We start from the raw sequence: 57,150 nt of genomic DNA, 5'->3' as shown, positions 1-57,150 counted from the left end.
CGCCCAGCGCGCCGCCGGCGGCTGCAGTCGATGCGCCAATGGCTGCGGCGCCCGCCACCCCGATACTGTCGCCCAGCGCCATCACGAACATGCCGCAGCCTTTGGCGCCCCTGACGATCACAAACAGCACCGCCCAAGGCATGCCCAGCGCGGTCACCGCCGTCGGCCGTGAAGCGTTGCTCGAGGCCCTGAGCACGCAGCTCCAGGTGCATCGACTGCTGACGCTCACGGGCGCCGCAGGCATGGGCAAGACCACTGTCGCCCTGGCCCTCGCCGACCGCTTGCAGCCGTACTTTGCCGATGGCGTACGCTTTATCGACCTGGCCCCTATCGACGCCCCGCAACCGGTGCAGGGCATGATCGCCTGCGCGCTGGGCATCGCGACCGAAACCGCGACGCCCTTGCAGGAGCTGGCCGACACCCTGGGCGACAGCCACCTGCTGCTGGTGCTCGACAACGCCGAGCATGTACTTGAGCCCACCGCAATGGCGGTAGAAACGCTGCTGCTGCATAACCCGCGCATCCATGTGCTGGTCACCAGCCGTGAGCCGCTGCGCGCTGCCTGCGAGTACGTGCATGAACTCGCGCCCTTGCCGGTCCCTGCCGAGCACCAGCGACTGCGTGTCGAGGACGTCGAGCAATACCCGGCACTACAGCTGTTCATGCAACGGGTGCGCGGCTTCGATGCCGATGTCGTCTTCAGCGCTGGCGACCTCGACGATGTCGCCTGTATCTGCCGCAAGCTCGATGGCAACCCGCTGGCCATCGAACTGGCGGCGGCGCGAGTGCGGGCGTTCGGCCTGCGAGATCTGGTCGGATTGCTGGACGGCAGCTTTCGCTTGCAGATGACTGGCCGGCGCACCGCACTGGCGCGCCAGCGCTCGTTGAGTGCTGCGCTGGACTGGACCTACGCCATGCTCGGCAGTGATGAGCAGGCACTGCTGCAACAACTGGCAGTGTTCAAGGGTTCCTTCAGCCTGGAGGCGGTCAAGGCCGTCATCGATCTCGGCCTGGACGATGTGCGCGATGCCCTGCCACTGCTCGAAAATCTGATCGACAAATCGCTGCTGAGCCTGGCCGAACACCCCCATGGCAAACGCTATCGGTTGCTCGAAACGACTCGCCTCTATGCCGTGCAGAAACTCGATGAGGCAGGCACCGGCCGCCTGGTATTCCATCGCCACGCCCTGTGGGCGCTGAAGCTCATGCACCGTGCCAACCAACAGTTGGACCGTCTGCGCCCCGAGCACTGGCTCAACCAATATGCCGTGGAGATCGACACCCTGCGCGGCGCACTGCAGTGGGCCTATGCCGACGTCGGCGATCGGCCATTGGCGGTCGAGCTGACTTTGTTGAGTGCGCCGCTGTTGTTGCGTTTGTCGCTGATCGGCGAATGCCATGAGTGGGTCAAGCAAGGCCTGAGCAATGCACCACTGGCGCCCCCGGTCACGGCACGCCAACGCATGCGCCTGCTGACCGTCAGCGCCAGCTTGCTGATGCTCACCTATGGGGCCAGCAGCCAGATGCGCGAAGCCTGGGCCCAGGTGCGTATCGACGCCGACGCATTGGGTGACACCGACAGCGCCCTGCGCGCGATCTGGGGCCTGTGGAACGACCGTATCTGCACCAACCAGCATCGCCTGGCGCTGACCCTGGCCGACCAGTTCTTGACCCATGCGCGTAATCCGTTGCAGGGCGATCGGCAGATGCTCGGGATGCGGATGCGCGCCGTACCGTTGTTCTACATGGCCGACCTTGCCGGTGCTCGTCAGGCCGTGGCGCAAGCGCTGAGCTCACCGCTTTGCGCCCGCTCGCACCTGGTGGAGATGCATTTCGACCAGCGCATCGCCACGCGCTCGCTGCTGGCCCAGGTGCAACTGCTGGAAGGCAATATCGGCCAAGCGCTGCTGACCGTCGACGCCAACGTCCAGGACGCCATCAACCTCTGCCACCCCGCCAGCCTGTGGTACACCCTGTGCCTGAGCGCCATACCTATCACCCTGATGGTGGGCAGCCTGCACAAGACCCGGCAATTGATGACCCTGCTCAAGGACAGTTCACAAGGCCGCGAGCTGCACTTGTGGCGGCAACTGGCGCGCTGTTTCGACAGCATTCTGGCGATTCGCGACGGCGCACCACAGATTGGCGTGCCGCAGCTCGGCGAAGCCCTTAACCAGCTGCGCGACCAGGGCCATTCGCCGCTCTACAGCCTGTTGCGCTGCGAGTACGCGCAAGGCTTGGCGCTGCTGGGGCTGGAGGAGCTGGGGCTGGAAATGCTCGAAGAAACCCTCACGCTGGTCCGCAGCCGCGAGGAGTTATGGTACGTGCCGGAATTGCTGCGCGTGCAGGCGCAACTGCTGCGCCGCCAAGGCCCGGCGGCCAGTACCGAGCGCTTGCAAGGCTTGCTCGCCCAGGCCGACGAATGCGCACAACGCCATGGCCTGAGTTTCTGGACCACGCGCATTGCCGCCGACACGCAGCGCGTCGACGAGCCGCTGCCGCTGCGCCGCCTTCAGGGCAACCTGGCAGGCTAGATCAAGCGCGCCGCCACCAGCAAGTCGGCCACCGCCTGAAAACAGTGGTCCGGGATCGGATCACCGGCCACCGCGCGCCGAGCGATATCCGCTGCCAGCGCCTGGTCAGCAGCGATGGCGATCCCCAGCCCGGTAGCCTCCAGCAAGCTGGCCTGGGCCTGGGTCGGCTCGACCCGGAACACCACCACCGGCACCGGGGTTTCGCCGCGTACATAGCGCAGCCCCACCAGCCAACCGCTGCCGTCGCCGATCATCAATGAGGCGCGCCCCAGGCCCAGCTGGGTCGCGAAGGCCTGCATTTCCTGGCGCTGACGGCGCCGCTCGCGCTTGATCAACGGGTCGCCGTCAGTGTCCTTGCGTTCGCGTTTCTGTTCGCTGTGGGTCATCTTCATGTCCCGGCCGAACAACCAGCGCTGCATCATCACGTCCACCGCGCCGAGTAACAGAAACGCCGCCAGCACGGTAAACACAAGCGGCTTGAGCACCGCGTAAAAGGTCGATTCGATGCAGCCCGCGCCACACCGCGAGGCCTCCATCAGTGCCTGCAACGCCTGACGCCCGACCACGTAAAACGCCAGGCCCAACAGGCTGACCTTGACCAGCCCCTTGATGCACTCGACGAAGTTGCGCATCGCGAACAGGCGCTTGAAGCCTTCGCCAGGATTGATCCGTTTGAAGTCCGGCTTGATCGGTTCGACGGCGAACACCACGCCCTTCATGGTGATCAGATTGGTGAGGATCACCGCCCCTCCCGTGACCGCCACCACTGGCAGCGTCAGGTCGAGCAGAATCTGCTCGGCCAGGTCGATGACCCGCGGCCAGACACCCGCGAACGGCTCGATATACAGCTGCGCGACCAGATCGACCAGCGCCGTCACCTGGGCCTGGGCGCGGGCCACCAGCAGGGCGATGCACAACGTGCACAAGAGGATGACCATGGCCGAGACCAAGTCCTGACTCTTGGCGACCTGGCCCTTGGTGCGGGCCTCGCGCAGCTTCTTGTCGGTGGCCGGCTGGGATTTCTCTTCGCTGGTATCAGCCATCGCCGCACCTGTTCATCCGGCCACGCCCGACAGCGTCTTGAGCACCTCGACGGTACCGCGAAAGGCCGCCAGCTGGTCGAGCATCACCGGGATCAAGAAGCCGATGTAAATCACCATCAGCACCGAGAAAAACAGGTTCTTGACCGGCAGCGACAAATCGAAGATGTGGAAGTTGGGCGCCATGCGCGACAGGTACGCGAGCATTAGGTCCGTAATCAGCATGGCGATCAACAGCGGCGAGACCATCAACACGCCAATGCGCATCACCTGGTCGAGAATCGACAGAATCGCCATCAACGCCGAGCTGGCGAACAACGGCGTGAAGGCGGTCACCGGCCACAACTGATAGCTGTGGTAGTAGCCGCCGACCATCATGATGAACCCCCCGGACATGAAAAACAGGGTGATCAGCATTACCGTCAACAAGGTCGCCATCACACTCGACTCCCCCGAGCCACTCGGGTCGAGAAGTTGCTGCATGGTCGATCCCCGTTGCAGGTCTACCAGTTCGCCGGCCATTTCCGCCGCCCAGAACGGAATGCCGAACAGCAGCCCGATCAACACGCCAATGAGAAACTCCTTGACCATCAGCCCGGCGATGAAAAACCCGTTGTGCTCGGGCATGGCGGTGAAGGCCTGGAACACCGGCAGCAGCATCGGCACCGACACCGCCAACGCCACACAGGTCCGGATCATCCCGGTGAGCCCCAGACGATTGAACGCCGGGGTGACCATCACCAGGCCCATGGCGCGGCTGGCCGCCAGCGACGCTGAGCTGATGGTCGGGTAGGCCAACTCGACGAAAGCACTGGGCAAGCCGATATCCATCGGGGCTCAGCGCGTCCACAGCGCAAAATTGTCGAGCACCTGGCTGCCCAGCGCGGCGACCTGCCCGGCCAACAGCGGCCCGACGAAGACGATCACCAGCAGGACCGCCACCAGCTTGACCACCTGCGGCAGGGTCTGGTCCTGGATCTGCGTGAGCGCCTGCAACAGGCCGACACTCAAGCCGACGATAATGGCCACCGCCAACGCCGGTGCCGACAACAGCAGCACGGTCATCAGCGCCTGTTTCATCAACGAAAGAAAAACGTCCTGCCCCATGGTGTCACCCGTAGCTAAGAATGAGCCCGTGCATCAATCGCGACCAGCCGCTGATTGCCACGAACAGGAATATTTTCAATGGTATGGAAATCAGCGTCGGCGAGACCATCGACATGCCCATGGCCATCAACACATTGGCCACCAGCAGGTCCACCACCAGAAACGGGATGTACAGCAGAAAGCCGATCTCGAAGGCGCGGGTCAGCTCCGAACTGACGAACGCCGGCACCAGCACCACCAGATCGTCGTCACGCAAATCGGCGCGGGCTTCAGGCGACCAGAGGGTCTCGGTGGCCTGCACGAAAAAGCCGCGCTCGCTTTCGTTGGCAAAGCGCGATAGATGCGCCTGTAAAGGCGGACGCAAGGCATCGCCTAACTCTTTGAGCTGTTCGACGTTCTGCATGTCCAGCTGCCGACCCTGCACCTGGTGATACATCTCGCCAATCAGCGGCGTGGTCACGTACACCGACAGGATCAACGCGATGCCATACAGCACCAGGTTGGGCGGCGTCTGTTGCACGCCCAAGGCGTTACGGATGAGGAACAGCACCACGGAGATTTTCATGAACCCGGTGAGGGTGACCACGGCCAGCGGAATCAGGCCGATGGTCGCCACCACCAGAATGATTTCGATCAGATTGGGCTGATAGCCGTTCATGGAGTGGCCAGGCTCAGCAGGCGTACGCCCAGGCCGCTGCCGATGCGCACCAGCTCGCCATGACCGACGCGGCGGCCATTGATTATCAACTCGACCCGTTCGCTGTCGGTGGTCAGCGGCAGGACACTGCCGGGGCCCATCTCCCGCAATTGCGCGAGGGTCAATTCATGGCTGCCCAGTTGGCAGGTGAGCGTCAGGGGCAGGCTGTCGAGGGTGCCGTCCGTTGCTTGGAGGGTACTCATGGGGTGGTTCCTGTTCACTGGAAAAGGGACTGTTTTCAGCGGCTGGCGTAACCGTAAACGGCCGCCGTCGACCTGCACCGACGCGTGCAACCGATCGCCGATCACCAGGCTGGGGTCGGCATCGGCAGGTTGGTCGAGCATGACCACATCGCCCGGCTGCAGGCTCTGCCACTCGGCGACGGTCAACGGCGCGTCACCGGCGTTCAGCTGTGCGGCGACGGGCAGCGTATCGAAGGCCAGAGGAGCCCTGGGGCAGCAGCGGTCGAGGACGTCGACAATCAAGGCGGCGCTGCTTGCGTCCATGACCAGGCAAGCGGATTGCGCAGCGTGGTCGCCCAGTCGCAGGGTCAGATCTAACCGCAAGGGCGCCTCGAAAGACGCGCTGGGGAGGATGCGTAGCGGCTGCTCAAGCAACGTTTCCAAGGATTCGAGCAGTGGCAGCCAGGTGTACTCGATCAGCAGGCTGGTGGCGAGGTCGACGGGGCTGGGGCGCTGCGGTGAATGCTGCGGCCCCTTCGCGGGCAAGCCTTGCTCCCACGGCTCTACGCCGCTGGCAGACCGTGCATTGTGGGAGCCAGGATCGCCCCCCGACTCCACGCCGCTGGCAGGCCGTGCACTGTGGGAGCAAGGCTTGCCCGCGAAGACACCTTCACTGCCCGCGAAAATCTCCGGCATACCCCCCGACTCTACACCGCTGGCAGGCCGTGCACTGTGGGAGCAAGGCTTGCCCGCGAAGAGGCCTTCACTGCTCGCGAAAATCTCTGGCATATCCCCCAATTGCCGAGCCACTGATCTGGGTAGGCTCAAGCCGAACCGAGCCTCGCCCAACGCGCACAGCAATAGCAGATGATCACCGTCGAGCACGGTCTCGTCTTTGCCCCACTGGACCCTGAGTGACTGCCCCATCACCTCGCCTTGCCACGGCTGGCGACGCAAGTGCAGGCGATTGTGCAATGTAATCTCGGCAGGCCCTGACGGCCACTCTGGCACCTGCAATGGGCGAACATCGGCAGACTCTGTCGGTATCCAACTGCCTGGCGCAGCGGCCCTTGCCTGTCGTGATCGCTGTGGCAATTCCTGATTCATCGCGGTGCTCCCAGTGCAGCGTCGGGCAATTCGTCATCGCGTAGCTCGACGGCGCGGCGCTGGTCTTGCAGATGCCGGTCCAGCAGGTCCTGGCACTGGTCGGCCTGCTGTTGGCGACGCAGGCGCTGCTGGCTCAAGGCGTCACGCTGTTGGTGCTGGAGCTGCAGGCCCTGTTCGATATCACCGAGGTCGGCCTGCAGGGCGTGGCGGTCCTGTTCGAGGCTGTGCAAATGCTCCTGGGCGTTTTGCCAGGCCTTTACCGACAGGCCTTCGGAGAATTTTCCATACAACGCCTCGGCTTCGCCGGCCAATGCCTGGCGATGCTCGAAAAGGCGCTGGCGAGCGGCATCACGCTCGCTCTCGGCTTCGCGACACAGCTGCTGCTGGGCCGCCAGCTCTCGGGTCACACGCTGCTCACGCAGCACCCGCAACGCACGTAATTCCCGCAATTGGTTGGCGTTCATGGCGGCGTCTCCATCAATAGCTCCTGGCAACGGACATCAAGCGAACACCTTGCGCATTTGCTCCAGCGCGTCGGCGTGATCATCTGGCGCCTGACGCAAAAAAGCTTGAATGGCGTCGTGACGGGCGATCGCCTCGTCGGCCAACGCGTCACTGCCGGCAACGTACTCGCCGACCTGAATCAACATCTCGATATCCCGCCGCCGGGCAATGAGCTCGCGCATGCGCGCCGCCAATTGCCGCTGTTCGGCACTGGCCACCTGCTCCATCAAGCGGCTGCGGCTGCGCAACACATCGATGGCGGGGAAATGGTTGCGCTGCGCCAGCTCGCCGCTGAGGACGATGTGGCCGTCGAGAATCGAGCGGGCCTCCTCGGCCACCGGGTCGCTGGCCACGTCACCTTCGGTCAGCACGGTATACAGCGCTGTGATGGTGCCCGAAGGTCCCGGCCCGGCACGTTCGAGCAGGCGCGGCAAGGCCGAGAACAACGACGGCGGATAGCCTCGCCGCGTCGGCGGCTCCCCCGCCGCCAGGCCGATCTCGCGCTGGGCACGGGCGAACCGCGTCAGGCTGTCGAGCAACAGCAGCACGTTGCGCCCCTGGTCGCGGTGATACTCGGCCAGGGCGGTGGCCACATAAGCGGCACGTACACGCTCGGCTGCGGGTCGATCCGAGGTCGCTACCACCGCCACGGTGCGTGCTCGGGCCTGGGCGTCGAGCTGCACATCGAGCAGTTCGCGCACCTCGCGACCACGCTCGCCGATCAAGCCGATGACGATCACACCGGCATCACTGTGGCGAATGATGCTGGCCAGCAGCGACGACTTGCCCACCCCGGGTTCGCCGAAAATCCCGACCCGCTGCCCCTGAGCGACGGTGAGCAAGCCATCGATGGCGCGCACGCCCAACTGCAGCGGACGCTCGATCAGCTGGCGAGTGAAGGGCGCCGGCGGTTCGGCATACAGTGGGCACGCGTGCAGCAAGCCCAGAGCCGGCTCGCCGTCCAGATAGCCGCCCATGGCATCGATCACCCGGCCCAGTTGCGCGTCCCCGGCCTGCACCGCCAGGGCCTTGCCGGTGGCGGTGATCCAGGTGCGGCTGGACAGCCCTTGCAGCGAGCCGATGGGCGAGAGAATAGCCTCGTCCTCGTCGAAGCCGATGACCTCTGCGCTCAGGCGCTGCGGGTTGTCCGGGTCATGCAACTGGCACAGTTCACCGATACGCACACCGGCCAGATTGGCTCGCAGCAGGACCCCGCGGACGCTGCGCACCGTACTTTTCAGCGGCCGTGGGCGGGCATGGCCAAGACGCTCGTGAAGACACTGGATCAGCGGATCGGCGCCATCTTGCGCCTGTATCAAGGTCGTCATGGGCGTCCTTCCCCGCCCTGCTCGTCATGCCCAAGCAAGCTGGCGCGGATATGCTGCAACTGCGCCTCCACACCCAGCTCGACGCGACCGACCGGGCTGCACAGGCATGCGTCGCCTGGCGCCAACTGGTCGTCGGCGGCCACACCAATATGATCGAGCCCATCCTGGTCCAGGCGGCGGCGCAACGCGTCGACCTCGGCGCGGGGCACCTGCAAGGTCAAGGTTTGGTCGTGGCGAAACGCTGACAAGGCCTGGCGGGTGCAACGCACGACGCGCTCGTCGCTCGGCAGCTCGCCAATGATCTCCCGGGCGATGGCCACGGCCAGTTGCGCGATCGCCGGCTGCAGGGACAACAGCCAGGCATCCGCGCGGGTGGCGGTGCGTGCAAGCAAGGCGGCGACCTGTTCGTCCCCCTCCCGACGGGCCTGCTCGAAGGCCTCGCTGCGCGCCTCGCGCAGGGTCGCTTCGCTGTCGTCGCGCAGACGTCGCGCGTGCTGCTCGGCGGCTTGTACGAAGGCGTAGCCATCGATCCACTGCGCCGTCTGGGCGGCTCGCAGGATACGGACGCCGGGCTGCGGCGGCAGGCTGTTGGCGAGGTCATCAGGCAGGGACATCGGCAGGCTCCATGGAGGGTTGATCGAGGGTCGCCTGGAGTACGACGGCCAGGCGGCGGACCAGCTCGATACGTTGAGGGTCCAGGGCTTCGTTGCGCGCCTTGACGGCCCCTTCGCGGGCGAGCCTTGCTCCGACGGGTGTATGGCTCAGGTGCTGCTCGTGCTGTGGGAGCGAGGCTTGCCCGCGAAGAGGCCGATGCTGCTTGCCCACAGCCACAGAATCTCCCACAGCGTTGGGCAACACTGTGGGAGCAGGCTCTGCCCGCGAAGTTTGCGAGTCCAGCGCCGCCTGTGGCAGGCGCAACTGCAACCACGCCTGCAACGGCGCAGGCTGCGCGGCAAACCAATCGGCCACGCAGGCCTGGCCGTCGCGATCGATGGCCACCAGCAACGCCGACGGGCTGTGCAGCAGATTCGCCGCGCCGGCCCATTCACGGTGTTGCAGCGCCAGGTTGAACACCTCGGCGCCCAGTTGCTCGCGCCACTCGCAGACAACCGCCCCGCGTACCTCACGGCTCAGCGCGGCGGCATGCCAGACCGCCCCGCAAAGGCGCGGCAAACGGCTGAAGGCAGTGGGTGGCAACAGCAATACCGGCAAGTCGTCTTCACTGGCGGGCGTCAGTGGCGCCAGGGGCGCGAGCTGGAAGTGCGCCATCAACAGCGCTAGCAAGCGAGCGCTGAAGCGTGCCGAATCGGTCATCTCGCCAATGGTCCGATCCGAGAGCAACTGGGCGAAACAGCCGCGCAGTGACTGGTGATCGACGAAGCGCAGCGGCTGTGCGGTCAAGGCCCGCCAGGCCAGCAGGTGGTTCATGGGGTCTGCTCCAGTGCATACAGCGTCTGCGCGCGGCGCCGCGACCACGCCTGCCAACCGACAAAGCCGCCCAGACCCAACGCCAACACCAGCAGTACACCGAACAACCAGCGCGCCCGGCTGACGTCCTGCTCGAGCATCCACAGGCCCATGAAACTCGCCATGACCGGCTGCGTGCCGCCGCTGGCGGGCATCCGTGCCTTGATTGCGGTAACCGACACGCGGTCGTAATCGAGTCCGGAAATACCGTTGGCGATCAGTGTCTTGATCTGCGGCACCAGCACATTGATGTCGGTCTGCGGGTCATAACGCACCAGCACCGAGGCGGAGGATGGCGAGATCACTCGCTTGAGCAAGTCGTTGTCCGGCAGCACCACGTGCACCCGGGCGGACAGAATCCCATCGACCTCGGACACGCTATGGGACAGTTCCTCGCTCAAGGCAAAGACCATCTGCGCGCGCTCCTGCACCGGCGAGGAAACCAGGCCATTGCCCTTGAACACTTCGCCCATGTTGGAAAAACTCTGCGCCGGCAGACCGGCGTCATCGAGCACCGCCATGGCCTGGGCGAAGCGCTTTTCGTCGACCACCAGCTTGAGCTGACCGTTGTCCTGAATCTTGCGTTGTGCCGGGATGCCATCGCGCAGCAACACCGCGAGCATGGCGTTGGCATCGCGCTCGCCGAGGTTAGTGTAGAGGTCGATGTCGCAGGCCTGCAGCAGGCTGGTCAAGACCACCATCAGGGTCAGGCGCAAGGCGCGGCGGGTCATGGTCATTGCCCCTTGATCAAGGTGTTGGCGGAGCCGGAAATCTGCGTGGCGCCGCGCACCACCATCTGAGTTTCGATGGAGTAGTCGAACATGCGCCCCAGCGAATGAACGATCTGGTCGATCTGGCCATCGCCGACCCGCGCTGTGGGTTGGCCCTGAGCGACAGTGACCGGCGCGGGCGAGCTTGCAGCACCAGCAGTGGTTGCCGGACTGGCGCTGGGCGCACTGCTGCGCGTCAGCGAATCGGCCTGCTGCGAGAAGGTGCGCTGGCGATCGATAAAGCCATTGAGGCGCTCCATCAGGCTGTCGCCCAGCTGCGTCGGACTCGCCCCTTGCGGCGCACCCTTGGCGGTTTCGGCCATGTGCTCGAAGAGATTTTGCGATGCCCCAGGGGCGCCGGTCGACGCCGCCGGTGGCACGGCAGCGGCCGCGGGTGCAGCAGCAAGGCTGACTGTCATGGTAGGGACCTCGGATTATTCTTCGTCGTCGTCCGACTGGGCGTCGTTCAGCATTTCCTGGGCCCGCGGCATGATGATGAACTGGCCGCCGACGATCACCGCCTGGGAGATCAGCTCGTTGGTGAACTCTTCATCGGTCATGTCGCTGCTCTGGGCGTTGTCGACTGCGGCGTTGAACTGGGTTTCGCTGCTGGTGCTGACATCGGTGTTGGTATCGACGGGATTCACGGCCATGGGTAGTGCTCCTTTTTACGTGGTCTCTGCCGCTCGGCAGAGGGGACTGAAGGGATTCATTGCTGGCTCACCGTGCTGCCACGGAACACTCGCACGCCGCGCTCACGGGTAGCTGGGGGCGCCGGGGGCGGCACGCTGTGATCAACGTGTTGCTGGACCAGCGCCAGGTACGGCGGCGGGCCGCTGACCAGCAGCTCGTCGTGCTCGGGCCCATCGCGCTGCTCGAGACGCGGGCCGCTGACGTCGAGTTCGCTCAGGTAACCGCGCAAGGCTTGCAGCCGCGCCGGGCTGGCCTGGAACAGCCGCGTGGCGATCTCGTCATCGCTGTTGAGGTACAGCACGCTGCCGTCGAAGTACCAGGTCAACCCGTTGCTGTCGCACAGCTGGGTAAGGAAGTCGCCAGCGGTTTTGGCGTGGACAGTGCTGCGCGCCTTGCCGCGGACCTTGTCGGAGAACACCAGGGCGAAGCCGAGGTTGTGACCGAGTTCCTGCAGGGCGGCGCGCACGTCCTGCTCCACCAGCACGTAGGCGTAGGGTTCGTCGAACCATAGCGGTTGGCTAACCGACGCCTCGCGGGCAGAACCCGCTCCCACAGGGAGTTCGGCATGCGCCATGTGGCTAAGACCGAGCAGCAGGATCAGGCAGGTGCGGATCAGGGGCAGCTTCATCGAGCCGCCCCCTGACATTCCTGAACATAGGGGTCGCTATTGCCTGCCAAGCCGATAAAATGGCCGCTTCGTTGCGTCCAAGAGTGCTGTTCATGACCCACCGCTACGCGCCTCCCCTGTTGCTGCTCGGCTCGCTGTTGTCCGGCGCCCTGCTGCTCAGCGCCTGCAGTCACACGCCCGCGCCACCGGCCGCGCCCGCCAACAGCTACCAGCGCCTGATCGGCCTGGCTGGCGACCTTGAACAACGCGGTGATCCGGCCTCGGCCGCCTCGCTTTACCAGCGTGCCACCGAGCAGCCCGAAGCGAATGTCGATACCTGGCTCAAGCTCGGCCACGCGCTGCTCGCCGCCCATGACGATCGCGGCGCCGAACGCGCCTACCAACAAGCACTGGAACTGCAGACCGACAACAGCGACGCGCTGCTGGGGCTGGGTACCGCGCAATTGCGCAGCGGCAAGCTCGATCGCGCCGTCACCGTGCTGACCCAGGCCGCCGTCGACGCGCCCCAGGCCCTGACCTTCAACCGCCTGGGCGTGGCGCAGATTCTGCGTGGCCAGGCGGCTGCGGCGCAGTCGGCGTTTCGCAGCAGCCTGAAGCTGGCACCCAACGACCTCGATACCCAGTGCAACCTGGCCCTCGCCTACGCCCTCGGCGGCCAGCACGAACAGGCCCTGAGCACCATCCGCAGCGTCGGCCTGTCGCCCCGCGCCCTGCCCCGGCACCAGCGCAACCAGTTGCTGGTGACCGTGCTCGCCGGCCATGACAAGGACGCCGCAGCACTCACGCTGGAAGACATCTCGGCGAGCGAACGCCAGACCCTGCTGGTCGAGGCGCGACGCATCAAGGCCATCAAGGACCCGATCCAGCAAGCCCGTGAACTGGGGCTGGTCGACAGCGCTCACTGAGCGATTCACTTGCCGTCCCCCTGAGTGCCGGTAGCGGCCTGCTGCTCGGCCTGGCGGCGGCGCAGTTCTTCGCGGTCATAGCCGTCGATGTATATCTGTGCAGCGCGACCCACCGGTGCGGCCATGGTCGGGCCGGTGGCGCGGCCCTGAGTCAGGTCGTCGCGCTGCTCGACCATCTGCATCAGCAGCAGGTTGTTGGCGCAGCCGGGGGCCAGTAACGGCTTGTAGTCGTCCCCCAGACCAATGCTGTCTTCGGCCGGTGGCTTGAGGCATTCGCGTGGCAGCATCTGGGTACGGCCGTCGGCACCGGTGAACGCAGTGTAATCCGGAGAATAGGAAGCCGGCGGCAGATGGGTCTGGCAGCCGCTCAGGGTCAACAGCAGCATCAGGATGGCGGCTGCGCGACGGCCGGCTGCACGTTGCGCCGTTCGCGGGCAGAGCCCGCTCCCACAGGGGAGTGTGTGCATCGGATGGCCCCTCAATTTAGATAGAACCCGAACGCTCCACCGCTGCGCGGACCGGCGGCGGCGGTGGTGGTCGGCTGCGCATCCAGTGGCGTGGCCAAGGTGCGACCGCGCACCGGCTCGACCAGATACGGGGTAATCAGGATCACCAGTTCGGTTTCGTTACGCTGGAAGCGTTTGGAGCGAAACAGATTGCCGAGGATCGGCATGTCGCCGAGCATCGGCACCTTGTCGATGTCCTGGGAGCTGTCGCGCTGGAACAGCCCGGCGATGGCGAAGGTCTGGCCGCTGCCCACCTCGACTCGGGTGTCGGCACGGCGCACGCGAAACGAAGGCACCAGGTAACCATTGACCGTGGCGGCATTGGTGGTAACCACGCTGCTCACCTCGGGGCGCACCTGCAAGGCGATGCGACCGTTGGGCAGCAGGGTCGGGCTGAACAGCAGCGACACACCATAGGGCTTGTACTCGACCCCCACCAGGTCGCGATTGACCGGCACCGGCACCGGGACTTCGCCACCGGCCAGAAAGCTCGCCGTCTGCCCGGTCATCGCCGTGATATTGGGCTCGGCCAGCACCTCCAGCACGCCGTTGCTCTGCAAGGCTTCGAGCATCGCATCGATATTGACGTTGCCCGAGGCCAGGCCGGCGCTGATCACATTGGAGGCGCCGCTGGCGGCATCGGCGGCCAGCGCGCCGCCCGTCAACAGGCCGAATGAAAACGTGCCGTTGTTGAACATCGCGTTCCAGTTGACGCCGTAACGCAGCAGCTCGTTGCGCGAGACTTCGGCGAAGCGCACGCGGATATTGACCTGGGCGGAGCCAGCGTATTCGGCGCTGTTGATCGCGCTCTGCAGGCCCTGCCCTTCGGTGCTCAGCAAGGCGTTCAAGTCCGTGGCCTCGCCGACGTCCTTGACCTTGCCACGCGCGACCAGGCGGTTACCAGCGGCACTCACCTGAGTCTGGCTGCCGGGGTGCAGGTTCTGCAGCGGCCGGCTCACGGCCTGGGCGCCAGCGCCCACCGCCAGGGTCAGAGCGGCGGTCTGCTCACCGTTGTCGCCCAGAGCAATCAGGCTGGTCTGCCCGGCATTTTTGCCAAAAATATAGATCACCCCGGGCGACACCACCTGCAGATCAGCGATGTTCGGGTCCGCCACCAGCACCGATTCCACCGGCGCAGCGAAATGCAGGATGCGCCCCTCGCCGGTGGCCAGGTCGAGGGTGCCGCGGGCGCCTTTGGCAATGTTGTCGCCCAAGGCTTCAGCGCTGGCCGTTAACGCCAATAGCCACAGACAGAACATCGGAATACGCAATCGAATCATGAGGCACTCGCCAGGCTAGTGACTGCGCCGCCATTGCCGGCCCGGCGCGAAGAGGTATCGACGGGATGCAAGGTGCCGACCGCTTGCAGGTTGTATTCGCCGGCCAGTTCGCGGAACGACAGCACCGCCAGTTCCAGCTCGCCGCGCACGGTCAGGCGCCGCAGTGCACGGCGCAATTCGGGATGGCTGAGCAGCACGCTGCGGTCGTCATCCTGGCGCAGGCCGCAGAGGCCGCGCAGTTGGGTCAGCAAGGCGCGGCCCAGGTCATCGGGCAATATCGCTTCGCGGCCTTTGTCCTGGCGGCGCACGGCATTGCGCAGTTGTTCTTCCAGGGCAGGCGCCAGCACGAAGGCGCTGATCACCCGCTGGCGATCGGCATGTTGATGGCTGATCTGCCGCGCCAAGGCCGCGCGCAAGTATTCGGCCAAGCGCCCAGGATCGGCTTCGCGGCTGCCCCACTCGACCATCGCCTCCAGCAATGCGCGTTGATTGCGTAGCGAAACGCCTTCGGCCACCAACTGCCGCCAGGCCTCGGCAACACGCTGCAAGGGCACGGTACGCAACGCCTCCTTGACCAGCTCCGGGTACTCGGCTTCGACCCGTTCGAGCAACACGCGGGTTTCCTGGATGCCGAGGAAGTCGGCCGCGTAACGACGCAAGGTGCGTTCAAGCAGGGCCACCAGGACTTCCTCGGTGGTCAGATAGCCGATGCCAGCCTCGTCAAGGCGCGCCTGTTGTTCGCGTGGCAGCCATTGCCCTTGCTCTTTGCCTAGGGGGGCAGGTGCTGGCAGGCAGTCGAGGTCGAGCAATTGCGCATGCACGGGATCGTCCTGCAGCAGCAGGTGCCCGGCCGGCAACTCGCCTTCACGGACCGGCACGCCTTCGAGTTCGACGCTGTAGGTATCAACGCCCTGTTGGCGATCGATGCACAGGTCAGGGACAGGCACCTCGATGCCCAGCTCACCGCGCAAGTCGTGGCACAACGCTTCGATGCGTTGGCGCAGGGGTTGCGGCGGCGCTTCGGCGGCCAGGGTCGTACCAAGTGTCAGGAGCACACGGCTGTGCAGCGGGCGTGGGAACGCATCGGCTGGATTGAGGCCGTCGGTCGAGTGTTCGGCCTGCGTGGTGAGGCCTTCTGTGCTGGCGTCTTCGCCAGTAAGCGGTGCTCCCACAGGATCGAGGGCCAGCTCGCGGGTGCGGCGCTCGCGGCGCCAAAGCACGAAGGCCGAGCCGCCGAGTATGGCCGCCAGGCTGAGGAACACCGCTGCAGGGAAGCCCGGCAGAAAGGCCACGCCCAGCAGAATCAAGGCGGTCAGCGACAATGCCCGGTGGCTGGTGCCCAGCTGGCGGACGATCTCGGTGCCCAGGTCGTGCTCGGTGCCCTCGCTGTTGACCCGGGTGACCACCGTACCGGCGGCGACCGAAATCAGCAGCGCCGGAATCTGCGCGATCAGGCCGTCGCCGACGGTCAGCAACGAATAGGTGTGCACGGCCTGAGCGAAGGGCATGTCGCGTTCGAGCATGCCGATCAACATGCCGCCCAGCAGGTTGACCGCGAGGATCACCAAACCGGCGATGGCATCGCCCTTGACGAACTTCATGGCACCGTCCATGGCGCCGAACATCTGGCTTTCGCGCTCAAGGCGCGAACGCCGGCGACGGGCCTCGGCCTGGTCGATATCGCCGTTGCGCAGGTCGTTGTCGATGCTCATCTGCTTGCCGGGCATGGCGTCCAGGGTGAAGCGTGCGGCCACCTCGGCGACCCGCTCGGCGCCTTTGGTGATGACCACGAACTGCGCCACGGTGATGATCAGAAACACCACCAGGCCGACCACCACCTGGCCGGCGATGACGAAGTCGCCGAACGCCTTGACGATGTGCCCGGCATTGCCGTCCAGCAGGATCAGGCGCGTAGTGGTGATCGACAGCGACAGGCGGAACAAGGTGCTGAGCAGAATCAGCGGCGGCAATGCCGAGAACTCCACCGAGTGATGGATATAAAACGCAACGACCAGAATCAGCACGCTCAGAGCGATGTTGACGCCGATCAGGCTGTCCACCAGATAGGTGGGCAGCGGGATGATCATCATGGCGATGGCCATGAGCATGAAAGCGACAATGATCACGTCGCTGCGTTGCGCGGCGATGCGCGCCAAGGCATTGAGGCGGGCGACGAGCATCATGCCGCCACCTTGCGCAAGGCCAGGTAATGCTTGAAGCATTGCCGTGCTTCATCACGCTGGGCGGCTCGCCACAACGCGCGGCTGCGCAACAGCAACAGCGGCGCCGACTCGCCCTCCAACCGCTGCAGACGATCCAGTGCGGCGAGTGCCCGTGCGCTGTCACCGCTGTCGGTAAAGGCCAGTGCCAGGCTGTGCAGCAGTGGCCCGTCGTCCGGGGCCAAGTGGGCGGCGATCAACAGCATCACCAGCGCCCGCTGCGCCTGACCGCTGCGGCGGTAGCGCTGGCCCATGCCCTTGAGCAACTCGATGCTGTCGCGGCGATCGCTTTGTCGCGGTGGGGAGGTGCTCATGCGGGGACCTCATTCATGCGCTGTTGATCGAGCCATTGGCGGGTGTCGATTTCCTCGCCGAGCAACTGCTCGGCCAGGGCCTTGATCTGCGGTTCGGCATCCAGCGTCGGCAGCACTTCATCGAGCAGGTAGTGCAGAACCTGTACCGAGCGCGCCGGGCTGAACAGCTGGGCGCTGATTTCATCGCTACCGGCGCTGCGCTCCAGTTCGCCTTGCAGGGAGCGCCGGGTGCGCACTTCGCGGCGATTGAGCAAGGCCTCGAAACGTTGCTCGGCCCGCGGTTGCAAAGGCCGCAGGGCCTCGACCGCAGGCGTTCGTTCGCTGCTGGCGCCCTGTACGGCAGGCACATCGGGGCGCGGATCGACTTTCATGGATGGCTCGTCACAGGGTGAAGGTAAAGCGTTCGGTGCCGCGCGCGAGGATCACCTGATCGGCCTCGATGCGCTCCAGCACCCAGTCATCGGCCACTGCGGAGCCTGGGTACAAACGCTTGCCGGTATCGCTGATCACATAGGGATGGGGCCCGAAAAACACAGCCTGGAAGCGAACTCGCGGGGTCGCCGGCACGCTGCTGACGGACACCTGCGGATGCAGCACGATGGCCTGACCAAAACGCCGATCGAAGGCCTGTTGTACGCTGGTCCAGGCGCTGCGCTGTGCTGGGGTGACGCTGCCTTGAGCGCTGAGGCCGCCGTCGCGCGGACCGATTTCAATACGGGTCAGCTGCGCGGTTTGCAATTGTTCGGCCAACCAAAGCTGCGCCTGTTCGACCGTGGCCGTGTTGGTCGCTGCCACCGCCACCGGGGCCTCTGCACCTCCAGCCTTGGCCCGCATTGCCATTTGGCTGTGATCGCGCTGCAGGCTGAACGAGCCGAACGCCGCCGCGCACAGGCCCATGAACAGCGCAGCGCACAGCCACTGACCATGGCGGCGCGAGAGCAATGGCGCGGTGTGCGCCTTGGCTGCCGCGGCTTCCCGCAGGCGCAGCTGCGCGGTGCCAAGCTGCAAGTCGACCGGCAAGTGCGCGCGGTGTCCGTTGCCCATGGGTACCCGCAACGAACGGCCCGCCGCGTCTATAACGTGCACATCGCCGCCCCGGGCCTCGATTGCCAAGGTGCCGCGCTCCAGACGCAGCAACAGATGCGCAGCAGCCACCCCGGCATCGCTGAGCAGCAGGTCGGCACCGGCGCCGCTGCCGATCAGGTACGCCGGCAGATCCAAAGCCAGGCAAACGCCCTGGTGCAGGCCCGCGGTTATTTCAAGCTGGATTGCACTCGCCGCAGCGGCTGCCTGGCGAGGTAACGAAGTCGGTGAAATCAATGCTGTCATGATCAGTCGACCACCCTGTGAGGCACGCGAGCAGTGCGAACACTGCCCGCATGAACGACGTCAGTTCTGCGGACGTTGTTTGGTCGCGTCGAGCTCCGCCTTCTTGGCAGTGGAGATCTCGGTGATCTTGGCGGACTTCTCGATCGCCATGTTGAAGGTCGCTTCCATCTTGTCGATAGCGGAATCGGCGTTGCCCGAGCTTACTGGTGGAGTATCGGCCATGGTGTATCTCCTTGTTCCAACGAGTGAGTGTATGGATCTGTCACTAGGGTCCAGGACGCTCATTTGAAGACGCTAGAGCACTGTTGAATGAAAGTGCGCTGCGTCACTTTCTTGCTTATCCATGTTCAATTGAGCGTTCTGCCTCAGTGCCGGACGGATATTACTCAGAGCAACTTGCATTGCGCTGTGAAAACTTGTGAAAGCTGATATTCAATAATTATCGCTTACCATGACATCAAATAGCCGCCATTTTTAAGGCTTTAACTCTAGTATTATTTTTTCGCACTTCGGGAACTTTCATAATGGCCGGATCCCTCCCCGCTTTTGCTGCGCGACGCCGTGAAGCACGGCGCCACGCCATTGCCAGAGCCTGCCGGGCGCCTGTGAAACGTTGTGAAAATAATCCGCGTCGGCTGTTCTTCACGGCGCAGGCTGATACTGTTCCAACGCCCAACATATATTGAACAGCGCAATACTCTTCGTTCATCCGGGTTGCTCACGCGACTATTCCAGTGCACTGCCCATGATCGGATCGAGTTTGTGTGCATGTCGTTGCCATTCACATCACTAACGTCCAACAGGAATTGCACGTATGTCCTTGAACCCCGTCGCCAACCCCGATTCGTCCGTGCCGCCTGCCGGTGCCCCCGGCGCGCGAGCACGCTTCGCCCAGGTGCTCAAGACCCGCGAGCGCGAGGCTGTGCAATACCGCCCCGCCACCGCCGACGAAAAAGCCCCGGCGCTGGGCGACTTCGCCAGCATCGAAAAACCCGGCACGGTGGCAGCGGACACGGTGCGATTTACCACGCGCGACGGTGAGGCGGTGATCGTCTACAAATCCACCAGCCCGGCCCTGTATCAACAGGTGGTGGACGCGCAGCCGAAAATCCAGGGCGTGGTCGCCAGCCTGGAAGCCGGCTACAGCCTGGCTGCCAGCGATGCAGCAGCACCCGACACCTTGGGCGGATACGCGCGTATCGGCGCGCCTGACGAAGTCGGCCCGGGGCTGATCCGCTTCGAGACCAGCGACGGCAAGAAGGTCATCGTCGATCAACAGACCAGCCCCGATCTGTTCACCCAGGTCAGCGATGACTACAAGGCGCTTTCGGGGGTGTCGGCCAGCCAGAAGGAAGGCTACCGAATCGCCAACGCCGACGATCAGCCGCCCGCCAAGCTCGGCGACTTCGCCCTCGTCGGGCCGCCGGACGAGACCGGTCCGGGGGTGATTCGCTATGTCACTCAAAGCGGCGAAAAGGTGGTGGTCAGCGAGCGCGACAACCCGACGCTGTTTCAGGCCGTCAAGGACGCCTATGCCAGCCTCACCGGCTTGAGCGCCAGCGAGGCCGATGGCTACCGCCGCGCGGGCGACAACGAGGTGTGGCCGCCGGTGATGAACACCACGGTCGGGCCGCCCGACGAGGCGGGGCCCGGCACCATCCGTTATGAGCACGACGGCCAGAAGGTCGTGGTGGCCCGCGATGACAATCCGCAGCTGTTCGACTATCTGGTGTCGGTCCAGCAGGTGGTCACCGACCCCGGCAAGCGCGCAGCACTGGAGCAGGCCGTCAACGGCGGCGAGACCCTGGCCGATCGCAATACGCCGCTGCCCAAGCTCAACGACATCGTCAATTTCGGCTGGATCGAAGGCCAGGAGGACAACCAGCTCAGCTACCAGACCCAGGACGGCCAGCGCATCGTGGTGTCCCGCGAGCTGACCCCGGACCTCTTCGAGCAGGTCAAGAGCGTCAAGGAGGCCTGGGGTTCTATCCATGACAGCGAAGCAGAAGGCTACAAGCTAGCAGGTGCCAATGACTTCCTGAAAAATCAGGACATGACCTTCGGCTCACCCGACGAGCTCGGCAACGGCCTGATTCGCTATGAGAACGCCGATGGCAAGTTCATCGTCTCCAAGGACGTCAACCCGCAACTGTACGACCAGGTGGTCGCCAAATGGGAAGCCTCCACCGCTGGCTCCGTGGACGATACCCGCGCCAAGTACAACCTGCCCAGCGACACCGACCTGAACATCATCGACAAAGGCACCGGGGTCAAATCCGATGAAGACGATGACAGCTCGCCGGAGCTGACCGTCGGCGAACTGGCCACCAAGGAATTGATCGACCAGTATCGCGCCGGCGTCGAGGACGGCTCCATCGCCAAGGATGATCCGCGCGCCAAGCTGGTCCGCGCCATCGAAGCCCAGGCCGCCTACCAGAATGGCCGTGGCCTGACCGGCTACGAGGAAACTCCCGGCGCGTTCGGCGGTACCTGGCGCGAGTTCGACGATCATCAAACCGAACTGACCTCGGCCGACATGCACGACATCATCGACGGCAACAAGCTGCAGGAACAGCTGTCGACGCTGTTCGCCGACCCTACCGTGCAGGCCGACTACAAGAGCAAAATGGACGACGCCCTGAGCCATGTCGGCAACAAGGACGAGATCAAGCAGAAGCTGCTGGACCTGACGTCCAACCCCGATTACATCCTCTACCTCAAGGACCTGCAGGCCCAGGGCAAGGGTCACGAAGCCCAGCAGGATCTGAGCAATACCTTGTCGCAGCTGTCGTTGCTCGACCCGCAGGCCGCCGCCAAGGCCGCGCAGTCGATCCAGGCCGATGGCTTGACCAGCGACCTCGACGACCTCATGGCCGACCCGAGCAAGATCTCCGACGAGAACAAGGAACTGGCTACCAAGGACCTGTTCGGCCTGCTCAAAGGCGTGCTCAAGGGCGAGCTGGTGGACCTGCCGCGGCGCACCCAGGAGACCATCGAGAAGTTTCTCGAAGAAGGTCTGAACGACAAGCAGAAGTCTTCGGCGGTGACCAAGGCGCTGGAAGAGCTCGGCGAGGTGTACAAGAGCAAGGGTTCGATCAGCCAGGCCGACCTCGATACCGCATTGTCCAAGCCGTACATCCCGATCGCCGACCGCGGCACCTTGGGCCAGGTGTTCAGCACCCTCAACAGCAAAGGCGTACTCGGTTCGGTGGGCGCCAGCGTCAACCTCTTTTCCGGGATTTACCAATTGGTGGGCCAAGGCGGCAAGCTCGGCGAGACACCCTTGCAGCGGCTCTCGGTGGCCAAGGACTTCATCAGCTTTGCTGGCGCCTCGGGGCAGTTCGTGCGCCTCGGCGACCATATCGCTACGGCGCTGGGCAAGGGCGGGCTGGTGGAGTTCCTCGGGCTCGACAAGACGGTGCCGGAAATCTGGGGCAAGGGCGGCATCCAGGAGCCCAAGTTCGAATTCGAGACGGACAAGCTACCGGCCGACATGAAGGCCAAGATCACCTCGGCGCTGGATTCGGTGGCCAGTTACAAATACGGCGATGTGTCTTCGGTGCTCGGTGATGGCGCAGGCGGCTCGGCAGCGGAAAAATCGGCGTTCTCAGGGATCAGCCAGACGTTGGACGATGCAGTCAGCGCCGCCGGTGGCAGCAAACTCGCCGCAGGCACCGCTGGGCGTATCGCCGGATCCGTGGTCAAGGTGCTGGGCCCGGCAACCGACCTGGTGGGTGGCTTCGCCGATATCGTCCTCGGTGCCTTCACCATCAAGAGCGGCATCGACAGCGGCGATCCACTGGCCAAGGCTTCCGGCGGGCTGCAGATCGCCTCAGGGGCTTTTGGCGCTTCGGCTGGGGTGCTCGGCGCAGCGGGCCTGATCGGCGCTGGCGGTGCGGCCGCCGCGGCACTGACCGGGCCGTTCTTTCTGGTCGGGGTGGTGCTGGCGGTGGTGGGCGGCATCATCGGGTACTTCGTCGACCACAATAAAAAACAGAAGGCCAGCGAGCACGAAAACGACTGGTACCGCGACCTGGCAGCGGACGGCCTGCTGCAAGACAACTGGGGCGACAAGGTCGAGTACGCGCATTATTCGATCTACAACTACGGCGGCCGCGAAGCACCGGACGACGATAGCTTGTTCCGCTTCCAGGGCGCCGAATGGCAGCACTTCGACGAAACGCCGCAGAAGGGAGGCTCGTCGAGTAACCGCCTTGATGACGACCTGCATGTGGATTATGGCGACAAGCCCGAGAGCAGCGACAGCAAGGAAAAGCCCGAAACCGGACCTGGCTCGTCGGGCTGGAGTGGATCCAAGGTCTGAGATAAATCCGGGGGGCTGCCCAAGCCCTTTGGACGCTTTCGCGGGCACAGCCCGCTGGCGCTCACCCCTGCATCGCTTCCAGCAACCGCGCCTGTCGCACCGCCAACGCCTGAGCCTGATCAAGGTCGATCAAGGCAAAACGCACGCTGTCCCCCGGCAAGCGCTGCGCCAGCAACGGCAAGTCGACACTGGCGACATGAGCGATCTTCGGGTAGCCGCCGGTGGTTTGCCGGTCGGCCATCAACACGATCGGCTGACCACTGGGAGGTACCTGCACTGTCCCGAAGGGCACCGCCTCGGAGAGCAGTTCCAGTGGCGCCAGCAACGTCAGCGGCGCCCCAGCCAGGCGATAGCCCATGCGTTCCGAGTCGTTGCCAATGCGATAGACGCTATCGACCAGCGCCCGCTGCGCCTCGGTGCTGAACGCCGACCATTCACGCCCCGGCAGGAGGCGTATCGGCCGCTCGCCGGCACTCAGCGGATCGACCTGCAGCGCCGCCGGAATCTGCACCCGTGGCGCGTTGCGAAAACTCGACGCCAACGCCAGCCTGTCACCCGCTACCAACTCGCGGCCTTGTACGCCGCCCAACCCACCACGGCGAAAGGTACTGCGACTGCCCAGCACCGCTGGCACCCGGTAGCCGCCCTGCACGGCCAGATAAGCGCGGGCGCCATGCACACGCTTGCCGAAGTCCAGCACCGTACCTGCCTCTATCCTCACCGCTTGCCCCGGTGGCAACGGCACGCCATCGAGGCGAGCGCCCAGGTCGGCACCGGTGATCGCCAGCAGGCAAGCGCTGTCGAAGCGCAAGGTCGGCCCCTGGAGCGTCACTTCCAGGCTGCTGCATTCGAGCGTGTTGCCAACCAGCAGGTTGGCCAGGCCATGGGCCAAGGCATCCATCGGCCCGTTGACCGGCACGCCGAGGTGTTGATAGCCCAGCCTGCCGACATCCTGGACGGTGCTGCACAACCCCGCACGGACCACCAGAATACTCATGGCTGTGCCTCGGCCTGCAGGGCCTCGAAGGTCGCGCTGTCGATGGCGACGAAGCGCACCTGATCACCGCTTTGCAGCCGGCACGGCGGCTGATGGTCGGCATTGAACATCGCCAGCGGGGTGCGGCCGATCAGGTGCCAGCCGCCCGGCGAATCGACCGGGTAGACGTTGGTCTGGCGGTTGGCGAGGCCGACGCTGCCGCGGGGCACAAGGGTGCGCGGTACGCTGCGCCGCGGCGGGTTGAGCACCGGATCGAGGATGCCGATATAGGGATGCCCCGGCGTAAAACCGACCATCAGTACATCAAGCCAATCACGGCCGTGCAGCGCGATCAACTGCTCGGCCGACATCCCGCACGCCTGTGCGGTAGCGTGCAGATCAGGCCCGTACGCGCCGCCATAGCACATGGGAATTTCGATCCGCCTGGGCGCCACCGCAGGAGCGCTGCCCTGCTCGGCCAGCAACTGTTCTATCTGCCTGAGCAGCGCGGCATAGGGCGTTGCAACGCCGGCCGGCACAGGGATGTGCTCCGGCCGATAGTGCACCCCCACCGTGACCATGCCGGGCACGATATCGGTCAGCCCGAGCAGGCGGCCGAGGTCGCGGGCATGGTTGAGCGCTGTTGCCGCCGAAGCGGCCTGGCGGTTGGCATGAAGACTTAGCACGCTGGCGAATTCCAGCACCAGGCAGCTATCGCCCGAGGGTGCCGCGTGCCACTTGAAAGAATCGCTCATCGAGTACCTGTACGCCGAATCAGCAAGGGACGTGTCACTGCGCTTGCAGTATCTGCGCAAAACTGTGCGGGTCGACGTTGCCCCCCGACAGCACCACCGCTGCCGTGCGCCCCTCCAATGCCAGCTTGCCGGACAGCAGCGCCGCCAGCGCCACCGCGCCGCCCGGCTCGACCACCAGCTTGAGGTGCTCGAAGGCGAACGCCATGGCCTGGCGTGCTTCGTCATCGCTGACGCCCAAGGCGCCGGTCAGTTGACGACTATTGACCGCGAAGGTCAATTCGCCTGGCATCGGGCTCAACAGCGAATCGCAGATCGACCGTACCTCGCTGGGGTTGCCGACGCGCACGCCCTGGGCCAGCGAACGGGCGGTGTCGTCGAAGTCGCGGGGTTCGACCGCGTAGACTTCGATATCGGGGTGATGGGCCTTGAGCGCCGTACCGAGGCCGGCGATCAAGCCGCCGCCACCGCAAGGCGAGAGCAGCACATCGATGCGCTGCTCACCGGCCTGCTGGACGATCTCCAGCCCCGCAGTACCTTGCCCGGCCATGATCAGCGGATCGTCGAATGGCTTGACCGTGACGGCTCCCGACTCGCTCGCCAGTCGCGCGGCGATGGCTTCGCGGTCTTCGGTGTAGCGATCGAACAGCACCACCCGGGCACCGTACTCGCGGGTGCGTTGAATCTTGATCTGCGGGGCATCGGCGGGCATCAGAATGGTGGCCTGGAGACCCAGCAGGCGCGCCGCATAGGCCACGCCCTGAGCGTGGTTGCCGGACGAGAACGCCAACACACCACGCTGGCGTTGCTCGGGGGTCAGGCTGGAGAGCTTGTTGAAGGCACCGCGAAACTTGAACGAACCGGTGAGCTGCAGCACCTCCGGTTTGATCAGTACCCGGGCCCCGCAACGCTCGTTGAGCACGGCCGATTCCAGCAGTGGCGTGCGTATGGCGTGGCCGTCGAGGCGCTGGGCAGCGAGTTCGATATCCGCAAGGGTGACAACGCGATCCATGGTCGAGCTCCGATGGAGGTAGGCGATGAGGAGGTGCAAAGGCGCAGGATAACCTGAAGCCGTCAAAGGCCGACAGGCACAGATTACCCCTGCAGACACCATACACATCACATCGGCGGAGCCACTCGGACTGGCGTGGCCTCACTCCACCCCATGCTCCTCGGCAAAATCGCTCAGCAGATCATCGCGCAACGCGATGAACGCGCTGTCGCTGCGCCGCCGCGGACGCGGCAGGTCGACGTCCAGCACCCGGCGGATGCGCCCAGGATGGGGCTGCATGACCACCACGCGATCGCCGAGGAACACCGCTTCGTCGACATCGTGGGTGACCAGCACCATGGTGATGCGCTCCTGGGCCCAGATGCGCTGCAGTTCGTTCTGCAGACGATTGCGGGTCAGGGCGTCAAGGGCGCCGAAGGGCTCGTCGAGCAGCAACACCCGAGGCCGGTTGACCAGCCCGCGGGCAATCGCCACGCGCTGGGCCATGCCCCCCGACAGTTGCCGGGGATAGGCCTGGGCGAAACTCTCCAGCCCCACCAAGGCAATGTGCTCGCGTACGCTGTCATGCTTCTGCTGGGCCGACAGCGGTGCATTCTTGAGGCCCACCGCGACGTTCTGCTCGACGGTCAGCCACGGGAACAAGCGATGATCCTGGAACACGATACCGCGCTCCAGCCCTGTACCGCTGATGGCTGCGCCATCGAGCAGGATGCGCCCCTGATAGTCGCCATCCAGGCCGAGAATCAGGCGCAACAGCGTCGACTTGCCGCAACCGCTGGCGCCGACGATGCTGATGAACTCTCCGGGCGCGATGTCCAGGTCGATGTCCTCCAGTACCTGCAGAGCGGCGGCATTGCCGCGTTGCGCGTTGAACTGCTTGCTGATGTGCTGCAGGGACAGGCCGTTGGCGGGCATAGCGCGAAACCTCGATCAGAATGGAAAGACTTTATTCGGCACTGCCGTAACGCCGTTGCAAACGACGCTCCAGCGCCCGAGCCAGAGCGTTGAGGGTCCAGCCCACCACACCGATGACGACCATGCCGAACAGCACCAGGTCCATGCGAAAATGCTCGCTGCCATCGATCAGCAGATTGCCCACGCCCTCCCCCGACACCAGCAGGTATTCGGCGCCGATGGTGGCGAGCCAGGCGTACACCAATGCCAGGTAGATGCCGGTGAAGATCGACGGCAAGGCGGCGGGCAGCAGCACACCGATGATGGTCTGCCAGCGGCTGAAGCCATACACCCGCGCCACTTCGAGCAAGCCCGGCGGCACGTTGCGCAGGCCGTCGCACGTGTTGACCACCACCGGCACCAGCGCCGCCAGCGACAGGAATACCACCTTGGACACATCGCCCAGGCCGAACCACACCGAGATCAGCGGGATCCAGGCGAACAGCGACACTTGCTTGAAGGTATTGAAGCTCGGCCCCACCAGGCGCTCGAACAACGGCGACAGACCCAGCACGCAACCGAGGATCAAGCCCAGGCTGGTGCCGATGGCAAAACCACTGACATCCCGCGCCAGACTCGCCCCCAGGCCACGCCAGAACGGCAGCGAACCAAGCTGATCCCAGGCCGTTTCGAGCACCTTGGCAGGCGACACCAGCAGGCCCGACTGACTCCAGCCCTGTTGCACCGCCAGCCACCAGACCAGTACGGCCACCACCGGCACGACCAGGCCGCGATAATCGCGCGTTCTCACCGCGCTCATGCCAGACGCCCCGCGACCGGTGCGGCGCCGGTGTGCAAACGCCGTTGCAGCAAGTCGAAACTGCGATCGATCAGCCAGCCGATGGCGCCGACGACCACTACCGACGCCATCACCAGATCCAGCTGGAACAGTTGGCGGCCGTAGACGATCAGGTAACCCAGGCCTTCGCTGGACGCCACCAGCTCGACCACCACCAGCGACAGCCAAGCCTTGGTAAAGCCCAGGCGCAGGCCAGTGAACAGGGTCGGCAGCGCGGCCGGCAGTACCACATGGGTAATGCTCTGCCGACGGCTGAAGCCATAGACCCGGCCGACTTCCAACAGCCCCGCGGGCGCCTGCCGGAATGCCTGCAAGGTACACAGCGTGACCGGCACCAGCGCCGCATGGGCGATGAGTGCGTATTTGAGCGGCTCGCCGATACCGAAGATCAGCAAAGCAAAGGGCAACCAACCCAGGATGGGGATCTGCACCAAGGCATTGAACGTAGGCAGCAGGTAAGCCTCGACGGTCCGCGACAGCCCCATGCTCACACCGATCAAGGTACCCAGTCCGGCGCCCACGGCAAAACCGATCAGCACCCGTTGCAGGCTGGCACTGGTGTTGAGCCACAGATCGCCGCTGGTGGCGAGGTCGGTGAGCGTCTGCCAGACGTAGGCCGGTGGCGGCAGCACTTGCGCCGACAACCAGCCACGATCGGCGCCCAGGGCCCACAGGCCAAGCAGTGTCAAAGGCAGCAACCACGGTAACGCGAAGTAGATCGGCCGCGCCTGCCACAGCGGGCGACGCGCCCGGCTGTGACTGCTGGCCGGCTTGGCCGCAGCGGTATCAAGCGGCTGCGGCGTTGCGTTGCGCGGCGTCACTGGCAGAGTCTGGATCTGCGCGGCACGTTCCCGAGGGTGTGCCGGCAGACGCCCGGCGGTCGCTGAATGAGCACTGCTGGCCATGGCTTATTCCCCTTTCTTGGTGTCGACACTCGCGGCGGCCAGATTGGCGGCGGGTTGTTTGCCGTCAGCCGCATAGGCGGTCCAGAACTTCTCCAGGCCCTTTTTCTTCAAGGCATTGTCCAGATAGCGAGTGTCGAACCAGCCATCGATGCTCACGGGCCGGCGGATCAGCTTTTCCTCCAGCGACTGCTGAGCCACCAAGGCGTAACGGCCGCGGACGAAATCATCGATCAGGGGCGAGGTACTGTCGCGCAGCGCGAGGCCATTGAAGTCGGCCTTGATCGATGCAATGGGTTCCTGCGTCTTCGCCCATTCGATAATCACCGCGTCACGGTTGCCTTCGTTGGAGGCCCATTGCGCGGCGTCCACCAGGGTATCGACGACCTTCTGCACTTGTTCCTGGTGAGACTTCTCGTAGTCGCCGCGCACCAGCAACGCGGCCTGACGCGTGTAGCGCGGGTCGTTCTCGGCATTGTCGTAGATGATGTCGACCAGCCCTTCGTCGCGCAGCTTGAACAGCTCGCGGCCACCGAAACCGGCATCCACACCCTTGGCCGCGAGGGCCGCCAGGTTGCTGCCGGAGTCGAGGTTGATGATTTTCAGGTCGCGTTCCTTGAGGCCGTGGGCGGCCAGCAGGTTGTCCGCGACCAGTTGCAGGTTGGTCCCGCGAAACAGCCCGACCTTCTTGTCCTTGAGGTCCTCGATGGTCTTGATCGGCGAGCCCTTGGGCACCGCCAGATAGACCCTGGAACGCACCCCGGCCGCCGCCAGCAGCTTGGTGTCAAGACCATTGGCGCGGGCCACCACCTGCGGCATGTCGCCTTCATAGGCGAAATCCAGCTGCTTGTTGGACAGCGCTTCGTTGACCGCAGGCCCCGCGCCCTTGAAGAAGAACCACTGCACCTCGGTATCGGTGCCGGCGAAAGCCTTCTCCAGCAGTTGCTGATTGCGCAGGATGCTCACCGAGGAGCCACTAAAGGTCACTGGCTCGCCGCCGCCCGCCGAGGCCACGCCGATGCGCAGCACCTCGGCCTCGGCCTGGCCTGCCAGCAACGCAATCGCCAGCCCCAGCAATGCTCGGGTGTTTCGTTTCTTGCCATGATTCAACGACGGCTTGCGCACTGACATCGATAAGCTCCATCCAACGATTGAGGGTGTGGCGTTACGCAGCCAGATGCTTCTTATCGGCTTCGGTCTTCGGTGAACGGGTTTCCGGCGTCGGCTTGAGGGCCTGGCTGGGACGACCGTCGACGCCGACCGGCACATCGCCGTCGATGGTGGTGCGGCGCACGATGCGCTGGGCGTTACCGTAATCGTTGATGGCGATATGTTGCGTGGCGCGGTTGTCCCAGATCACCACGTCGCCTTCCTGCCAGCGCCAGCGCACGGTGTTGTCGAGGTGAGTGATACGCTCATGAAACAAACGCACGAGTTGTTTGGAGTCGTGGGAGCTGACGCCCTGAATATGTTTGACAAAGTGCCCGAGGATCAAACTTCTTTCACCGGTTTGCGGGTGCACCCGAACCAATGGATGTTCGGTTTCATACACTTCAGCGGCAAATTCGGTACGGTAACGCTTGGCGCCATCTTCCTGGGTATCGCGCGGCACCGCGTAATCATAAATATTGCTGTGTACCGCGCGCAGGCTGTCGGCCAGAACTTTCAAGGGCGTTGGCAAGTCGGCATACGCAGCAGCAGTGTTGGCCCAGACGGTGTCGCCACCGTAAGGCGGAATCACCACACCGCGCAGGATCGAAATCTTTGGATAGTTGGCCACGAACGTGACGTCGGTGTGCCAGGAGTTGGCGCGGGTTTCCTTGGCATCCAGGTGCAGGATGGCCGTGCTCTTCTCGGCTGAGCGCACGGTGGGATGGGGCACCTGGTCACCGAAGCGACGGGAAAAGGCTTCATGTTGCGAATCATCGAGATGTTGATCGCGAAAGAACAACACCTTGAACTTCAATAAAGCCTGCTCAATGGTGTTGAAGTCATCATCGGACAACTTTTCATCCAACTTCACACCGCTCAAGGCAGCGCCAATTTTACCAGCCACGGGATTGATCTGTATCGCCACGGTGCAACTCCTGACTCAGGGTTTGTTGTGGGAGCGATCATAAAGACATAAAACCGAGGTTGGCTAATCACCGTTTTGCATAACTATAGACTTGGCGCAAGCGACAGCCGTCTCTTCGCCGGCAAGCCTTGCTCCCCAGGTGTCAGTCAATAAACCTGTTTTCAGTGCAGGGACAGAGCGTGCTCGCGAAGAGATCGGCACGGCATGCAAGAACATCAGTTACTTCATTTAACGCTAACTCTATAACCAAACTGTTATTGCCGAATTATCAAACTTCGGCAATAACGGCTATAAGCATTTACAGGCAAGTCGCCAGAGCGGCAATCATCTGTTGCTTGGCAGGAGTATCGCTGTAGGCGAAAAAGTCGACCTGGGCACCGGCGCCGGCAGGGCTGACATCGGCCAGGTACTCGTTGTCACGGGTATAGACCGTCAGCCCGCCTTTGGCGCCAGGCTGGGTGTAGGCTGCCAGGTCCGCGCCGACCAGCGCCGGGTTCTGCCACGACACCGCGATGCACTGGGCGACATCCGCCGCCGCACGCTTGCCGGTGAAGCTGGCGACCACACCCCGCTCACGCACCGATGACATGGAGTGCAGCGCGCAGCCACCCAAGGTAGCCAGCGCCAGTGCCATCGCCGTTGCCTGTGTCAGAACCCGCATGCTGGAAATCCTTGCTGAAAAAGGAAAGGATTCTATGCCAGATCGCCCCTGGCAAGCACGCGCTCGACCACTTCGCGGCGGGTCGCCAGGGACGCGGCGGTCTTGCTGTGCGCAATCGCCAATACATCTGCCGGGGCGGTGTGCGGGCTGCCGCTGTCGAACGGCGGCGCCGGAGCGTACTCCAGCGCCAGTTGCAGCACCTGGGCGGCCTGCTCGCCCACCAGTTCCGCCGCCATCACCAGGCCGAAATCGATCCCGGCGGTGATGCCGCCACCGGTGATCAGGTTGCCGTCGCGCACCACCCGCTCCTGCACCGGGATGGCCCCCAGCGGCGCGAGCAATTCATGGTAGGCCCAGTGGGTGGTAGCGCGGCGACCCTTGAGCAGCCCGGCAGCGCCCAGCACCAGGGATCCGGTGCACACCGAGGTCACGTAACGTGCAGTGGCGGCCTGAGCGCGCAAAAAAGCCAGCGTCTGAGGATCTTCCATCAACGGCCCGACCCCGGCACCGCCCGGAACGCACAGCACATCCAGCGGCGGGCAAGCGTCCATCAAGGTGTCGGGCGTCAGGACCAGGCCGCTGCTCGAACGCAGCGGTGCCAGGTCCTTCCAGATCAGATGCACGGTCACATCCGGCAACGACGCGAGCACGTCATACGGGCCGGTCAGGTCGAGTTGCTGGATGTTGGGGAACAGCAGGAAACCGATATGGGTGGTCATGGCGAAGCTCCTGGGGAACAGCATCTGAGGATGACGGTAGACGAGACCCACTCTAGCGACGTAGGCTCTGGCGCATCCGCCAACCTACCCTCGGATCACGCCAAATGTCCCCTCGCCCGCGTATCGTCGATGTGCTCGCCTTCCCTAACGCACAGGTGCTGGATGTGACCGGGCCATTGCAAGTGTTTGCCTCGGCCAACGATCTGGCGCGTCAGCAGGGCCAGGCGTTGCCCTATGCGGTGCAGGTGATCGCGGCCCAGGCCGAACCGGTAATGACGTCCTGCGGCCTGGCATTGGTGGCGGCCCCCCTGCCCGCCAGCGACGCGCCCTGCGACACCTTGATCATCGCCGGTGGCTGGGGTGTCTACGAGGCGGCCTGCACAGTAGACCTGGTGGCCTGGGTGCGCGAACGCGCGCCGCACTGCCGACGCATGACCTCGGTGTGCACCGGGGCTTTTCTGCTGGCTGCCAGCGGCGTGCTGGACGGGCGCCGCGTGGCCACCCACTGGACCCGTTGCGAGCAGTTGGCGCGCACTTACCCGGCCTTGAAGGTCGAAGCCAACCCGATCTTCATTCATGACGGCCCGGTATGGACGTCGGCAGGTGTGACGGCGGGTATCGACCTGGCCTTGGCACTGGTCGAGGCCGATCTGGGCCGCGGTGTGGCCCTGGAGGTGGCCCGGCATCTGGTGGTGTTCCTCAAGCGCCCGGGCGGCCAGGCGCAGTTCAGCAACACGCTGGCGTTGCAGCAGGACGACAGCCGCTTCGGCGAACTGCACAGCTGGATTGCCGAACACCTGACCCATGATCTGTCGGTGAACACCCTGGCGGCGCAGGCGGGCATGAGCGAGCGCAGTTTCGTGCGCCATTACCGCAGCGCCACCGGCCAGACCCCGGCTCGTGCCATCGAAGCCTTGCGCCTGGAAGCCGCGCGCCGGCTGCTCGCCGAGACCGTCCTGCCGGTCAAGCGCGTGGCCAGCCAATGTGGGTTTGGCAGCGAGGAGACGCTGCGGCGCGCGTTTGTGCGGAGCATGGACATCACCCCGGTGGAGTACCGCGAGCGGTTTGCGCTCGAAGCTTGAAGCACTGTATACCCATACAGATAAAACTTGCCCAACCCGCCGTTTTTACTCATCCTGTGCATTCCGCTCCCCTGACAGCGATTGCCCATGCGTCTGTTCCTCTGCGAAAAGCCCTCTCAAGCCAAGGACATTGCCAAGGTGCTCGGCGCCACCCGCCGTGGCGATGGCTGCTGGCTGGGCAACGCGGTGACGGTCACCTGGTGCATTGGTCATCTGCTCGAGACCGCCCCGCCGGACGCCTACGACGAGCGCTACAAACGTTGGGTGCTGAGCGACCTGCCGATCGTGCCGGTACAGTGGAAAATGCTGGTGAAAAAATCCACCGCCAGCCAATACAAGGCGGTCAAGCGCCTGCTTGGCGAGGCCCGTGAACTGGTGATCGCCACTGATGCCGACCGCGAAGGCGAGATGATCGCCCGCGAGCTGGTCGATCATTGTCGCTATCGCGGCCCGATCCAGCGCCTGTGGCTGTCGGCGCTCGACGACGCCTCGATCCGCAAGGCCCTGGGCGCTCTCAAGCCGGGCGCCGAAACCTTCAACCTCTACCATTCGGCACTGGGTCGCTCGCGTGCCGACTGGCTGATCGGCATGAACATGAGCCGGCTGTTCACCCTGCTCGGGCGTCAGTCCGGCTATCAGGGCGTGCTGCCGGTGGGCCGGGTACAGACGCCCACTCTTCGGCTGGTGGTCGATCGCGATCGCAGCATCGCCGACTTCGTGCCCGTGGCGTACTGGGCCATCGACGTGCAGTTGCGCCGCAGCGACAGCCTGTTCACCGCGCAGTGGCAAGGTCCGCCAGACCACTGCGACGACCAGGGCCGCTGCCTCAATCAAGACAGCGCCCGCGCCGCCGCCCAAGCCATGACCCAAGCGGGCGAGGCGCGGGTCATCAAACAAAAGACCGAGCGAGTCCGTGAAGCCGCGCCGTTGCTCTTTGACCTCGGCACCCTGCAGGAGGTCTGCTCGAAAAAACTCGGCCTCGGCGCCCAGGAAACCCTCGATGTGGCCCAGGCCCTGTATGAAACCTACAAGGTCATCACCTACCCGCGCAGCGACTGCGGCTACCTGCCCCTCAGCCAGCACGCTGAAGCACCGAGCATCGTTGCCCAACTGGGCCGAGCCGACCCAGGGTTGAACGAATTGTTGCGCCACGTCGATACCAGCCGCCGCTCCAGAGCCTGGAACGATGCCAAGGTCAGTGCTCACCATGGCATCATCCCCACCGCGGCCAGCGTCGACCTCGCCCGCTTGCCCGGCAAGCACCGGGCGGTCTATACCCTGGTTCGCGCACGCTACCTGGCACAGTTTCTGCCCAACCACGAGTTTGATCGCACCCAAGTGGATCTCGACTGCGCCGGGCAACCGCTCAAGGCCGTGGGCAAGGTGATCGTCGAACCCGGTTGGCGCCGGGCCATGCCCGAGGCGGTAGCGGCCGCCGCCAAGGGCCGCGAACCTGCAGTGGTCCAGACCTTGCCGGCACTGGCCCCAGGCGATATCTGCACGGTGGCCAAGACGATCCCCAAGGACCTGTGGACGCAACCCCCGAAACCCTTTACCGAAGGCGACCTGATCAAGGCGATGAAAAACGTCGCCAAACTGGTGGACGACCCACGCCTCAAGCAAAAACTCAAGGACACTACCGGCATCGGCACCGAGGCCACCCGCGCGGGCATCATCCAGGGCCTGATCGACCGGGGTTACCTGACCAAGAATGGCAAGGCACTGGCTGCGAGCCCGGCGGCCTTCAGCCTGATCGACGCCGTGCCCCGGGCCATCGCCGACCCGGGCACCACGGCGATCTGGGAGCAAGCACTGGACATGGTGCAAAGCGGCGAAATGAGCCTCGAAGAGTTCGTCACTCGCCAATCGGCGTGGATGAGCAAGCACGTGGAACGCTGCATGGGCATGCGCATGAACATCACCGCTGGCCCTGCCGGGGTCAAGCCACCGTGGAAGGGTAAACGCAAAGGCAAAGCGGGCACCTACACCGCCAAGAAGCGCGCGCCCGGCAAGGCAAAGGCTGCTGCTTCGTGAATCAACGCCTTGGTTTTGATACTGCCCTGCGCCTTGCAGGTATAAAACCTGAACGCAGAGGACCTATACATGACTGCCTGTTGGGTCGCGGATTTTTCGGATGGCCGATGGGAGCTGGACCATTCCCCATTCCCCACTCCCCAATCCCCAATCTCCAAGCACCCAATACGCAAAAAAACCGCCATCCGAAACACGGTGGCGGCTTCTTTCCAAGGCAAGCCCCCTCGCTACAGGCTGGTTGACGCTACATGGGGCACCGCAGTATCGGTGTCGGCAACCGGCAGCTCATCATCGGGACGACGCAGCTCGCCAACGATGAACGCATAGCTGATGAACGCCCCGGCGGCATTCAACGCCACATAGATCAACGCACCATTGAACGACCCCATGGACTGCACCATATAGCCGATCACGATTGGCGTGACGATCCCGGCGACGCTGCCGAAGGTGTTGAAGATCGCGCCGTTCATGCCCGCACTGCGTTTAGGCGAAACGTCGGAGATGATCGCCCAGCCCAGTGCGCCCATGCCCTTGCCAAAGAACGCCAACGCCATGAACACCACCACCAGCACATCGGTCTGCACGTAGTTGCACAGGATCATGCTCATCGACAGCGCCATGCCAATGAAGATCGGCAACTTGCGCGCCTTGGTCAGCGACACACCCTTGCGCAGCATCCAGTCGGAAATCAGGCCACCACCGATGCCGCCGATAAAACCGAAGATCGCCGGAATCGCGGCCAACAGACCCGCATTGAGGAGCGACAAGCCGCGTTGCTGCACCAGGTAGACCGGAAACCAGGTCAGGAAGAAAAACGTCAGGGTGCTGATACAAAACTGCGCGATGTAGATGCCCAGAAACATGCGCTGCCCCAGCAACTCCTTGGCGCTGGCCCAGGTTTCGCCCCAGCTCTGCTTCTTGCCGGCCGACGGCGGATGCTCCTGCAGATTGGCGCCCCCGTCGCGGATCTCCTGGAGCTCGACGGCGCTCAGCGAAGCATGGTCGACCGGTGCCTTGATGCGCCACACGAACACCAGGCCGATAGCGATACCCGCAGCGCCCATCACGTAGAAAATCCACGGCCAGCCCCAACGCGTCGAGATCCACGCCAGCAGCGGCGTGAACACCACGGCAGCGAAGTACTGCGAGGCGTTGAAGATCGCCGTGGCCGTGCCGCGCTCGGCGGTCGGAAACCACATCGACACGATCTTGCTGTTGGCCGGGAAGCACGGCGCTTCCGCCACACCGACCAGAAAGCGCAAAGCGAACACCGCGAAGAACGCCAATCCCAAAGGCATGATGGCAACGGTACCCACCGCCGCAGTGAACACCGACCAGGCAATGATTGCGATACCCAGCACCTTGACGCTGCCGAAACGGTCGATGGCCAGGCCGCCGGGCAGTTGCAGCAGCATGTAGGCCCAGGCGAACGCCGAGAACAGCCAGCCCATTTCTGCGTGGCTGAGGCCAAGTTCGTTGGAGACGCTGGCACCCGCGATAGACAAGGTCGCGCGGTCGCCCTGATTGATGATCATCATGATGAACAGTAAAGCGATCACCTCGAAGCGGCGATGCTCGGCGATATAACGCCGAAGAGAAGCTATTTTTTTCATTGTAATTCTCGATACCGGACAGCGGTGGTTAGCGCCAGGCCAGCGGGGTATCCGCGGCCTGCGCGGTGCAATGGGTCCTCAATGGGCGATCAACGACGGGTCTCACGAATGATAGCGTCGGGACGCTGCTTGACCTCAGGCCGCAACGCGGTACCCAACCCAGGCAGGGTCGGTGCCGCAGCAAAACCTGAAGTGATTTCAGGCAAATGCGTGACCAGCTCGCCGTACCAGGTCGACAGCGACGCGCGCACCACTTCCTGCAACACGGCAGTCGGTGCATGCAAGCCTAACTGCAGGCCGGCGAACAAGGCTACCGGCCCGGTGCAATCGTGGGGCGCCAGCGGCTTGTTATAGATCTGCGCCAGCGCAGCGATCTTGCGGGCTTCGGTGAAGCCGCCACACCAGACCAGATCCAGCATCAGAAAGTCCATGCTGCCGGCGTTCAGCAGATCGCGGTAAGCAGTGCCGCCACCCAGAGTCTCGCTGGCGCAGATCGGCACTCGGGTGCGATTGCGCAAGTCGGCCAGGGCCTGGGCGTCGTCCATCTTGCACAGCGGATCCTCGACCCAGTACACGTCGAACTCTTCCAGGGCCTGGCAGATACGCAATGCCGCAGCGCTGTCCCACAGGCTGTGCAGCTCGCACATGATCTCGATGCGATTGCCCACCGCCTTGCGGATCTGGCGGAAGGCTTCGACGCCCTGCTGCACCTCGGCGAGGCTGATGGTGTTGGCGCCCGCTTGGCGGGCGAAACGGTCGAACGGCCAAATCTTCATGGCCGTGTAGCCCTCTTCCACCAGGCTCACGGCCAGGGCGCCAGCGTCGCGAGCGAAGGCCAGTTGATCGTCGTAGGGCCCCTGGGCACGGTCGTTCGCGGTGATCTCCCGGCGAGCGCCTTGCTGGGTGTTGAAGTCGTAGCCGGCGCAGGTGTTGTACACCCGGATGCGATCGCGGCAGGCACCGCCGAGCGCCTCATAGATGGGGATACCGTGGCGCTGGCCCTTGAGGTCCCACAGGGCGATGTCCACCGCGCTGGCGGCACGGATCTCGGCGCTGGCGCTGTGAAAACCGACGTAGGGGGTGGTCAGCTCGAGCGAGATGGCCTCGATCTGTCGGGAATCGCGACCGATCAGCCCCGGCGCGATCAACTCGTGCACCGCCGCTTCGACGGTCGCCGCACCGCGGAAGGTTTCACCAAGGCCGATCAAGCCTTCGTCGGTCTCGATTTCCACCCAGATCAATTTGGGCCGCTCGGGCAGCCGGAGCGTACGCACGCAGGTGATTTTCGACATCTTCAGGTTTCCTGAACTCTTGTATTTGGAAATTATTTGCACAGTCGTGACCAGTGGTAACCGTTGGTAGCGTTACCATTTGATAGCAAACCTATCCCATCCAAACCAAGTCTACAAGGAAGACCATCGTCTAGCTTTGAAAAAAAGCTTGAATGGTAACGCTACCATCCCATACTGAGAGCAATTGCCACAGGCAATCCAATAACCATAAAAACCAGCAGACCGGAGAAAAGATGAGCACTAGAACCGTCATCATCCTGTGCCTAACCGTCGTGTACTTCGTGGTCATGACCTTGATCGGCTACGCGGTGCGCAGACACGCCAAAAGCAGCGAAGGCTTCACCAACGGTGGCCGCAGCTTCCCGGCCTACCTGATCGGCGCGCTGCTGCTGTCGGAATTCATCGGCAGTTCGGTCAGCCTGGGGACCGCGCAGAAAGGCTTCGAAATCGGCATCTCCGCCGCCTGGAACCTGGTCGCCCTGTCCCTGGGCTTCTTGTTGCTGGCCTACGTCATGGCCAAGAAGTACAAGGAAACCGGTCTCAACACCATCTCTGCCATCCTTGCGCAAAACTACGGCGAAGGGGTGCGCTACGCGGCATCCATCCTGACCATCTTCGCCCTGAGCATCGTCTGCGTGGCGCTCTATGCCAGCGGCGGCGCTGTCTTGGCCGCAGTACTGGACATCGACAAGAACCTCGCCATCGTACTGGTCGGCATCGTCACGGTGTTCTACGTCAGCCTCGGCGGCATGCGCTCGGTGGTGTACACCAACTTTGTGCATGCCCTGATCAAGTACATCGGCATCCTTGTGGCGCTGGTCTTCGCGCTCAAGTCGTCCGGCGGCATCACGGCCTTGCAAGCCCAGTTGCCGGCGCAGATGTTCGCCTGGGACGCCGTGGGCTGGGGGCAGATCTTCGCCTGGATGATCGGCGGCATCGGTTCGATCTTCGCCACCCAGTACGTGATTCAGGCACTGGTGAGCAGCGACGACGAAAAGACCGCCAAGCGCGCCTGCCTGTATGTCTCGAGCCTGATGATCCCGTTCGGCCTGGCCACCGCCCTGATCGGCATGTGCAGCGCCCTGCTCTATCCCGGGATCAAATCCATCGACGCGCTGCCGGTGCTGATCACCCACATGCCGACACTCGCCGCCAGCCTGGTGGTGATCGGTCTGGCGGGGGCGCTGTTCGGTGGGATCTCGGCCGGGACCCTGGCCTCGGCCACCCTGGCGATGAAAGACTTCTACAACCCGATGTTCAACAAGGAAGGTAACGATCGCAAGTCCGGGATCTTTATCCGCGTGGCGATTCTGGTGCTGGGATTCGCGCCGCTGATCCTGGCGATGTATGCCGACAAGCTGTTGATGATCGCCTTCCTCGGCAAGGCGCTACGGGCCACCCTGGCGGTGGTGGTGCTGATGTGCTTTTACGCCCCGCGCTTCGGTACACCGCGTGGTGCACTGGCCGGGATCATTCTGTCGGTGATCAGCACGATCGCGTGGTTTCTGGCGGGCAACCCCTATGGTATCGACAGCTCGTATTTCGCCCTGGCCAGCCCGTTGCTGACCATGGGAATCAGTGAGTTGCTCAAGCCTGGCCAGCCGCGCAGGGCCGAGTCGCCTAGTTGATAGCCACCCCATCGAACCCTGTCTGGGGCTGGGGTTACTGGGCTGAGGCGGTGCTGCCGCGCTCCATCAAGGTAAAGCCGATATCGATTGCCGCGTTTTGCGTCGTCTGGCCCAGCAGCCGCTCCAGCAGCATTTGCGCGGCGCAATCGCCCATGTGCTTGCCATCGATGCGCACCGTCGACAACGCCGGGAAGGTATGACTGGCGAAGTTCATGTCGCCAAAACCCATCACCGCCAGCTCCTGCGGCACCCGAATGCCACGGGCCGCAGCCTCGGTCAGTACGCCATGGGCGATGGTGTCGGAAGTGCAGACGATCATCAACGGCCGCTGCGCCGACAGTTCGATGCCGTCGAGCAGCACGCTCAGCCCCGTGCGGCCATGGGCCAGGGTCGGCAGGCCCTGGAACACCTGCTGCGGCACCTCGGTGAGGTCGCGCTCGGCCAGCGCCTTGATGAAACTGTCGGCACGCCGCAGGCCGCGTGGGTCGTTGACGGCCAGCAAGGCGAACTGCTCGTAGCCGCGCCCCAGCAGGTGGCGGGCGACCTCGCGGCCCACTTGCTCATGGGAAAAGCCCACCAGCATGTCGATCGGCTCGGGGCTCAAATCCCATGTCTCGACCACCGGCACCCCGGCAGCGCGCAGCCGATTGCGACTGGCGGGCGTGTGCAGGGTACCGGTGAGGATGATGCCGTCGGGGCGGCGGCTGAGGATCACGTCCAGCAGTTCTTGTTCTTGCTCGCTCTGGTAGCCGGAGATACCCAGCAGCACTTGGTAGCCGGAGCGGGTCAGGCGGTCGTTGATGGCCTGGAAGGTGTCGGAAAATATCGGGTTGGTGACCATTGGCAGCACCACCGCCACCAACCGGCTGCGGTTGCTTGCCAGGGAGCCGGCCAGGCGGTTTTGCACATAGCCGGTCTGATCGATGGCGCGCTGCACCTTGAGGCGGGTTTCGCTGCGCACGGTATCGGGCTGATTGAGGCAGCGCGAGACCGTCATCGGTGCCACGCCGGCCAATCGGGCGACATCGCCCAAGGTAACGCCACGGCCGGCGCGGCGGCTGCTGTCCGGAGTCTTGCCCGTCATTGTCTGTGTGTTTTCCCGGCGGTTTCAGGTGTGATTCGAGGCGCGCTGCAATCAAGCGTTCAGGGGGTGGATCGTATCAGTCGCGCAGGGTCACAGGCGAGCGGCGCTGACATCGGCCACCTTCTACCGGTATATTCAGCGCCGCCTGGCAGGCTCGCCTCGGGATTTGCGTTGTAACTCAGGGCGCCTTCGCGACCACACTTGGCGTCCACAGGTATTCGACGCCGAGGGGGCAAAGCGCACTTGCCGAGGGGCCGGCAACATTCACCCACCACCAAAGCAACATGCACGGAAGGGTCGTCTTGGATAGCGCTAAACACAAAAAAGGCCTGACTGACGTGGCCGAACTGGCCGGGGTCAGCCTGAGCACCGTCGATCGCGTGCTCAACGAGCGCGGCAGCGTTTCAGACGTCAAACGCCGCAAGGTGCTCAACGCCGCACGCACGCTGGGCCTGCGGCGCCTGCTGCCCTCACCCGTGCATGGCCTGCTGCGCTTCGACCTGTTGATGGTCGAAAGCCACACCGACCACTACCAGCGCCTGACTCAGGCCTTCCAGCGCCAGGCACGGCTGCTCAAGGCTCGCCTGGTGCTGCAACACCAGACCTGGCACGACCGCAACCCGCAAGACCTGCTCGACTTCATCAATCGTCCGCGCACTGCGCGCCAGGGGCTGATCGTGGTCGCCCACGACACCCCCGCGATCCGCGCCGCCCTGCAACTGCAGATCGCCCGCGGCGTGCCGGTGGTGTTGCTCACCAGCAGCCTGTCCGGGCTGGTGGGCGCCACCTACATCGGCATCGACAATCATGTGGCCGGGCGCAGTGCCGGGCGCCTGCTGGGGCAGTGGCTGGGGGCCTGCCCAAACGGTGGCCAGGTGCTGCTGATCACCAACTCGCTGCTCTACCACGCCCACCAGCAGCGCATCGGCGGTTTCATGCAGGTGCTGCACGAGCGCGCGCCTCACCTGCAGATCAGCGCCCCGGTCGAGTGCCACGACGACGACGCCCTCACCGCCCGCGCCGTGCACCACGCCCTGGACAACGGCGCCACCCTGGCCGCCATCTACAACACCGGCGCCGGTTCCGAAGGGATCCGCCAAGCCCTGCTGGCGCGCAATATCCGCCCCGCCTGGATCACTCACGAGGCCAGCCAGCAACACGCCCGGTTGCTGCGCGAGGGCGTGCTGTCACTGGTGCTCGATCAGGATCCGGAAGGCCAGGCCGACGCCGCCATCCAGCACCTGCTGTACGCCAACGGCGATCTGGACATCCCACCGCAGATGCACCCGCAACTGCGCATCGTCATCGACGAGACCTTGCCCCACCGAGCTTCATGAAAGTTTCTTGAGGGGAACACGTCAATTGGTTAATGGCGCGGTGATATGTCGCGCCTTATCATCGCCCGCCGTGACTGGTCGGTCGCGAGGGCTCTGGCCTGCGCGTCGATCGCTACTTCCTCCCCCCAAACAGGATTCATCATGCAGCGCAGAGATTTTCTTTCATCGGCGTTGGCACTGGCCGCCGCGTCCACCCTACCGGCTGCGCGCGCCGAAGTGGTCACCGGTGGCCAGCCCTGGGAACCTGGCAAAGCCAACGTTCCGGCGCTGGCCGCCCCCCGTCAGGGTGGCCTGGCGTATTTCACCCAAGCCGAGTTCGAGACCGCCGGCGCCTTGGCCGAACGTCTGATCCCGGCCGATGACCTCAGTATCAGCGGCAAGGAAGCAGGCTGCGCCACCTTCATCGACCGCCAACTGGCCGGTGACTATGGCCGCGGCGCCACGTTGTACCGCCTCGGCAAATTCGTCAAAGGCACCCCCGAGCAAGGCACCCAATCGCCCTACACCCCGGCCGAGCGCTGGCGCAAAGGCCTGGCCGCGATCGACAGCCATTGTCAGCAAGCCTTCAAGAAAACCTTCGTGCAACTGGACGGCACCCAGCAGGACGATCTGCTGCGCAGCATGGAGAACGGCACCCTGGCGCTGGGCGACGACGTCGAGACCAAAGAGCTGTTCGAACAGATCCTCGCCAATGTCCGTGAAGGCTTTCTGGCCGACCCGATCTACGGCGGCAACAAGGACATGGCCAGCTGGAAAATGCTCGGTTTCCCAGGCGCGCGCTACGACTTCCGCGACCTGATCGGCAAGAAAGGCCAGAAGCTGCAGATCATCCCTACCAGCTTGATCGACAACACCCTCTGACCGACCTCGGAGGCGCGCCGCCCCCTGTGTGACAGGCGTAGCGCGGAAAAATTATGTGAGCAGTGCGGTCTCCCCGACACCTGCCGTCTTGCCTGTGATTGACGAAGTATTGATGAGGTATTGTTCATGGCGAATGTACGCCCAAAAGCTGACGCGGTAATCGTCGGCCTCGGCTGGTGTGGTTCTTTGATCGCAGAAGAACTGACCCGTGCCGGACTCAACGTGGTAGCGATAGAACGCGGCCCGTGGTTCGAAACCTCCACCGATTTCCCGCCGTCGGTCGACACCGACGAATTGCGCTGGGACACGCGCCGCAGCATGCTGCTGCCGCCCGCCATCGAAACCACCACCTTTCGCAACAACCGTTCGCAAACCGCCCTGCCCACCCGCGACTGGAGCCTCAACGAGCTCGGTTACAACGTCGGCGGCTCGGGCACTCACTGGGCCGGCATGGCCTGGCGCTTTTTGCCATTCGACTTCGAGCCCTACAGCTACACCCTCAAGCGCTACGGCAAAAAGCAACTGACCGAAGGCCTGATCGTGCAGGACTGGGGCGTCACTTATGACGACCTCGAACCCTTCTATGATCGCTTCGAGAAAATCGCCGGTGTATCCGGCAAGGCCGGCGTGCTCAACGGCAAGCAGATCGAAGGCGGCAACATCTTCGAAGGCGACCGCAAGAGCGAGTTCCCGCTGCCGCCACTGGCCACCACGCGCCTGACCGATCTGTTCACAGAAGGCTCCAACAAGCTTGGCCTGCACCCCTTCATGGTTCCAGCCGGCCAGGCCTCCCAGGCCTATACCAACCCGTTGGGCGTGCGCATGGGCCCGTGCACTTACTGCGGTTACTGCCTGTACTACGGCTGCGGCAACTTCTCCAAGTCGAGCCCCAATGCCTGCGTGATCCCGGCGCTGATGCAGCGCAGCAACTTCACCGTGCTGACCGAGTCCGCTGTACTGCGCGCCAATCTCGCCGAAGACGGCAAGACTGCCACCGGCGTGACCTACCTGGACCGCAACCAGAAAGAATGGGAACAGCCGGCCGACATCGTCATCTTCTCGGCCTTCCAGATGCAGAACGTGCGTCTGCTGTTGCTCTCCAAGATTGGCAAACCGTACAACCCCGAAACCCGCAGCGGCGTGGTCGGTCGTGCTTACAGCTTCCAGACCGTGTCGGGCGCCAACCTGTTTTTCGAAGACGAGCAGCTCAACCAGTACATCGGTGCCGGCGCCCTCTCGGTGCAGGTTGACGACTACAACGGTGACAACTTCGACCACACCGGCAAGGGCTTCATCGGCGGCGCCGGGATCCTCGTGGTCGCCCGTGGCGCACGCCCGATCGGCAACGCCGACGCGGTACCGCCAGGCACCCCGCGCTGGGGCAGCGAGTGGAAAAAGGCCTACAAGCACGCCTTTCAGAACGGCACCTTCATCTTCAATCAGGGCACCAGCTTCTCCCACGACGAGTGCTACCTGGACCTGGACCCGGAGTACAAGGACGCCCACGGCGATCCACTGATCCGCGTGACCTTCGACTACAACGAAAACGATCGCCGCATGGCGAAATTTACCGAAGACAAAGCCGTCGAAATCGGCAAGGCCATGGGCGCCAAGATCGTCAATGGCTTCGACTCGGCGGCCATCAACTACGGCCCGTACCTGCCAGCCAGTGACCACACCATCGGTGGCGCGGTCATGGGCACCGATCCGAACACCAGCGTGCTCAACCGCTTCCAGCAAAGCTGGGACGTGCACAACGTGTTCGTGCTCGGCGCTTCGTCGTTCCCCAACAACGCCGGCTACAACCCGACCTCCACCATCGGCGCCCTGAGCCTGTGGACGGCCAAGGCCATTATCGATCAGTACCTGGCCAAACGCGGCCCTCTGGTGGAGATGCCAGCATGAAGCCCCGTTTTCGCATGACCCTCGCCGCCGTCGCCGTGCTGTCCATGGGCAGCGCGCTGGGCCTGTACGGCGCGCTGGGCATGGCCGATGCCGCCGACGGTATCGTCCAGCCTGGCCAGCAGAGCGGCGACGCTCAGGGCATCAAGGCCCAGCCCAACAGCGCCAAGGAAGACCCGGCGGTGATCCGTGGTCGCTACGTCGCGATCGCGGGCGACTGCGCCGCATGCCACACCGATCCGCACCAAGGCAAACCGTTCGCCGGTGGTTACGCCCTGGAAACACCGTTCGGCCAACTGCTGGCCAGCAACATCACCTCGGACAAGACCACCGGTATCGGTGCCTGGACCGAAGAGCAATTCACTCGCGCCGTGCGTGAAGGCAAGGGCAAGGACGGCGAAAACCTCTACCCGGCCATGCCGTACAACGCCTACGTGAAAGTCAGTGACGCTGACATGCATGACCTCTGGGCCTATATGCAGACCGTGCCTGCCGTCGACAACAAGGTGGTTTCCAACCAGCTGCCCTTCCCGTTCAACATCCGCCTGATGATGATGGGCTGGAACCTGCTGTTCTTCGACAAGAGCCCCTTCGTGCCGGTGGCCGGCGCCAACGAGCAGATCAACCGTGGTGCCTACCTGGTGCAGGGCCTTGGCCACTGCGCGGCGTGCCATACCGCGAAGAACTTTCTGGGTGGCGACAAGAGCGGCGCCTTCCTGCAAGGCGGCGACCTGGCCGGCTGGCATGCACCGGAAATCACCAGCAACCGTTATGTGGGCATCGGTGCCTGGACACCGGCGCAGATCGTCCAGTACCTGAAGACTGGCAGCAACGACATTGCCGTCGCTTCCGGGCCGATGGCTGAAGCGGTGACCAACTCCACCCAGCACATGACCGATCAGGACCTGCAGGCCATCGCCGCGTATCTGCAGACCCTGCCCGGCTCCTCGGCGACCAAGCCAGCACCTTTGACGGCAACCGAAAGTGCCATGAAGCAAGGGGCGAACGTCTACTCGGCCAACTGCTCGGCGTGCCACAACAGCGACGGCAAGGGCATCAACCAATTGGCGGCCGGCTTGAACAACAATCCGTCCCTGCAATCGGCCAGTGCCGCGAGCCTGATCACCACCGTGCTGCAAGGCGGTCGGGGTGCGGTCACCCTGGACAATCCAACCAGCGGCGCGATGCCGAGCTTTGCCTGGAAGCTGTCCGACCAGCAAGTCGCCTCGACCCTGACCTATATCCGCAACACCTGGGGTAACGCCGCGCCGGCAGTGACCGCAGACGACGTCGCCAAGGTACGCAAGGACCTCAAGCTACCCGGGCAGTTGAGCGCCACAAGCGCTGCGCAGTAAAGCTTGCAGTAACGCGCGCGTTGCAATACCTGCATTACAAAAAAAATGACACGGCGGCAGCCACCTGCCGCCCGTGGATCTAACACAAAAAGGGATGAATCACTATGCCTCGTCAATTGCTGCCCCTGGTGCACCCACGTTCTGCCATGGCGTTGTTTTTGTCGTTATGCGCCGCTTCCAGTTTCTGCGTCAGTGCCCAGGCGGCTGATGCCTTTGCCGTCGACTCGCCGTGGATGACCGGCGACTGGGGCGGTCTGCGCACCGACCTGCTGAACAAGGGCGTCGACATCAAGCTGGGCTACACCGGCGAGTCGGCCTCCAACGTGCACGGTGGCTATAGCCACGACCGCGTGACCCGCTACGCCGACCAATTCAACATCGGTGCCGACCTCGACCTCAACAAGCTGCTGGGCTGGAGCAATGCCAACGCCAGCATCTCCATCACCAATCGTAACGGTCACAACATCAGCGACAAGATCAGCGATCCACGCGCCACTGGCATGGGCTCGACCCAGGAAATCCAGGGACGCGGCGCGGTCACGCGCTTGAGCGAATTGTGGGTGAGCAAGGGCACCGAAGACGACGTCGTCAACCTCAAGGTCGGTCGCTTCGCGGTCAGCGATGATTTCGCCATCGAAGACTGCCTGTTCCAGGGTCTGGCGTTCTGCGGTTCGCAGCCGGGCAACTACGTCAACAGCATCTATAACGGCCCGATCAGCCAGTGGGCCGCGCGCCTGCGCTATCGCGTGACGCCTGATGTGTACTTGCAGATCGCCGCGTTCAACATCAACCCATCCGACCTGGACAACGACAACGGCTTCAAGCTCAACGGCTCGGGCACCAAGGGCACCCTGGTGCCGGTCGAGCTGGTGTGGATGCCGAAGGTCAACAATCTGCCGGGCGAGTACCGTGTCGGCTACTACCACAGCACCGCCAACGGCACCGACGTCTACAAGGACTCGAACAACCGTCCGGCGGCGATTACCGGCGAAGACTACCGCAGCGATTCGAGCCGCCACGGTTTCTGGCTGGTGGGCAAGCAGCAGCTGACTTCGGTCGGTGGCGATACCTCGCGCGGGCTGGTGCTGACCGTCAGCACCACCTTTCAGGACAAGGCCACCACGCCGGTCGACAGCTATCAGAAAGCCAGCCTGGTCTACAAAGGCCCGTTCGATGCCCGCCCGACCGACACCCTCGGTTTCGGTATCGCCCGCGTGCACGCCAGCTCGCAGTTTCTGCGTAACGCCAAGACTGCCAACGACCAGAGCGGCCTGAGCTACGACGACGCCGGCTACGTACCCGAGCAGCACACGATGTACCAGGCCGAGCTGAACTACGGCATCCAGGCGACCAAGTGGCTGAACGTGATGCCGAACATCCAGTACATCAAGAACCCGGATGGCGTGCGTCAAGTCGATAACGCGCTGGTGCTGGGCCTGCAAGTGCAATCGCAGTTCTAAGCGATTGTCGCAAGGCTTGCCGGCCTCTTCAGGGCAAGCCTTGCACCCACAGCGGTACAACGCCAGATCGGTAGACACCTGCAGGAGCAAAGCTCGCCCGCACAACTCGATCCACGCCGGGATACATAGCAACCTAGTAATTCATAGAGCACTAAATAGCCTGCTATAGAAATATCCAGAGAAAGCACCGCACCGTGATACCTGAGGAATATCTAAATGAATAGACGAGACGCCTTGATCTCGCTCGTGCAATTGACTGCACTGGGCGTGGCCAGTACCGCAGGAGCGAGTGTCATCAGTTCCCGCACGCAGATGCCCATCGGCACCGACGCCGACGCTTTGCCCAAGCCACCGCGCAAAGGTGAACTGGTCTACCTGAGCGCTGCCGAAGCCAAGGAAGTAGCGGCCATCTTCGACCGCTTGATCCCCGAAGACGAACTTGGCATGAGCGCCAGCCAGGCAGGTTGCGTCGACTTCATCGACCGCGAGCTGGCCGGCGACTTCGGCAAGGCCGCCAGCACTTACAGCCTCGGCCCCTACAAGCCAGGCACCCCGCAGCAAGGCCCGCAGTTCAAGCAGACCCCTGCCGAACGCTATCGCGCCGGTCTCAAGGACCTGGCCGCATATTGCCAGAGCCAGCACGGCAAGCTGTTCAGCGCGCTGGACGGCGACACTCAGGACACCCTGCTGCACGCCCTGGAAGACGGCAAGCTGAGCTTCCCGAGCACGCCCGCCGCGGATTTTTTCGCCCTGCTGCTGCAAAACGTGCGCGAAGGCTACCTGGCCGACCCGATGTACGGCGGCAACAAGGACATGGTCGGCTGGAAGCTGATCGGCTTCCCCGGCGCGCGCTACGACTACCGTCCCTACGTCCACAAAAAAGGCATGGCGCTGAACATCGAGCCGATCAGCCTGCTCGACAACGCGAGCTGATGCGGCACCGCTGTTGACAGCCACACCTGGCGGCCGCCCCTACCGGCCGGACCCATTTTTCGCCACTCGGTACGTACTCGACCATCGTGCCCGGCTGCGCGCAATCAAGGATTGACCCATGGCAAACGCAAGACCCAAAGCAGACGTAGTAGTGATCGGGCTCGGCTGGTCCGGCTCCGTCATCGCTGAAGAACTGGCTCGCTCCGGCCTCAAGGTCGTGGCCATCGAACGCGGCGCCTGGCGCGACACCGCCACTGATTTCCCGCCGGCCATCGACACCGACGAACTGCGCTGGTCGACCCGCAAGGAAATCCTCCAGCCGCCCAAGCTGGAAACCTACACCTTTCGCAACAACGCTTCGCAGGAAGCCCTGCCGGTGCGCGAGTGGAGCAACCTGACCCTCGGCTACAACGTCGGCGGTGCCGGCACCCACTGGGCGGCGGCCTCGTGGCGCTTCAACCCGTTCGACTTCCAGCCCTACAGCAAGACCGTCGAGCGTTACGGCAAGCAGCAACTGGTGCCCGGCCTGCTGGTGCAGGATTGGGGCATCACCTATGACGAACTCGAGCCGTTCTACGATCGCTTCGAGCGCATCGCCGGCACCAGCGGCCAGGCGGGCGTGATCAACGGCAAGGTCATCCCCGGCGGCAACCCCTTCGAAGGCTCGCGCAGCCGCGACTTCCCGACGCCGCCGCTGGTACCAAGCCGCTGGAACGACATCTTCACGCAAAAGACCACCGAGATGGGCTACCACCCCTTCCCCGTCCCGGCCGGGACCATTTCGCGCGCCTACGTCAACGCCCTGGGCGTGCACATGGGCCCCTGCACCTATTGCGGCTACTGCCAGATGTTCGGTTGCGGCAACTGGTCGAAAAGCAGCCCCAACGCCTGCGTCGTGCCGGCCCTGATGCGCCAGCCGACCTTCGAAGTGATGACCGAGACCGAAGTGCTGCACATCAACAAGGCCGCCGACGGCAAGACCGCCACCGGCGTCAGCTTCGTCGGCAAGGACGGCATCGTCGGCGAGCAGCCAGCGGACATCGTCATCGTCGCCGCCTACCAGCTCGACAACGTGCGCCTGATGCTGCTGTCCGGCATCGGTGAGCCGTACGATCCGCGCAGCAAGACCGGCGTGATCGGCCGCAACTACAGTTTCCAGACCCTCTCCTACGCCTACCTGTGGTTCGAGAAGGAGCACCTTAACCCGTTCATCAACACCGGTTGCCTGGCGATCCAGATCGACGACTTCAACGCCGACAACTTCGACCACAGCGGCCTGGGCTTCATCGGCGGCGCCGGCATCCAGTCGCTGTCCAACAACGGCCTGCCGATCGGCATGGCCGGCGTACTGCCCAAAGGCGCGCCGACCTGGGGCAAGGGCTGGAAAAAATCCTTCCAGCACAGCTATCAGAACTGGGCGATGGTCCAGGGCCAGGGCACCAGCTATTCCCACGAAGATGCCTGGTTCGACCTCGACCCGACCTACAAGGACAACTTCGGTCGCCCGCTGATGCGCATGACCTTCGACTACAACCTCAACGACAAGCGCTCCGGCGAATTCGTGCGCAAGCAGTGCCTGAACATCGCCAACGCGGTGGGCGGTACCCATGTGGAGTCGTACAACTTCGCCGATGACCACTACACGCCGTTCCGCTCCAACGACTCGTCGCACACCATCGGTGGCGTGGTCATGGGCACCGATCCGAAGACCAGCGCCCTGAACCGCTACCAGCAGAGCTGGGACGTGCACAACGTGTTTGTCCTCGGCGCCTCGTCGTTTCCTAACAACGGCGGCTTCAACCCGACGATCACCATCGGCGCCCTGGCGCTGTGGACCGCCAAAGCGATCAAGGAGCAATACCTGAAAAACCCCGGCCCCCTGGTACAGGCATAAGGATCAGCGAGATGAAACGACAAATATTCGCAGGGTTGGCAGTGGTGGTGCTCGCGGGCGTCGGGGTGGCCTTGTACGCCAACGGCAACAGCAGCGCCGACGATGTCGCCGATAACCAGCGCATCGCCGCCGACAGCGCGGCGCCCGATGCCGCGGCGGTCAAGCGCGGCGTTTACGTGGCGGTCCAGGGCGACTGCGCGGCGTGCCACAGCGTGCCTGGCGGCCAGGCATTCGCTGGCGGTTATGGCTTGCAGACGCCGTTCGGGGTGATCAACTCGACCAACATCACCCCCGACACCAAGACCGGTATCGGCAGCTGGACCGAGCGGGACTTCTTCCGCGCCGTGCGCCATGGCAAACGCAAGGACGGGCAACTGCTGTACCCGGCCATGCCCTACAACGCCTACGTGAAGATGAGCGACGACGACCTGCATGACCTGTGGGCCTACATCCGCTCGGTCAAGCCAGTGGAAAAAACCGCCGAGCCCAACACCTTGGGCTTCCCCTACAACATCCGCCTGGCCATGCTGGGGTGGAACCTGCTGTTCTTCAAGAACGCCCAGTACGTGCCCGACGCCGGGCAATCGGCCGAGTGGAACCGCGGCCGCTACCTGGTCGACGGCGCCGGCCATTGCGCCGCCTGCCACACTGGCAAAAATGCCTTGGGCGGTGACACCTCGGCCTACCTGCAAGGTGCAGAGCTGCTGGGCGGCTATGCCCCGGAAATCACCGGCAACCCGCATCAGGGCCTGGGTAACTGGAGCAGCGCGCAGGTCCAGCAATACCTGAAAACCGGCAGCAATCACCAAGCAGTGGCAGCCGGTGCCATGGGCGAAGCGGTGGAGAATTCCACCCAGTACCTCAACGATGCCGACCTCGCGGCCATCGCCGGCTACCTCAAGTCGCTGCCGGGCTCGGGCGCCAAGGCACCGACCGCCGTGGCCGCCAGCGACCCGCTGATGAAGCGTGGCGCGCTGATCTACGAGGCCAACTGCATGGCCTGCCACAACGTGCAGGGTGAAGGCATCGATGGCATGGTCACCGGGTTCGCCAACAACTCGGGGATCCGTTCTCCAAGTGCGTCGAACATGATCAGCACGGTGCTCAAGGGCGGTCGTGCGGTAGCGACCGAGAGCAACATCACGGCAGCCGGCATGCCGTCGTTCGACTGGAAGTTGAACGATGGAGATATAGCGGCGGTGTTGACCTATGTACGTAACAGCTGGGGCAATGCGGCGCCGGCGGTGGATGCACAGGCGGTGGGCAAGGCGCGGGCTGCGTTGAAAGTCGCCGAGCCGATGTCGGTTTCGCGGTAAACCAACAGGCTTTTCGCCGCGCGTTCGGCGGCGAAAAGCCCCCCCCGCTACAAGGCGCGCTCACCCAGATCCTGCGCTAACCGCACCAGGTAACCATCCGGATCCTGGACCAGAAACTGTCGCTGCCCGACCTCCCTCTCCCCCGCCCGGTACCACTTCTCTTCACAGGCCATGAACAGCGGCCAACGCACCTTGCCAAGACGTTCAAGAATGGCATCGACATCGGGCACTTCGATCTGAAAGTTGACGCCACGACCGAAGGGTGCGAGCAAGTCATCCGTCAGCCATTGCCGCGCGGCTGGCCGGCGCTCCTCGAGCATGATCTGTACACCCAGCAGGTCCAGATAGGCGAACCCCTCTTCGGGGCGGTCATAGGCGATCGTGAACCCCAGCAGCTCGGTCCAGAAATACAGGCTCCTGGACAAGTCAGTGATGATGAGCTCCGGCACCAGTTTGTTTCTGATGAGCATGTTTTATCGTTCCTTGATGAGTAAAATCTCAGCGCAACCGACTGGGACTCACCCCCAGCCGCTGCTTGAACACCGTCGCCATATGCGCCTGCGAAGCGAACCCGCACGCCAGCGCTATATCCGCCAGGCCCCTTCTCGGATCCTGCAACAACACTCGGGCGCGGGCCATCCGGCGGTCGATCACATAGCTGTGCGGGCTCTTGCCCACGGCGGCTTTGAAGGCACGCATGAAAAACCCTTCGGACAACCCCAGCAGCCCGGACATGGCCTGCACGGTCAGCGAGCCCTGCAGTTGAGCATCGATGAATTCGTCAAGCCGTTGCAAGCGCTGGCGCGTCATCGATCCGCGCGGCGCCATTGGCTGCCGCACGCCCCCTGCCCGCTCCGACAGTGCCAACGCCCAGGCCTCCCAGTCATCCTCCGGCGAGCCGCGCAGCAACGCCGCGCGCATGCGTTGTGCCAAGGCAATCGCTGGTTGATCGATCACATCGTTGAACGCCTGCTCACCCAGCAATAGCGCGCCATCGGTGCGGATCACTCGCAGGTATTCGCCACCCTGTTGCGAGGCGGAAAACACCTCGCACCCCGCGGGCACCAAGGCCAGGCCATTGGGTATCGCGTGGAAAGGTCGCACCCGGTCGCTGGCGATGGCATGCACGCCGCGCTGGCTGTCGAAGGCAAAGCCGATGGCTGCCTGGGGCGCCACGTAGCGGGCTTCGTAGGGCGAGCCTGGCAGCAATTCGATTGCCCACGGCCCCGCTTCAGCGCGGTGCACTGGTGGGTAAACGGGCAATGAAGGGATAGCGGTCATGCTCGGCATCTTACTCGCGGTCGGCGCAAAAGATCAGGTCAGTTTTTTGAAAGCCCCACTGGGGGTCGCCGCCCTAGAGTAGACGAAACCGCACAGAGAACTCCCCATGCACGGACTGACCCGCAACGATATCGAAGACGCCGCCCGCCAGGTCTACCAGGTGATGCCCGCCACCGCGCAATACGCCTGGCCCTTGCTGGCCGAGCGTCTGGGTTGCATGGTCTGGGTCAAGCACGAGAACCACACGCCGACTGGGGCCTTCAAGGTACGCGGCGGCATTACCTTCATGCATTGGCTCAAGTGCACGCATCCGCGAGTGCGCGGCGTGGTCAGTGCTACCCGCGGCAACCACGGCCAGAGCCTGGCGCTGGCGGCAAGAGCCCTGGGCCTGCGGGCACTGATCGTGGTGCCTCGGGGCAACTCGGTGGAAAAGAACAATGCCATGCGCGGCTTCGGTGCCGAGCTGGTGGAATGTGGTCGGGACTTCGATGAAGCGCGCGAAGAGGCCGCGCGCCTGGCTGTGGCACAGGACCTGTATCTGGTACCGCCCTACCACCGTGAACTGGTGCGAGGCGTGGCTACCTATGGGCTGGAGCTGTTCAACGCGGTCCCTGACCTGGATACCGTTTACGTGCCTATCGGTTGTGGTTCGGGGGTGTGTGCGGTGATCGCGGCGCGTGATGCGTTGGGGCTGAAGACCGAGGTGGTGGGGGTGGTGTCCAGCGAAGCGGCGGCGGCCAAGCTGTCATTCGAGTCAGGCCAGTTGCAAGAAACCGCTACCGCCAAAACCTTCGCCGACGGCATGGCCGTGCGCAAGCCGATCCCCGAAGCGCTGGCGATCTACAGCGCGGGTGCCGCACGCCTCCTGGCGGTCAGCGACGAAGAGGTCGCGCACGCGATGCTGGTGTATTACACCGATACCCATAACCTGGCGGAAGGTGCAGGCGCAGCCGCGCTGGCGGCACTGATGCAAGAGCGCAACAGCCAACAGGGGAAAACCGTCGCCGTGATATTGTCGGGCGCGAATCTTGATCGGTCGGTGTATGCCCGGATCCTGGCTGATCCACGCCACCACTGAGCACCGCTCCCAGAATCAGCCCTGCCCTGATACCCGTGGTAGCAGGCGTGCGCGGTCGGCGGCGAAGGCATCAGCGGCGCCGCGTCTCTTCAGAATCAATCGTGGTGGAGCTGCCATTCGCCGCCGAACGCGCAAGCCCGCTACCCCAATATTGTTCACATCAGGCAGCACTCGAATCTTTCGCCACCGCCAGCTCATCGATCAAAGTCTGCCCACCCTGATACCTCGCCAGATTGGCGACGAACTTTTCCAACAGACTCTTGCGCGTCAGCCAGCTCAGCGCACTGGTGTGCGAAGACAACTGAATATGCGCGTGGTTATAAAACGGATGCCCCTCCGGCAGCGGCTCCGGTGCGGTGGTGTCCAATGTGGCGAAGCCGGCTTGCCCGCTTGCCAAGGCCGCCAGCAGGGCATCGTCGTCTACCAGTTCACCACGGGCGACGTTGATCAGGTGCAGCCCCGGCTTGGCATGGGCCCAAGCCTTAGCGTCGATGATCTTGTAGGTCGATGACGTCGCCGGCGCCACCAGCACCACATGATCACTGACCGCCATCAACTCGGCGATCGAGCCCACCAGGCGTACCCCGGCCACCGGCGAGGGGTTTTTCGATTGCCTTACCGCAACCACTTGCGCCCCCAGAGCCAGCGCCTTTTGCGCCAGCGCCTCGCCAATCGCGCCGAGACCGACCAGGCCCACGGTAGAGCCATACACCGTGGCCGTGCGCCGCGACTGCCATTGCAAGGGGCTGTTGACCCACAGGTTGGGCAAGTCCTTGCTGACCGAGAGGATCGCCGCCAGGCAGTAGTCGGCGATCGAATGCGCGGCTACACCTCTCGCGGTGCTGACCCGCGCGCTCTGCAAAAACCACGGTGGAAAGATATCGGTGCCCGACGACACCAGCTGGATCCACTTGATGTGCTGCGGCCAGTTGGCCGGGCGCTCCAGTGTATGGCGGTGCGGACCTTTGCCGATCGGCGAAGCCAGCAGGATTTCAGTGTTGTCGGGGATGTCCACCGAGCCCCAGGGCAGGCGCTGAATCTTGCGGCCCAGGCGCTGTTCGAGGGCATCGTTGAAATCGTCTTCGAGGTGACTGGTGATTACCGGTCCTGTCATTGCACTGCTGCTCCATCAAGTGAACTGATCAATCCGTCAGCTGCGCCAGCCCCAGATGCTCGCGCAAGGTCGAGCCCTCATAGGCGGTACGGAACAGGCCCTTGCGCTGCAGATGAGGGATCACGCTCTCGACGAACTCGCTGAACGAGCCCGGCAGAAACGCCGGCGAAATCACGAAACCATCGCAACCGCCGCTGACAAACAACTCGGCCAACTGGTCGGCCACCTGCGCGCCGGTTCCCACCAACTGCGGCACCCGCACACTGCTGGCGAAGGATCGGCCCAAGGCTTCGAGCGTCAGGTCCGGGCCCTGGGACAGGAGCTTTTCCGCCGCGGCGGCATGCACCAGCGGCGAACGGGCGACCTCGCCGACGGTAGCGCTCAAAGCGAAAGAAGACAGGTCGACGTTCAATTGCGAGGCCAGGGTGACGAGGCCCAACTCCGGTCGTGCCAAGGCATTGTGCTTGTCGCGCTTGGCCCGTGCTTCGGCCTCGCTGCCGCCGATAAAGGGCATCACCGCAGTCAGTACTTTCAGGCTGTCGGCACTACGGCCTTGCTGCACCACCTGGCTGCGCACGTCCTCGCGAAACGCCTGCATGGCCTTGAGGTGCGGATGAATGGTGAAGATCGCCTCCGCCCAGCGCGCCCCGAAGCGCCGCCCCCGCCCCGAAGAACCGGCCTGAATCAACACCGGCCGACCCTGCGGGGTGCGGGGGATATTCAGCGGGCCTTCGACGCGAAACCACTCGCCCTGATGCTTGACCGGGTGAATCTTCGAAGGGTCGGCAAGAATGCCGCGCTCGCGATCCAGCAGCAGCGCATCACGCTCCCAAGTGCGCCACAGCTTCAAGGCGACTTCGACGAATTCGTCCGCACGGTCGTAGCGCAGGTCGTGCTCCAGGTGCTTGTCCTTGCCGAACAGACGCCCTTCGCTGTCGTTCATGGAGGTGACGATATTCCACGCCGCGCGGCCTTTGGACAGGTGATCGAGGGTGGCGAACTCGCGGGCGATGTGCGCGGGCTCGTAATAGGTAGTCGAGCGCGTCGCTCCCAGGCCCAGCTTGCGCGTCTGGCCGACCAGGTAGGAGAGGATCGGCAGCGGGTCGAGTCGGGTGGCGTCCTGGGCGCCGTAGCGCAGGGCGGTTTCCCGCGAGCCGCCCATCTGGTCCCCCACCGCCAGGCGATCGGCGAAGAACAGGAAATCGAACAGCCCTTCCTCCACGACCCTCGCAGTGCGCGCGTAGTACTCGGGGTCGAGGTAGTTGCCGACGGTCTGCGGATGGCGCCAGACGGCATGGCTATGGATCACCGGACCCGAGAGCAGGAAGGCGGACAGGTGAATCTGGCGGCTCATGGGCGGCTCCAGCGACAGGCTTGTAAAGTGCCGGTCAGTATAAAAACCCAGGAGAAATACAGAAGAACCGTATAAGCCTAAGCTTATTCCATCAGCATAAAGAATCTTATAACCCTATCTACATGCATTTTTTTCATTATATTTTTATGCTTAAACAGCCTTGGACGCCTGCCGAGTATCGCCTATAGGATCGCCTTCACTCACGCCCTGAGGTGACGACTGAAAGGAAGATCTATGTGGCAAAGCGTAATCACGCGGCTGTTCAGCAGCGTTCTGGTGTTGTGGCTCAGCGTAACGGCGGCCTTCACCGCCCTGCACTCCCTGCCAGGCAACATCGCCGATATCCTCGCCGGCGATAACGAATACCCCGGCTTGCGCGAAGCCATCGCCGCCGAATGGGGGCTGGACAAATCCCTCCCCGCACAATACCTCGATTTCCTTGGCCGCCTGGTGCATGGCGACCTTGGCACCTCCTATGTGATGCGCCAATCGGTGGGGGCCATTCTCGGATCGCAACTGTGGCCTACGGTGCAGCTGGCGCTGACGGCAGGGGCATTGGCGGCGATTTTGGCCATTACCGTCGCGCTGCTCACCGCCGGGCGTAGCGCCCTGGGCCGCAAGATCGCCTCGTCGCTGGAATTGGTGATGACCTCCATGCCGGTGTTCTGGATCGGCATCCTGCTGTTGATGCTGTTCTCCTTCCACTGGCGCTGGTTCCCGGTGTCGGGGGCCAATGGCTGGCAGTC

General features: G+C 63.9%; 54 protein-coding genes (2 of these 54 only partly in view). 16 read left to right on the top strand and 38 right to left on the bottom strand.

All coding sequences use genetic code 11. The annotated features are described in order from the left end of the window. Window positions 1–2,534, top strand: partial view of a winged helix-turn-helix domain-containing protein gene (locus REH34_RS27720; RefSeq protein ID WP_311969960.1) — the 3' portion only. It extends 373 nt beyond the left edge of the window; the window shows 2,534 of its 2,907 coding nt (coding positions 374–2,907); its start codon lies off the left edge, out of view; its stop codon occupies window positions 2,532–2,534. Here the strand turns inward: REH34_RS27720 and REH34_RS27715 are convergent. The 13 genes from REH34_RS27715 to REH34_RS27655 form a co-directional block, all read right to left on the bottom strand. Then, the gene (locus REH34_RS27715) at window positions 2,531–3,577 is read right to left on the bottom strand and encodes an EscU/YscU/HrcU family type III secretion system export apparatus switch protein (protein WP_311969959.1); all 1,047 of its coding nucleotides are present in this window, start codon (window positions 3,575–3,577) and stop codon (window positions 2,531–2,533) included. The genes REH34_RS27720 and REH34_RS27715 overlap by 4 nt on opposite strands. Window positions 3,578–3,589: 12 nt before the next feature. After that, window positions 3,590–4,405 (bottom strand): type III secretion system export apparatus subunit SctT, encoded by an 816-nt coding sequence (gene sctT, locus REH34_RS27710; protein ID WP_311969958.1) that lies wholly within the window; start codon window positions 4,403–4,405, stop codon window positions 3,590–3,592. Window positions 4,406–4,411: 6 nt separating this feature from the next. After that, entirely contained in the window at window positions 4,412–4,681 is a 270-nt protein-coding gene (locus tag REH34_RS27705) for an EscS/YscS/HrcS family type III secretion system export apparatus protein (protein ID WP_226502281.1), read from the bottom strand. A gap of 4 nt (window positions 4,682–4,685) precedes the next feature. Next, on the bottom strand, window positions 4,686–5,339 hold the full coding sequence (sctR, locus tag REH34_RS27700) for a type III secretion system export apparatus subunit SctR (RefSeq protein WP_226502280.1): 654 nt from the start codon (window positions 5,337–5,339) through the stop codon (window positions 4,686–4,688). Further along, window positions 5,336–6,535 (bottom strand): type III secretion system cytoplasmic ring protein SctQ, encoded by a 1,200-nt coding sequence (sctQ, locus tag REH34_RS27695; protein WP_311969957.1) that lies wholly within the window; start codon window positions 6,533–6,535, stop codon window positions 5,336–5,338. Before sctQ ends, sctR begins: the two co-directional genes overlap by 4 nt. 128 nt (window positions 6,536–6,663) lie before the next feature. Further along, complete coding sequence (locus REH34_RS27690) at window positions 6,664–7,131, bottom strand: hypothetical protein (protein ID WP_311969956.1); 468 nt, start codon at window positions 7,129–7,131, stop codon at window positions 6,664–6,666. Window positions 7,132–7,167: 36 nt separating this feature from the next. After that, entirely contained in the window at window positions 7,168–8,499 is a 1,332-nt protein-coding gene (locus REH34_RS27685) for a FliI/YscN family ATPase (protein WP_311969954.1), read from the bottom strand. Then, window positions 8,496–9,113, bottom strand: coding sequence for a FliH/SctL family protein (locus tag REH34_RS27680; protein WP_311969953.1), 618 nt, complete (start codon window positions 9,111–9,113; stop codon window positions 8,496–8,498). The genes REH34_RS27685 and REH34_RS27680 overlap by 4 nt, the downstream gene beginning before the upstream one ends. Continuing rightward, entirely contained in the window at window positions 9,100–9,927 is an 828-nt protein-coding gene (locus REH34_RS27675; RefSeq protein ID WP_311969952.1) for a hypothetical protein, read from the bottom strand. The genes REH34_RS27680 and REH34_RS27675 overlap by 14 nt, the downstream gene beginning before the upstream one ends. Then, window positions 9,924–10,703: a type III secretion system inner membrane ring lipoprotein SctJ gene (sctJ, locus tag REH34_RS27670; protein WP_311969951.1), complete on the bottom strand. Its 780-nt coding sequence runs from the start codon at window positions 10,701–10,703 to the stop codon at window positions 9,924–9,926. The genes REH34_RS27675 and sctJ overlap by 4 nt, the downstream gene beginning before the upstream one ends. Then, window positions 10,700–11,155 (bottom strand): hypothetical protein, encoded by a 456-nt coding sequence (locus REH34_RS27665; protein ID WP_311969950.1) that lies wholly within the window; start codon window positions 11,153–11,155, stop codon window positions 10,700–10,702. The genes sctJ and REH34_RS27665 overlap by 4 nt, the downstream gene beginning before the upstream one ends. A gap of 15 nt (window positions 11,156–11,170) precedes the next feature. Further along, entirely contained in the window at window positions 11,171–11,389 is a 219-nt protein-coding gene (locus tag REH34_RS27660; protein WP_226502272.1) for a hypothetical protein, read from the bottom strand. 56 nt (window positions 11,390–11,445) lie between these two features. Further along, complete coding sequence (locus REH34_RS27655) at window positions 11,446–12,045, bottom strand: type III secretion protein (RefSeq protein ID WP_409373355.1); 600 nt, start codon at window positions 12,043–12,045, stop codon at window positions 11,446–11,448. Window positions 12,046–12,149: 104 nt separating this feature from the next. Between REH34_RS27655 and REH34_RS27650 the strand changes: the two genes are divergently transcribed. Next, window positions 12,150–12,962, top strand: coding sequence for a tetratricopeptide repeat protein (locus REH34_RS27650; RefSeq protein ID WP_311969948.1), 813 nt, complete (start codon window positions 12,150–12,152; stop codon window positions 12,960–12,962). Between the two features lie 5 nt (window positions 12,963–12,967). Here REH34_RS27650 and REH34_RS27645 read toward each other — a convergent pair whose 3' ends face one another. The 8 genes from REH34_RS27645 to REH34_RS27610 form a co-directional block, all read right to left on the bottom strand. Continuing rightward, window positions 12,968–13,348, bottom strand: coding sequence for a hypothetical protein (locus REH34_RS27645; protein WP_311972176.1), 381 nt, complete (start codon window positions 13,346–13,348; stop codon window positions 12,968–12,970). 92 nt (window positions 13,349–13,440) lie between these two features. Next, window positions 13,441–14,727 (bottom strand): type II and III secretion system protein family protein, encoded by a 1,287-nt coding sequence (locus tag REH34_RS27640; protein ID WP_311972175.1) that lies wholly within the window; start codon window positions 14,725–14,727, stop codon window positions 13,441–13,443. Between the two features lie 17 nt (window positions 14,728–14,744). Further along, entirely contained in the window at window positions 14,745–16,931 is a 2,187-nt protein-coding gene (gene sctV / locus REH34_RS27635) for a type III secretion system export apparatus subunit SctV (protein WP_311969947.1), read from the bottom strand. After that, window positions 16,928–17,281 carry a type III secretion protein gene (locus REH34_RS27630; RefSeq protein WP_311969946.1) on the bottom strand — a complete coding sequence of 118 codons (354 nt, stop codon included), beginning with the start codon at window positions 17,279–17,281 and terminating at the stop codon, window positions 16,928–16,930. Before REH34_RS27630 ends, sctV begins: the two co-directional genes overlap by 4 nt. Beyond that, a complete protein-coding gene (locus REH34_RS27625) occupies window positions 17,278–17,652 on the bottom strand; it encodes a hypothetical protein (protein WP_226502268.1) in 375 nt (124 codons plus the stop codon). Before REH34_RS27625 ends, REH34_RS27630 begins: the two co-directional genes overlap by 4 nt. A gap of 10 nt (window positions 17,653–17,662) precedes the next feature. After that, on the bottom strand, window positions 17,663–18,610 hold the full coding sequence (locus tag REH34_RS27620) for an FHA domain-containing protein (RefSeq protein ID WP_311969945.1): 948 nt from the start codon (window positions 18,608–18,610) through the stop codon (window positions 17,663–17,665). Between the two features lie 60 nt (window positions 18,611–18,670). Further along, the gene (locus REH34_RS27615; protein ID WP_226502266.1) at window positions 18,671–18,832 is read right to left on the bottom strand and encodes a hypothetical protein; all 162 of its coding nucleotides are present in this window, start codon (window positions 18,830–18,832) and stop codon (window positions 18,671–18,673) included. Window positions 18,833–19,067: 235 nt separating this feature from the next. Continuing rightward, complete coding sequence (locus REH34_RS27610; RefSeq protein ID WP_311969944.1) at window positions 19,068–19,319, bottom strand: hypothetical protein; 252 nt, start codon at window positions 19,317–19,319, stop codon at window positions 19,068–19,070. Between the two features lie 105 nt (window positions 19,320–19,424). Between REH34_RS27610 and REH34_RS27605 the strand changes: the two genes are divergently transcribed. Further along, window positions 19,425–22,934, top strand: a complete 3,510-nt coding sequence (locus tag REH34_RS27605) for a hypothetical protein (RefSeq protein ID WP_311969943.1) — start codon at window positions 19,425–19,427, stop codon at window positions 22,932–22,934. A gap of 61 nt (window positions 22,935–22,995) precedes the next feature. On the opposite strand, the gene REH34_RS27600 is transcribed toward REH34_RS27605, so the two are convergent. The 10 genes from REH34_RS27600 to REH34_RS27555 all read right to left on the bottom strand — a co-directional run bounded on the left by REH34_RS27600 (window position 22,996) and on the right by REH34_RS27555 (window position 31,786). Then, complete coding sequence (locus tag REH34_RS27600) at window positions 22,996–23,931, bottom strand: biotin-dependent carboxyltransferase family protein (RefSeq protein WP_311969942.1); 936 nt, start codon at window positions 23,929–23,931, stop codon at window positions 22,996–22,998. Continuing rightward, window positions 23,928–24,665, bottom strand: a complete 738-nt coding sequence (pxpB, locus tag REH34_RS27595) for a 5-oxoprolinase subunit PxpB (RefSeq protein ID WP_311969941.1) — start codon at window positions 24,663–24,665, stop codon at window positions 23,928–23,930. Before pxpB ends, REH34_RS27600 begins: the two co-directional genes overlap by 4 nt. Window positions 24,666–24,699: 34 nt before the next feature. Then, entirely contained in the window at window positions 24,700–25,674 is a 975-nt protein-coding gene (locus tag REH34_RS27590) for a threonine/serine dehydratase (protein ID WP_311969940.1), read from the bottom strand. A 141-nt stretch (window positions 25,675–25,815) separates the two neighbouring features. Next, window positions 25,816–26,589 carry an ABC transporter ATP-binding protein gene (locus REH34_RS27585; protein WP_311969939.1) on the bottom strand — a complete coding sequence of 258 codons (774 nt, stop codon included), beginning with the start codon at window positions 26,587–26,589 and terminating at the stop codon, window positions 25,816–25,818. A 31-nt stretch (window positions 26,590–26,620) separates the two neighbouring features. Next, window positions 26,621–27,388 (bottom strand): ABC transporter permease, encoded by a 768-nt coding sequence (locus REH34_RS27580; protein ID WP_311969938.1) that lies wholly within the window; start codon window positions 27,386–27,388, stop codon window positions 26,621–26,623. Further along, the gene (locus REH34_RS27575) at window positions 27,385–28,332 is read right to left on the bottom strand and encodes an ABC transporter permease (RefSeq protein WP_311969937.1); all 948 of its coding nucleotides are present in this window, start codon (window positions 28,330–28,332) and stop codon (window positions 27,385–27,387) included. The genes REH34_RS27580 and REH34_RS27575 overlap by 4 nt, the downstream gene beginning before the upstream one ends. A 3-nt stretch (window positions 28,333–28,335) precedes the next feature. Continuing rightward, entirely contained in the window at window positions 28,336–29,460 is a 1,125-nt protein-coding gene (locus tag REH34_RS27570) for an ABC transporter substrate-binding protein (protein ID WP_311969936.1), read from the bottom strand. Window positions 29,461–29,494: 34 nt separating this feature from the next. Further along, window positions 29,495–30,406, bottom strand: coding sequence for a TauD/TfdA family dioxygenase (locus REH34_RS27565; protein WP_226502257.1), 912 nt, complete (start codon window positions 30,404–30,406; stop codon window positions 29,495–29,497). A gap of 298 nt (window positions 30,407–30,704) precedes the next feature. Further along, the gene (locus REH34_RS27560) at window positions 30,705–31,067 is read right to left on the bottom strand and encodes a hypothetical protein (RefSeq protein WP_226502256.1); all 363 of its coding nucleotides are present in this window, start codon (window positions 31,065–31,067) and stop codon (window positions 30,705–30,707) included. A gap of 32 nt (window positions 31,068–31,099) precedes the next feature. Continuing rightward, entirely contained in the window at window positions 31,100–31,786 is a 687-nt protein-coding gene (locus tag REH34_RS27555; protein ID WP_226502255.1) for a DJ-1/PfpI family protein, read from the bottom strand. 104 nt (window positions 31,787–31,890) lie between these two features. Here REH34_RS27555 and REH34_RS27550 point away from each other — a divergent pair, with 104 nt between their 5' ends. Together REH34_RS27550 and REH34_RS27545 are read left to right on the top strand one after the other, a co-directional pair. Further along, window positions 31,891–32,868 (top strand): GlxA family transcriptional regulator, encoded by a 978-nt coding sequence (locus REH34_RS27550; protein WP_311969934.1) that lies wholly within the window; start codon window positions 31,891–31,893, stop codon window positions 32,866–32,868. An 87-nt stretch (window positions 32,869–32,955) separates the two neighbouring features. Beyond that, on the top strand, window positions 32,956–34,902 hold the full coding sequence (locus tag REH34_RS27545) for a DNA topoisomerase III (RefSeq protein ID WP_311969933.1): 1,947 nt from the start codon (window positions 32,956–32,958) through the stop codon (window positions 34,900–34,902). 227 nt (window positions 34,903–35,129) lie between these two features. Here REH34_RS27545 and REH34_RS27540 read toward each other — a convergent pair whose 3' ends face one another. After that, window positions 35,130–36,515 (bottom strand): MFS transporter, encoded by a 1,386-nt coding sequence (locus REH34_RS27540; protein WP_311969932.1) that lies wholly within the window; start codon window positions 36,513–36,515, stop codon window positions 35,130–35,132. 89 nt (window positions 36,516–36,604) lie between these two features. Further along, a complete protein-coding gene (locus REH34_RS27535; protein ID WP_311969931.1) occupies window positions 36,605–37,807 on the bottom strand; it encodes a mandelate racemase/muconate lactonizing enzyme family protein in 1,203 nt (400 codons plus the stop codon). A gap of 233 nt (window positions 37,808–38,040) precedes the next feature. Between REH34_RS27535 and REH34_RS27530 the strand changes: the two genes are divergently transcribed. Further along, window positions 38,041–39,435: a sodium:solute symporter family protein gene (locus REH34_RS27530; protein ID WP_226502250.1), complete on the top strand. Its 1,395-nt coding sequence runs from the start codon at window positions 38,041–38,043 to the stop codon at window positions 39,433–39,435. 34 nt (window positions 39,436–39,469) lie between these two features. Here REH34_RS27530 and REH34_RS27525 read toward each other — a convergent pair whose 3' ends face one another. Further along, on the bottom strand, window positions 39,470–40,519 hold the full coding sequence (locus REH34_RS27525; RefSeq protein ID WP_226502249.1) for a LacI family DNA-binding transcriptional regulator: 1,050 nt from the start codon (window positions 40,517–40,519) through the stop codon (window positions 39,470–39,472). 302 nt (window positions 40,520–40,821) lie between these two features. Here REH34_RS27525 and REH34_RS27520 point away from each other — a divergent pair, with 302 nt between their 5' ends. The 8 genes from REH34_RS27520 to REH34_RS27485 all read left to right on the top strand — a co-directional run bounded on the left by REH34_RS27520 (window position 40,822) and on the right by REH34_RS27485 (window position 51,577). Beyond that, the gene (locus tag REH34_RS27520; protein WP_311969930.1) at window positions 40,822–41,856 is read left to right on the top strand and encodes a LacI family DNA-binding transcriptional regulator; all 1,035 of its coding nucleotides are present in this window, start codon (window positions 40,822–40,824) and stop codon (window positions 41,854–41,856) included. A 141-nt stretch (window positions 41,857–41,997) separates the two neighbouring features. Continuing rightward, window positions 41,998–42,717: a gluconate 2-dehydrogenase subunit 3 family protein gene (locus tag REH34_RS27515; RefSeq protein WP_311969929.1), complete on the top strand. Its 720-nt coding sequence runs from the start codon at window positions 41,998–42,000 to the stop codon at window positions 42,715–42,717. Window positions 42,718–42,843: 126 nt separating this feature from the next. Then, on the top strand, window positions 42,844–44,622 hold the full coding sequence (locus REH34_RS27510) for a GMC family oxidoreductase (protein WP_226502246.1): 1,779 nt from the start codon (window positions 42,844–42,846) through the stop codon (window positions 44,620–44,622). Continuing rightward, window positions 44,619–45,974: a cytochrome c gene (locus REH34_RS27505; RefSeq protein ID WP_226502245.1), complete on the top strand. Its 1,356-nt coding sequence runs from the start codon at window positions 44,619–44,621 to the stop codon at window positions 45,972–45,974. The genes REH34_RS27510 and REH34_RS27505 overlap by 4 nt, the downstream gene beginning before the upstream one ends. Before the next feature lie 104 nt (window positions 45,975–46,078). Then, on the top strand, window positions 46,079–47,434 hold the full coding sequence (locus REH34_RS27500; RefSeq protein WP_226502244.1) for a carbohydrate porin: 1,356 nt from the start codon (window positions 46,079–46,081) through the stop codon (window positions 47,432–47,434). Window positions 47,435–47,650: 216 nt separating this feature from the next. Then, window positions 47,651–48,367 carry a gluconate 2-dehydrogenase subunit 3 family protein gene (locus REH34_RS27495; protein WP_226502243.1) on the top strand — a complete coding sequence of 239 codons (717 nt, stop codon included), beginning with the start codon at window positions 47,651–47,653 and terminating at the stop codon, window positions 48,365–48,367. 118 nt (window positions 48,368–48,485) lie between these two features. Further along, window positions 48,486–50,261 carry a GMC family oxidoreductase gene (locus tag REH34_RS27490; RefSeq protein WP_226502242.1) on the top strand — a complete coding sequence of 592 codons (1,776 nt, stop codon included), beginning with the start codon at window positions 48,486–48,488 and terminating at the stop codon, window positions 50,259–50,261. A gap of 11 nt (window positions 50,262–50,272) precedes the next feature. Beyond that, window positions 50,273–51,577 carry a cytochrome c gene (locus tag REH34_RS27485; protein ID WP_311969928.1) on the top strand — a complete coding sequence of 435 codons (1,305 nt, stop codon included), beginning with the start codon at window positions 50,273–50,275 and terminating at the stop codon, window positions 51,575–51,577. A 47-nt stretch (window positions 51,578–51,624) separates the two neighbouring features. On the opposite strand, the gene REH34_RS27480 is transcribed toward REH34_RS27485, so the two are convergent. Beyond that, window positions 51,625–52,047, bottom strand: coding sequence for a VOC family protein (locus REH34_RS27480; RefSeq protein ID WP_311969927.1), 423 nt, complete (start codon window positions 52,045–52,047; stop codon window positions 51,625–51,627). Between the two features lie 28 nt (window positions 52,048–52,075). Continuing rightward, the gene (locus tag REH34_RS27475; RefSeq protein ID WP_311969926.1) at window positions 52,076–52,858 is read right to left on the bottom strand and encodes a helix-turn-helix transcriptional regulator; all 783 of its coding nucleotides are present in this window, start codon (window positions 52,856–52,858) and stop codon (window positions 52,076–52,078) included. A 106-nt stretch (window positions 52,859–52,964) separates the two neighbouring features. Between REH34_RS27475 and REH34_RS27470 the strand changes: the two genes are divergently transcribed. Next, on the top strand, window positions 52,965–53,936 hold the full coding sequence (locus tag REH34_RS27470; RefSeq protein WP_311969925.1) for a threonine dehydratase: 972 nt from the start codon (window positions 52,965–52,967) through the stop codon (window positions 53,934–53,936). Between the two features lie 160 nt (window positions 53,937–54,096). On the opposite strand, the gene REH34_RS27465 is transcribed toward REH34_RS27470, so the two are convergent. Together REH34_RS27465 and REH34_RS27460 are read right to left on the bottom strand one after the other, a co-directional pair. Beyond that, the gene (locus tag REH34_RS27465) at window positions 54,097–55,050 is read right to left on the bottom strand and encodes an NAD(P)-dependent oxidoreductase (RefSeq protein ID WP_311969924.1); all 954 of its coding nucleotides are present in this window, start codon (window positions 55,048–55,050) and stop codon (window positions 54,097–54,099) included. 28 nt (window positions 55,051–55,078) lie between these two features. Beyond that, a complete protein-coding gene (locus REH34_RS27460; protein ID WP_311969923.1) occupies window positions 55,079–56,404 on the bottom strand; it encodes an LLM class flavin-dependent oxidoreductase in 1,326 nt (441 codons plus the stop codon). Between the two features lie 234 nt (window positions 56,405–56,638). Here REH34_RS27460 and REH34_RS27455 point away from each other — a divergent pair, with 234 nt between their 5' ends. Next, window positions 56,639–57,150 carry the 5' portion of an ABC transporter permease gene (locus tag REH34_RS27455; protein ID WP_226502235.1) on the top strand. The gene runs 406 nt beyond the window's last position, so 512 of the gene's 918 nt are visible here — the first part of the coding sequence; it begins with the start codon at window positions 56,639–56,641; its stop codon lies off the right edge, out of view.

The organism is Pseudomonas baltica, from assembly GCF_031880315.1.
Lineage (GTDB): Bacteria > Pseudomonadota > Gammaproteobacteria > Pseudomonadales > Pseudomonadaceae > Aquipseudomonas.
This window is presented reverse-complemented; position numbering and strand designations above follow the sequence as displayed.

Coding starts and splice junctions, on each gene's coding strand:
- REH34_RS27715 (WP_311969959.1), bottom strand. CDS start 3,577: ATGGCTGATACCAGCGAAGAGAAATCCCAGCCGGCCACCGACAAGAAG.
- sctT (WP_311969958.1), bottom strand. CDS start 4,405: ATGGATATCGGCTTGCCCAGTGCTTTCGTCGAGTTGGCCTACCCGACC.
- REH34_RS27705 (WP_226502281.1), bottom strand. CDS start 4,681: ATGGGGCAGGACGTTTTTCTTTCGTTGATGAAACAGGCGCTGATGACC.
- sctR (WP_226502280.1), bottom strand. CDS start 5,339: ATGAACGGCTATCAGCCCAATCTGATCGAAATCATTCTGGTGGTGGCG.
- REH34_RS27690 (WP_311969956.1), bottom strand. CDS start 7,131: ATGAACGCCAACCAATTGCGGGAATTACGTGCGTTGCGGGTGCTGCGT.
- REH34_RS27685 (WP_311969954.1), bottom strand. CDS start 8,499: ATGACGACCTTGATACAGGCGCAAGATGGCGCCGATCCGCTGATCCAG.
- REH34_RS27680 (WP_311969953.1), bottom strand. CDS start 9,113: ATGTCCCTGCCTGATGACCTCGCCAACAGCCTGCCGCCGCAGCCCGGC.
- REH34_RS27675 (WP_311969952.1), bottom strand. CDS start 9,927: ATGAACCACCTGCTGGCCTGGCGGGCCTTGACCGCACAGCCGCTGCGC.
- sctJ (WP_311969951.1), bottom strand. CDS start 10,703: ATGACCATGACCCGCCGCGCCTTGCGCCTGACCCTGATGGTGGTCTTG.
- REH34_RS27665 (WP_311969950.1), bottom strand. CDS start 11,155: ATGACAGTCAGCCTTGCTGCTGCACCCGCGGCCGCTGCCGTGCCACCG.
- REH34_RS27660 (WP_226502272.1), bottom strand. CDS start 11,389: ATGGCCGTGAATCCCGTCGATACCAACACCGATGTCAGCACCAGCAGC.
- REH34_RS27650 (WP_311969948.1), top strand. CDS start 12,150: ATGACCCACCGCTACGCGCCTCCCCTGTTGCTGCTCGGCTCGCTGTTG.
- REH34_RS27645 (WP_311972176.1), bottom strand. CDS start 13,348: ATGCTGCTGTTGACCCTGAGCGGCTGCCAGACCCATCTGCCGCCGGCT.
- REH34_RS27640 (WP_311972175.1), bottom strand. CDS start 14,727: ATGTTCTGTCTGTGGCTATTGGCGTTAACGGCCAGCGCTGAAGCCTTG.
- sctV (WP_311969947.1), bottom strand. CDS start 16,931: ATGATGCTCGTCGCCCGCCTCAATGCCTTGGCGCGCATCGCCGCGCAA.
- REH34_RS27630 (WP_311969946.1), bottom strand. CDS start 17,281: ATGAGCACCTCCCCACCGCGACAAAGCGATCGCCGCGACAGCATCGAG.
- REH34_RS27625 (WP_226502268.1), bottom strand. CDS start 17,652: ATGAAAGTCGATCCGCGCCCCGATGTGCCTGCCGTACAGGGCGCCAGC.
- REH34_RS27620 (WP_311969945.1), bottom strand. CDS start 18,610: ATGACAGCATTGATTTCACCGACTTCGTTACCTCGCCAGGCAGCCGCT.
- REH34_RS27615 (WP_226502266.1), bottom strand. CDS start 18,832: ATGGCCGATACTCCACCAGTAAGCTCGGGCAACGCCGATTCCGCTATC.
- REH34_RS27610 (WP_311969944.1), bottom strand. CDS start 19,319: ATGAACGAAGAGTATTGCGCTGTTCAATATATGTTGGGCGTTGGAACA.
- REH34_RS27605 (WP_311969943.1), top strand. CDS start 19,425: ATGTCCTTGAACCCCGTCGCCAACCCCGATTCGTCCGTGCCGCCTGCC.
- REH34_RS27600 (WP_311969942.1), bottom strand. CDS start 23,931: ATGAGTATTCTGGTGGTCCGTGCGGGGTTGTGCAGCACCGTCCAGGAT.
- pxpB (WP_311969941.1), bottom strand. CDS start 24,665: ATGAGCGATTCTTTCAAGTGGCACGCGGCACCCTCGGGCGATAGCTGC.
- REH34_RS27590 (WP_311969940.1), bottom strand. CDS start 25,674: ATGGATCGCGTTGTCACCCTTGCGGATATCGAACTCGCTGCCCAGCGC.
- REH34_RS27585 (WP_311969939.1), bottom strand. CDS start 26,589: ATGCCCGCCAACGGCCTGTCCCTGCAGCACATCAGCAAGCAGTTCAAC.
- REH34_RS27580 (WP_311969938.1), bottom strand. CDS start 27,388: ATGAGCGCGGTGAGAACGCGCGATTATCGCGGCCTGGTCGTGCCGGTG.
- REH34_RS27575 (WP_311969937.1), bottom strand. CDS start 28,332: ATGGCCAGCAGTGCTCATTCAGCGACCGCCGGGCGTCTGCCGGCACAC.
- REH34_RS27570 (WP_311969936.1), bottom strand. CDS start 29,460: ATGTCAGTGCGCAAGCCGTCGTTGAATCATGGCAAGAAACGAAACACC.
- REH34_RS27560 (WP_226502256.1), bottom strand. CDS start 31,067: ATGCGGGTTCTGACACAGGCAACGGCGATGGCACTGGCGCTGGCTACC.
- REH34_RS27555 (WP_226502255.1), bottom strand. CDS start 31,786: ATGACCACCCATATCGGTTTCCTGCTGTTCCCCAACATCCAGCAACTC.
- REH34_RS27550 (WP_311969934.1), top strand. CDS start 31,891: ATGTCCCCTCGCCCGCGTATCGTCGATGTGCTCGCCTTCCCTAACGCA.
- REH34_RS27545 (WP_311969933.1), top strand. CDS start 32,956: ATGCGTCTGTTCCTCTGCGAAAAGCCCTCTCAAGCCAAGGACATTGCC.
- REH34_RS27540 (WP_311969932.1), bottom strand. CDS start 36,515: ATGAAAAAAATAGCTTCTCTTCGGCGTTATATCGCCGAGCATCGCCGC.
- REH34_RS27535 (WP_311969931.1), bottom strand. CDS start 37,807: ATGTCGAAAATCACCTGCGTGCGTACGCTCCGGCTGCCCGAGCGGCCC.
- REH34_RS27530 (WP_226502250.1), top strand. CDS start 38,041: ATGAGCACTAGAACCGTCATCATCCTGTGCCTAACCGTCGTGTACTTC.
- REH34_RS27525 (WP_226502249.1), bottom strand. CDS start 40,519: ATGACGGGCAAGACTCCGGACAGCAGCCGCCGCGCCGGCCGTGGCGTT.
- REH34_RS27515 (WP_311969929.1), top strand. CDS start 41,998: ATGCAGCGCAGAGATTTTCTTTCATCGGCGTTGGCACTGGCCGCCGCG.
- REH34_RS27510 (WP_226502246.1), top strand. CDS start 42,844: ATGGCGAATGTACGCCCAAAAGCTGACGCGGTAATCGTCGGCCTCGGC.
- REH34_RS27505 (WP_226502245.1), top strand. CDS start 44,619: ATGAAGCCCCGTTTTCGCATGACCCTCGCCGCCGTCGCCGTGCTGTCC.
- REH34_RS27500 (WP_226502244.1), top strand. CDS start 46,079: ATGCCTCGTCAATTGCTGCCCCTGGTGCACCCACGTTCTGCCATGGCG.
- REH34_RS27495 (WP_226502243.1), top strand. CDS start 47,651: ATGAATAGACGAGACGCCTTGATCTCGCTCGTGCAATTGACTGCACTG.
- REH34_RS27490 (WP_226502242.1), top strand. CDS start 48,486: ATGGCAAACGCAAGACCCAAAGCAGACGTAGTAGTGATCGGGCTCGGC.
- REH34_RS27485 (WP_311969928.1), top strand. CDS start 50,273: ATGAAACGACAAATATTCGCAGGGTTGGCAGTGGTGGTGCTCGCGGGC.
- REH34_RS27480 (WP_311969927.1), bottom strand. CDS start 52,047: ATGCTCATCAGAAACAAACTGGTGCCGGAGCTCATCATCACTGACTTG.
- REH34_RS27475 (WP_311969926.1), bottom strand. CDS start 52,858: ATGACCGCTATCCCTTCATTGCCCGTTTACCCACCAGTGCACCGCGCT.
- REH34_RS27470 (WP_311969925.1), top strand. CDS start 52,965: ATGCACGGACTGACCCGCAACGATATCGAAGACGCCGCCCGCCAGGTC.
- REH34_RS27465 (WP_311969924.1), bottom strand. CDS start 55,050: ATGACAGGACCGGTAATCACCAGTCACCTCGAAGACGATTTCAACGAT.
- REH34_RS27460 (WP_311969923.1), bottom strand. CDS start 56,404: ATGAGCCGCCAGATTCACCTGTCCGCCTTCCTGCTCTCGGGTCCGGTG.